The sequence below is a fragment of the Cupriavidus sp. 2SB genome, from assembly GCF_005503625.1.
Classification (GTDB): domain Bacteria; phylum Pseudomonadota; class Gammaproteobacteria; order Burkholderiales; family Burkholderiaceae; genus Cupriavidus.
In genome coordinates, this window is sequence record NZ_SCMX01000002.1 from 1 (window position 1) to 55,998 (window position 55,998).

The 55,998-nt window shown below is 62.1% G+C and carries 57 protein-coding genes, 5 tRNA genes and 2 pseudogenes (1 of these 64 only partly in view); 22 read left to right on the forward strand and 42 right to left on the reverse strand.

Annotation, left to right across the window (positions count from 1 at the left end; translation table 11 throughout):
• From FFS21_RS00975 to FFS21_RS00995, 5 genes and pseudogenes are all read left to right on the forward strand, one after another.
• A pseudogene (locus FFS21_RS00975) lies at positions 1-111 on the forward strand (D-2-hydroxyacid dehydrogenase family protein); the annotation flags it as partial.
• Positions 104-454 (forward strand): annotated as a pseudogene (locus FFS21_RS00980) (energy transducer TonB); the annotation flags it as partial. The pseudogenes FFS21_RS00975 and FFS21_RS00980, both read left to right, overlap by 8 nt.
• 52 nt (positions 455-506) lie before the next feature.
• Positions 507-1,244 (forward strand): MotA/TolQ/ExbB proton channel family protein, encoded by a 738-nt coding sequence (locus FFS21_RS00985; RefSeq protein ID WP_137923078.1) that lies wholly within the window; start codon positions 507-509, stop codon positions 1,242-1,244.
• Positions 1,245-1,270: 26 nt separating this feature from the next.
• Positions 1,271-1,684, forward strand: coding sequence for an ExbD/TolR family protein (locus tag FFS21_RS00990; protein ID WP_137923079.1), 414 nt, complete (start codon positions 1,271-1,273; stop codon positions 1,682-1,684).
• A gap of 255 nt (positions 1,685-1,939) precedes the next feature.
• Positions 1,940-2,263: a hemin uptake protein HemP gene (locus FFS21_RS00995; RefSeq protein WP_137923080.1), complete on the forward strand. Its 324-nt coding sequence runs from the start codon at positions 1,940-1,942 to the stop codon at positions 2,261-2,263.
• A 235-nt stretch (positions 2,264-2,498) separates the two neighbouring features.
• Here FFS21_RS00995 and FFS21_RS01000 read toward each other — a convergent pair whose 3' ends face one another.
• The 4 genes from FFS21_RS01000 to FFS21_RS01015 all read right to left on the reverse strand — a co-directional run bounded on the left by FFS21_RS01000 (position 2,499) and on the right by FFS21_RS01015 (position 4,003).
• Positions 2,499-2,906 (reverse strand): heme-binding protein, encoded by a 408-nt coding sequence (locus FFS21_RS01000; RefSeq protein WP_137923081.1) that lies wholly within the window; start codon positions 2,904-2,906, stop codon positions 2,499-2,501.
• 180 nt (positions 2,907-3,086) lie between these two features.
• Entirely contained in the window at positions 3,087-3,317 is a 231-nt protein-coding gene (locus FFS21_RS01005; RefSeq protein ID WP_137923082.1) for a hypothetical protein, read from the reverse strand.
• Between the two features lie 142 nt (positions 3,318-3,459).
• Entirely contained in the window at positions 3,460-3,657 is a 198-nt protein-coding gene (locus FFS21_RS01010; protein ID WP_137923083.1) for a hypothetical protein, read from the reverse strand.
• Entirely contained in the window at positions 3,638-4,003 is a 366-nt protein-coding gene (locus FFS21_RS01015; protein ID WP_137923084.1) for a hypothetical protein, read from the reverse strand. The genes FFS21_RS01010 and FFS21_RS01015 overlap by 20 nt, the downstream gene beginning before the upstream one ends.
• Before the next feature lie 195 nt (positions 4,004-4,198).
• Between FFS21_RS01015 and FFS21_RS01020 the strand changes: the two genes are divergently transcribed.
• Positions 4,199-4,285 (forward strand) — tRNA-Leu (locus FFS21_RS01020).
• 29 nt (positions 4,286-4,314) lie between these two features.
• On the opposite strand, the gene FFS21_RS01025 is transcribed toward FFS21_RS01020, so the two are convergent.
• The gene (locus FFS21_RS01025; RefSeq protein ID WP_137923085.1) at positions 4,315-5,406 is read right to left on the reverse strand and encodes a YeiH family protein; all 1,092 of its coding nucleotides are present in this window, start codon (positions 5,404-5,406) and stop codon (positions 4,315-4,317) included.
• A 102-nt stretch (positions 5,407-5,508) separates the two neighbouring features.
• Here FFS21_RS01025 and FFS21_RS01030 point away from each other — a divergent pair, with 102 nt between their 5' ends.
• Entirely contained in the window at positions 5,509-6,426 is a 918-nt protein-coding gene (locus tag FFS21_RS01030) for a LysR family transcriptional regulator (protein WP_137923086.1), read from the forward strand.
• A gap of 71 nt (positions 6,427-6,497) precedes the next feature.
• On the opposite strand, the gene FFS21_RS01035 is transcribed toward FFS21_RS01030, so the two are convergent.
• The 5 genes from FFS21_RS01035 to uvrC all read right to left on the reverse strand — a co-directional run bounded on the left by FFS21_RS01035 (position 6,498) and on the right by uvrC (position 9,872).
• Positions 6,498-6,571, reverse strand: a tRNA-Cys gene (locus FFS21_RS01035).
• 103 nt (positions 6,572-6,674) lie between these two features.
• Positions 6,675-6,750, reverse strand: a tRNA-Gly gene (locus FFS21_RS01040).
• Positions 6,751-6,827: 77 nt separating this feature from the next.
• Positions 6,828-6,903, reverse strand: a tRNA-Gly gene (locus FFS21_RS01045).
• 179 nt (positions 6,904-7,082) lie between these two features.
• Entirely contained in the window at positions 7,083-7,682 is a 600-nt protein-coding gene (gene pgsA / locus FFS21_RS01050) for a CDP-diacylglycerol--glycerol-3-phosphate 3-phosphatidyltransferase (RefSeq protein ID WP_137923087.1), read from the reverse strand.
• 138 nt (positions 7,683-7,820) lie between these two features.
• The gene (uvrC, locus tag FFS21_RS01055; protein WP_171020302.1) at positions 7,821-9,872 is read right to left on the reverse strand and encodes an excinuclease ABC subunit UvrC; all 2,052 of its coding nucleotides are present in this window, start codon (positions 9,870-9,872) and stop codon (positions 7,821-7,823) included.
• A 144-nt stretch (positions 9,873-10,016) separates the two neighbouring features.
• Here uvrC and earP point away from each other — a divergent pair, with 144 nt between their 5' ends.
• Positions 10,017-11,171 (forward strand): elongation factor P maturation arginine rhamnosyltransferase EarP, encoded by a 1,155-nt coding sequence (gene earP, locus FFS21_RS01060; protein WP_137923230.1) that lies wholly within the window; start codon positions 10,017-10,019, stop codon positions 11,169-11,171.
• Positions 11,172-11,300: 129 nt separating this feature from the next.
• Positions 11,301-11,861, forward strand: coding sequence for an elongation factor P (efp, locus tag FFS21_RS01065; protein ID WP_137923088.1), 561 nt, complete (start codon positions 11,301-11,303; stop codon positions 11,859-11,861).
• Positions 11,862-11,939: 78 nt separating this feature from the next.
• Here the strand turns inward: efp and nagZ are convergent, their stop codons facing one another.
• The 21 genes from nagZ to FFS21_RS01170 form a co-directional block, all read right to left on the reverse strand.
• Positions 11,940-12,989, reverse strand: a complete 1,050-nt coding sequence (nagZ, locus tag FFS21_RS01070; RefSeq protein ID WP_137923089.1) for a beta-N-acetylhexosaminidase — start codon at positions 12,987-12,989, stop codon at positions 11,940-11,942.
• Between the two features lie 6 nt (positions 12,990-12,995).
• A complete protein-coding gene (gene acpS / locus FFS21_RS01075) occupies positions 12,996-13,424 on the reverse strand; it encodes a holo-ACP synthase (RefSeq protein ID WP_137923090.1) in 429 nt (142 codons plus the stop codon).
• A complete protein-coding gene (pdxJ, locus tag FFS21_RS01080) occupies positions 13,421-14,203 on the reverse strand; it encodes a pyridoxine 5'-phosphate synthase (protein ID WP_137923091.1) in 783 nt (260 codons plus the stop codon). The genes acpS and pdxJ overlap by 4 nt, the downstream gene beginning before the upstream one ends.
• A gap of 25 nt (positions 14,204-14,228) precedes the next feature.
• Entirely contained in the window at positions 14,229-15,113 is an 885-nt protein-coding gene (gene recO, locus FFS21_RS01085) for a DNA repair protein RecO (protein WP_137923092.1), read from the reverse strand.
• A 5-nt stretch (positions 15,114-15,118) separates the two neighbouring features.
• On the reverse strand, positions 15,119-16,057 hold the full coding sequence (era, locus tag FFS21_RS01090) for a GTPase Era (RefSeq protein ID WP_137923093.1): 939 nt from the start codon (positions 16,055-16,057) through the stop codon (positions 15,119-15,121).
• On the reverse strand, positions 16,054-16,824 hold the full coding sequence (rnc, locus tag FFS21_RS01095) for a ribonuclease III (protein ID WP_137923094.1): 771 nt from the start codon (positions 16,822-16,824) through the stop codon (positions 16,054-16,056). The genes era and rnc overlap by 4 nt, the downstream gene beginning before the upstream one ends.
• A gap of 4 nt (positions 16,825-16,828) precedes the next feature.
• Positions 16,829-17,227: a DUF4845 domain-containing protein gene (locus FFS21_RS01100; RefSeq protein ID WP_249359040.1), complete on the reverse strand. Its 399-nt coding sequence runs from the start codon at positions 17,225-17,227 to the stop codon at positions 16,829-16,831.
• 51 nt (positions 17,228-17,278) lie between these two features.
• Entirely contained in the window at positions 17,279-18,175 is an 897-nt protein-coding gene (gene lepB, locus FFS21_RS01105; RefSeq protein WP_137923095.1) for a signal peptidase I, read from the reverse strand.
• Between the two features lie 48 nt (positions 18,176-18,223).
• Positions 18,224-20,017, reverse strand: coding sequence for a translation elongation factor 4 (lepA, locus tag FFS21_RS01110; protein ID WP_137923096.1), 1,794 nt, complete (start codon positions 20,015-20,017; stop codon positions 18,224-18,226).
• A 249-nt stretch (positions 20,018-20,266) separates the two neighbouring features.
• On the reverse strand, positions 20,267-21,754 hold the full coding sequence (locus FFS21_RS01115) for a DegQ family serine endoprotease (protein ID WP_137923097.1): 1,488 nt from the start codon (positions 21,752-21,754) through the stop codon (positions 20,267-20,269).
• Between the two features lie 134 nt (positions 21,755-21,888).
• The gene (locus FFS21_RS01120; protein ID WP_137923098.1) at positions 21,889-22,965 is read right to left on the reverse strand and encodes a MucB/RseB C-terminal domain-containing protein; all 1,077 of its coding nucleotides are present in this window, start codon (positions 22,963-22,965) and stop codon (positions 21,889-21,891) included.
• A gap of 8 nt (positions 22,966-22,973) precedes the next feature.
• The gene (locus tag FFS21_RS01125; protein ID WP_137923099.1) at positions 22,974-23,627 is read right to left on the reverse strand and encodes a sigma-E factor negative regulatory protein; all 654 of its coding nucleotides are present in this window, start codon (positions 23,625-23,627) and stop codon (positions 22,974-22,976) included.
• 104 nt (positions 23,628-23,731) lie between these two features.
• Positions 23,732-24,331 carry an RNA polymerase sigma factor RpoE gene (rpoE, locus tag FFS21_RS01130; protein ID WP_137923100.1) on the reverse strand — a complete coding sequence of 200 codons (600 nt, stop codon included), beginning with the start codon at positions 24,329-24,331 and terminating at the stop codon, positions 23,732-23,734.
• Positions 24,332-24,586: 255 nt separating this feature from the next.
• The gene (fabF, locus tag FFS21_RS01135) at positions 24,587-25,819 is read right to left on the reverse strand and encodes a beta-ketoacyl-ACP synthase II (RefSeq protein WP_137923101.1); all 1,233 of its coding nucleotides are present in this window, start codon (positions 25,817-25,819) and stop codon (positions 24,587-24,589) included.
• Positions 25,820-26,036: 217 nt separating this feature from the next.
• Entirely contained in the window at positions 26,037-26,276 is a 240-nt protein-coding gene (gene acpP, locus FFS21_RS01140; RefSeq protein ID WP_008644813.1) for an acyl carrier protein, read from the reverse strand.
• Positions 26,277-26,444: 168 nt separating this feature from the next.
• Complete coding sequence (fabG, locus tag FFS21_RS01145) at positions 26,445-27,194, reverse strand: 3-oxoacyl-ACP reductase FabG (protein WP_137923102.1); 750 nt, start codon at positions 27,192-27,194, stop codon at positions 26,445-26,447.
• A 20-nt stretch (positions 27,195-27,214) separates the two neighbouring features.
• A complete protein-coding gene (gene fabD, locus FFS21_RS01150; protein WP_137923103.1) occupies positions 27,215-28,150 on the reverse strand; it encodes an ACP S-malonyltransferase in 936 nt (311 codons plus the stop codon).
• 73 nt (positions 28,151-28,223) lie between these two features.
• Entirely contained in the window at positions 28,224-29,204 is a 981-nt protein-coding gene (locus FFS21_RS01155; RefSeq protein ID WP_137923104.1) for a beta-ketoacyl-ACP synthase III, read from the reverse strand.
• A gap of 52 nt (positions 29,205-29,256) precedes the next feature.
• The gene (plsX, locus tag FFS21_RS01160) at positions 29,257-30,336 is read right to left on the reverse strand and encodes a phosphate acyltransferase PlsX (protein ID WP_137923105.1); all 1,080 of its coding nucleotides are present in this window, start codon (positions 30,334-30,336) and stop codon (positions 29,257-29,259) included.
• Positions 30,337-30,525: 189 nt separating this feature from the next.
• The gene (gene rpmF / locus FFS21_RS01165; protein WP_008644820.1) at positions 30,526-30,705 is read right to left on the reverse strand and encodes a 50S ribosomal protein L32; all 180 of its coding nucleotides are present in this window, start codon (positions 30,703-30,705) and stop codon (positions 30,526-30,528) included.
• 121 nt (positions 30,706-30,826) lie between these two features.
• Positions 30,827-31,441 carry a YceD family protein gene (locus FFS21_RS01170; RefSeq protein ID WP_137923106.1) on the reverse strand — a complete coding sequence of 205 codons (615 nt, stop codon included), beginning with the start codon at positions 31,439-31,441 and terminating at the stop codon, positions 30,827-30,829.
• A gap of 165 nt (positions 31,442-31,606) precedes the next feature.
• On the opposite strand from FFS21_RS01170, the gene FFS21_RS01175 reads away from it, so the two are divergent.
• Positions 31,607-32,206: a Maf-like protein gene (locus FFS21_RS01175; protein WP_137923107.1), complete on the forward strand. Its 600-nt coding sequence runs from the start codon at positions 31,607-31,609 to the stop codon at positions 32,204-32,206.
• Positions 32,207-32,209: 3 nt separating this feature from the next.
• The gene (locus tag FFS21_RS01180; RefSeq protein ID WP_137923108.1) at positions 32,210-32,941 is read left to right on the forward strand and encodes an SAM-dependent methyltransferase; all 732 of its coding nucleotides are present in this window, start codon (positions 32,210-32,212) and stop codon (positions 32,939-32,941) included.
• Between the two features lie 48 nt (positions 32,942-32,989).
• On the opposite strand, the gene FFS21_RS01185 is transcribed toward FFS21_RS01180, so the two are convergent.
• From FFS21_RS01185 to FFS21_RS01200, 4 genes are read right to left on the reverse strand one after another with little or no spacing between them, the layout of a single operon-like run.
• Entirely contained in the window at positions 32,990-34,171 is a 1,182-nt protein-coding gene (locus FFS21_RS01185) for a S49 family peptidase (protein ID WP_137923109.1), read from the reverse strand.
• A 39-nt stretch (positions 34,172-34,210) separates the two neighbouring features.
• Positions 34,211-34,594 carry a Rieske (2Fe-2S) protein gene (locus FFS21_RS01190; protein WP_137923110.1) on the reverse strand — a complete coding sequence of 128 codons (384 nt, stop codon included), beginning with the start codon at positions 34,592-34,594 and terminating at the stop codon, positions 34,211-34,213.
• Positions 34,587-35,246 carry an HAD-IA family hydrolase gene (locus tag FFS21_RS01195; RefSeq protein ID WP_137923111.1) on the reverse strand — a complete coding sequence of 220 codons (660 nt, stop codon included), beginning with the start codon at positions 35,244-35,246 and terminating at the stop codon, positions 34,587-34,589. The genes FFS21_RS01190 and FFS21_RS01195 overlap by 8 nt, the downstream gene beginning before the upstream one ends.
• A 60-nt stretch (positions 35,247-35,306) precedes the next feature.
• Positions 35,307-36,308 carry an RluA family pseudouridine synthase gene (locus FFS21_RS01200; protein WP_137923232.1) on the reverse strand — a complete coding sequence of 334 codons (1,002 nt, stop codon included), beginning with the start codon at positions 36,306-36,308 and terminating at the stop codon, positions 35,307-35,309.
• Positions 36,309-37,287: 979 nt separating this feature from the next.
• Between FFS21_RS01200 and FFS21_RS01205 the strand changes: the two genes are divergently transcribed.
• The 5 genes from FFS21_RS01205 to FFS21_RS01225 all read left to right on the forward strand — a co-directional run bounded on the left by FFS21_RS01205 (position 37,288) and on the right by FFS21_RS01225 (position 44,216).
• Positions 37,288-40,401: an Rne/Rng family ribonuclease gene (locus tag FFS21_RS01205; RefSeq protein ID WP_137923233.1), complete on the forward strand. Its 3,114-nt coding sequence runs from the start codon at positions 37,288-37,290 to the stop codon at positions 40,399-40,401.
• A gap of 229 nt (positions 40,402-40,630) precedes the next feature.
• On the forward strand, positions 40,631-41,755 hold the full coding sequence (moaA, locus tag FFS21_RS01210; protein ID WP_137923112.1) for a GTP 3',8-cyclase MoaA: 1,125 nt from the start codon (positions 40,631-40,633) through the stop codon (positions 41,753-41,755).
• 8 nt (positions 41,756-41,763) lie between these two features.
• A complete protein-coding gene (gene mobA / locus FFS21_RS01215; RefSeq protein ID WP_137923113.1) occupies positions 41,764-42,393 on the forward strand; it encodes a molybdenum cofactor guanylyltransferase MobA in 630 nt (209 codons plus the stop codon).
• A 28-nt stretch (positions 42,394-42,421) separates the two neighbouring features.
• Positions 42,422-43,708 (forward strand): molybdopterin molybdotransferase MoeA, encoded by a 1,287-nt coding sequence (moeA, locus tag FFS21_RS01220; protein ID WP_137923114.1) that lies wholly within the window; start codon positions 42,422-42,424, stop codon positions 43,706-43,708.
• Between the two features lie 226 nt (positions 43,709-43,934).
• Positions 43,935-44,216, forward strand: a complete 282-nt coding sequence (locus tag FFS21_RS01225; protein ID WP_137923115.1) for a hypothetical protein — start codon at positions 43,935-43,937, stop codon at positions 44,214-44,216.
• 57 nt (positions 44,217-44,273) lie between these two features.
• Here the strand turns inward: FFS21_RS01225 and FFS21_RS01230 are convergent, their stop codons facing one another.
• The 6 genes from FFS21_RS01230 to FFS21_RS01255 all read right to left on the reverse strand — a co-directional run bounded on the left by FFS21_RS01230 (position 44,274) and on the right by FFS21_RS01255 (position 50,890).
• Entirely contained in the window at positions 44,274-45,662 is a 1,389-nt protein-coding gene (locus tag FFS21_RS01230) for a DNA recombination protein RmuC (RefSeq protein ID WP_137923116.1), read from the reverse strand.
• Positions 45,663-45,711: 49 nt separating this feature from the next.
• Positions 45,712-46,707 (reverse strand): 2-hydroxyacid dehydrogenase, encoded by a 996-nt coding sequence (locus FFS21_RS01235; RefSeq protein WP_137923117.1) that lies wholly within the window; start codon positions 46,705-46,707, stop codon positions 45,712-45,714.
• 5 nt (positions 46,708-46,712) lie between these two features.
• Complete coding sequence (locus FFS21_RS01240; protein ID WP_137923118.1) at positions 46,713-48,143, reverse strand: sodium:proton antiporter; 1,431 nt, start codon at positions 48,141-48,143, stop codon at positions 46,713-46,715.
• 233 nt (positions 48,144-48,376) lie between these two features.
• The gene (locus tag FFS21_RS01245; RefSeq protein WP_137923119.1) at positions 48,377-49,069 is read right to left on the reverse strand and encodes a LutC/YkgG family protein; all 693 of its coding nucleotides are present in this window, start codon (positions 49,067-49,069) and stop codon (positions 48,377-48,379) included.
• A gap of 38 nt (positions 49,070-49,107) precedes the next feature.
• Positions 49,108-50,286 (reverse strand): nicotinate phosphoribosyltransferase, encoded by a 1,179-nt coding sequence (gene pncB, locus FFS21_RS01250; RefSeq protein ID WP_137923120.1) that lies wholly within the window; start codon positions 50,284-50,286, stop codon positions 49,108-49,110.
• Positions 50,287-50,341: 55 nt separating this feature from the next.
• The gene (locus FFS21_RS01255; protein ID WP_249359044.1) at positions 50,342-50,890 is read right to left on the reverse strand and encodes a hypothetical protein; all 549 of its coding nucleotides are present in this window, start codon (positions 50,888-50,890) and stop codon (positions 50,342-50,344) included.
• A gap of 358 nt (positions 50,891-51,248) precedes the next feature.
• On the opposite strand from FFS21_RS01255, the gene fdxA reads away from it, so the two are divergent.
• From fdxA to FFS21_RS01285, 6 genes are all read left to right on the forward strand, one after another.
• On the forward strand, positions 51,249-51,572 hold the full coding sequence (fdxA, locus tag FFS21_RS01260) for a ferredoxin FdxA (protein WP_137923121.1): 324 nt from the start codon (positions 51,249-51,251) through the stop codon (positions 51,570-51,572).
• A gap of 134 nt (positions 51,573-51,706) precedes the next feature.
• Positions 51,707-52,810 (forward strand): NAD(P)/FAD-dependent oxidoreductase, encoded by a 1,104-nt coding sequence (locus tag FFS21_RS01265; protein WP_137923122.1) that lies wholly within the window; start codon positions 51,707-51,709, stop codon positions 52,808-52,810.
• A 243-nt stretch (positions 52,811-53,053) separates the two neighbouring features.
• A tRNA-Asn gene (locus FFS21_RS01270) sits at positions 53,054-53,129 on the forward strand.
• A gap of 437 nt (positions 53,130-53,566) precedes the next feature.
• Positions 53,567-53,779, forward strand: coding sequence for a 30S ribosomal protein S21 (gene rpsU / locus FFS21_RS01275; RefSeq protein ID WP_008648415.1), 213 nt, complete (start codon positions 53,567-53,569; stop codon positions 53,777-53,779).
• A 129-nt stretch (positions 53,780-53,908) separates the two neighbouring features.
• A complete protein-coding gene (gene nodI, locus FFS21_RS01280) occupies positions 53,909-54,853 on the forward strand; it encodes a nodulation factor ABC transporter ATP-binding protein NodI (RefSeq protein ID WP_137923123.1) in 945 nt (314 codons plus the stop codon).
• A 33-nt stretch (positions 54,854-54,886) separates the two neighbouring features.
• The gene (locus FFS21_RS01285) at positions 54,887-55,738 is read left to right on the forward strand and encodes an ABC transporter permease (RefSeq protein WP_283205131.1); all 852 of its coding nucleotides are present in this window, start codon (positions 54,887-54,889) and stop codon (positions 55,736-55,738) included.
• A 173-nt stretch (positions 55,739-55,911) separates the two neighbouring features.
• Here FFS21_RS01285 and FFS21_RS01290 read toward each other — a convergent pair whose 3' ends face one another.
• Positions 55,912-55,998: the final stretch of an O-succinylhomoserine sulfhydrylase gene (locus FFS21_RS01290; protein WP_137923124.1), read on the reverse strand. Its footprint extends 1,122 nt past the window's final position; only the last 87 of its 1,209 coding nucleotides appear in the window; the start codon falls outside the window, past its right edge — the gene reads right to left on this strand; it ends in the stop codon at positions 55,912-55,914.

Sequence of the window (55,998 nt, forward strand, 5' to 3'; positions counted from 1 at the left end):
GTGCTGGAAGGCGTGGGATCGCCCGTGGCACCCGCCGAACTCACGTGGGCGTTGATCATGGCGGCCCAGCGCCGCATTCCGCAGTACGTGGCCAGCCTCAAGCATGGCGCCTGCGCCACCCGCACCGCCCGCACCCGAGCCACCCGCACCGGCCGCCCCATCGAATGCTGCCCCGCGTGCCGTAGGCATCGGCGAAATGGCCTGTTCGCAGCCCAGCCCCGTGTATCCGCGCCAGTCGCAGCGCATGGGTGAAACCGGCACGGCGGTGGTACGCCTGAACTTTGACGAAGCGGGCAAGGTCATCAAGGCCGTGGTGTCGAAGTCCAGCGGCTCCGAACGGCTTGACGAGGCAGCGGTGACTGCGGCGAAGAACATCCGCTGCAAGCCCTACACAGAAAACGGCCGTGCGCTGGCTGTGACGGCGCAGCAGCCGATCAAGTTCGAGCTGAACTAATTCCCCCGGAAATTTCCGACATACCTAAACACTGACTTTTTCAGGAACCACCATGCAGGACCTCGGACTCTCACACGTATGGGCGCAAGGCGATTTCGTCATGCGCGCGACCGCCATCATTCTGCTGGTGATGTCGCTGTTGTCGTGGATCGTGATTCTCACCAAGGCGTGGGATCTGGTCCGCCTCAAGAAGATGGCGCACGGCGCCGAGAAGCGCTTCTGGCACTCGGACGATTTCGATCACGCCCTGGACACGCTCGGCGCGAGCGACGCCAACCCCTTCCGCACCCTGGCCCTGACCGGCAAGGAAGCCGCGCAACACCATCGCGCCAGTGCACCGCAACTGCACGACGCGCTCGATATGTCTGACTGGCTGACCCGTTCGCTGAAGAGCGCGATCGACGAAGCCGTGTCGCGGATGCAATCCGGCCTGGCTATCCTGGCGTCGGTCGGTTCTACCGCACCGTTCGTCGGCCTGTTCGGTACGGTCTGGGGCATCTACCACGCCCTGATCGGTATCGGCGCCTCGGGCGTTCCGACCATCGACAAGGTGGCTGGCCCGGTGGGCGAAGCGCTGATCATGACCGCCTTCGGCCTGGCAGTGGCAATTCCCGCAGTGCTGGGCTACAACGCCCTGAGCCGTGGCAACAAGGGCGTGATCAGCAAGCTGAACCGCTTTGCGCACGACCTGCACGCCTACTTCGTGACCGGCGCGCGTCTGCGTCCGGCTACCTCCGCTGCCCGCGCTGCCGCCGACGACGCTTCGGTGCGGCTGGCGGTCAAGAACTAAGCGCAGCGCGCTGAAGGAAACGCATCATGGCATTCGGCACACTCGACGGTGACGATGATGAAGTGATGAGCGAGATCAACATGACGCCGCTGGTCGACGTCATGCTGGTGCTGCTGATCATCTTTATCATCACGATTCCCGTCATCAACCACGCGGTCAAGATCGACCTGCCGCGGGCGACTAACCAGCCCAACGACACCAAGCCCGTGAACATCAACGTCTCCGTCGATGCGCAGGGCAAGGTGTTCTGGAATCAGGAAGAAGTGGATCCGGCCCAACTGGAGCAGCGCATTGCAGAAGCCGCGCTGCTCCAGCCGCAACCCGAGCTGCATCTTCGCGCCGACCGCGACGTCAAGTACGAGAAGGTGGCCGAGGTGATGGCCGCCGCCCAGCATGGCGGACTCGGCAAGATCGGCTTCATCACCGAACCGAAGCGCTGATTCTTTCGGCAACACTTGGCTCGGTTGTAAGAGGGCACCCCTGGCGGGTGCCCTTTTTCATGGGCGCGAAGTACCGATGCCCTCACAGATGTAACGACATGCAAACTTCACGCATCGCCCCCTTGTAATGATAACAATTCTCATTTATGATCATTTCCATCGTGATTTGCCCGGCCGCTGTGGCGAATCGCAACCCTGACACCCAGTGATCCGGTGAATCCACCAACCCACTGAAAGCTTCGAACGGAGAAGACCATGAGCACTCTGAGCCTGCCGCTGTCGCAACCGCGTGAAGTCACGCGCCGCCGCCTTTCCCTGCGCCGCGTGGAAGTTGCACCGCAGGCGCGTCGCGAGGTATCTGCTGCTCCCTCCGCACTGGAATCGGTCAAGTCAGTGGTCGCTGCGCTGCCCGCACGCCTTGAGGCCCTGATGCGCCAAGCGCCTGCCAGCAATACCGACACACCAGCAATGCCGCTGGAAGCCATCATGCAAGGCGCCACGACGCTGCCGATCCTGCATAACGGCGATGTCTACACACTGCGCGTGACGCGCTATGGCAAGCTGATTCTGACCAAGTAATCTGCGCCGACCCGATTGCAACGAGCAGGGCCGGACGGGCTCTAACGACTTTTGTGGGGACCACCCTTCGATGGGTGTTAGGCAGTAGCCAGACGATCGGATTCAAGCGGTACGGCAGGATTCCAAACCCCTTGCCGCACCGCCCGATGCCAGCCATGCCACCTTTTTATACCGCCCCGCAGGCATTGCGCCTGCGGGGGCTTTTTACTTCTGATGACCGCTGACGGCCGGAAGATCAGAGACCCAGGGCAGCGATGCCCGCGCGTGCGATCTGCGCGTCTTCAGTGGACTTCACGCCGGAGACACCCACTGCGCCCACCACCTGATTGTTCGCAACGATAGGCACGCCGCCTTCCAGCATGCCGTGCAACACCGGCGCGGTCATGAACGAGTAGCGGCCGTTATTGATCATGTCTTCGTAGATCTTCGACTCGCGGCGACCCAGCGACGCCGTACGCGCCTTTTCCGTGGCGATGTAGGCGGAGATCGGTGCCACGCCGTCCAGACGCTGCATGCCGAGCGGATGACCACCGTCGTCGACGACAACAATCGTGACGGCCCAGTTATTGGCCTTGGCTTCTGCCTCCGCAGCAACCAGTACTTTCTTCACGTCATCTGCCGTCATTACGGTTTTTTGCTGCATACCTCTCTCCATCGGTTCAGGGTTGAGGTCGCAGTATATCGCGCGAGCTTCTCGCGAAAATGCGAAAGCACTTCGCACGGCAGTTGAAAGTCCTTCACCTGCATACCGCTTGACTGCTTCCGTCCAAATGAAAAGACCCGCGTTTGCGGGTCTTTTCGAATACTGTCCGGCGCCGGCAATTCACGCACCGTCCGAGAACGCGTCGCGCCTGTCATTCACCCGGGCGCCATCCAGGAATACGTCGCGCTTATCGACGGCACGCGCACCGTCGGTGTAGGTGTCACGCGAATCCGCAACGCGCTGGCCACCGCTGTAAACATCGTATTTGACCGGTGCGGCAAACGCCGAAGCCGACAACCCAGAAAGTGCGCCGATAACGGCGAGCGTAGCAATGCGAGATTTGACGGTCATATGATTCCCCTTCTTGCGAGTTTCGGACAATCGCCGCGCCATCAGCCAGTTGTATCTTGTATCGCTGCTGTGGGGGCGGCGGCATCTCTTCCATATTAGGGAGAAACCCTCGGAGAACGTTGAGTCCCCTTGACGCGTAGCGTCAAAAACTTTGAGCGACGAATTGAGTGGGGAACTGACAACTCAGACGTCCAAACACGGCATGTAGGAATCCACGAAGCGGCGCTTTTTCAGAGAAAAGAAATAGAAAAAGCCCCGACAGGGGCTCTTTCATCAAATCTAAGCGAGGTGTGAAAGGTTCGAAACCGGTCAGACCTGTATTAGCGATGACCGTGGCCATGACCATGTCCATGTCCATGGCCGTGACCATGACCCCGACCATGCCAGCCAGGACCGTAGTAGGGCCGAGGACCGTAGTAGCGCGGACCACCGCCGTAATAACGCGGACCGTAATAGACCGGCGCAGGGCGAACCACCACTGGGGGCGGGCCATAGTAGACCGGTGCCGGTGCAACAACCACCGGGGGCGGAGGCGCATAGTACGCGGGTGCTGGCGGGTAGTAGGCAGGCCCGCCTACCACGACGCCCGGGACGCCGATCGCGACGTCAACGTTCACACGCGCCATTGCAGCGCCCGACGCCAGCGCGGCGGCTACACCGAATGCTGCGAACAACCAACGTTTCATGATCGTGCCTCTACTGTCAGGGATTCTGATATCGCTATTGTACGAGGCCCCCGTCTTTGAGGTGAAACGGAGGTATCGACATTGTTACCGCCAGTAACAGCGAGATCACATCGAACAGTGAGCTTGTCGCGACGCCTGGGCGAGGTTTCGGCTTGCTTCCCAAAGGCGAAGCCACCACAATACCGGGCTTGCCGTGCGGCCGTGGAGAAATTGGTAGACTCAGCAGACTTAAAATCTGCCGCTCTTACGGGCTTACGGGTTCGACCCCCGTCGGCCGCACCACTTCCCTCCCCTTCCCTCTCCTCGGCCAGTCACACCAGCCATGCGCAGAGCACTGCGCCCGCACCCATCAGGAAGACGAACAACAGGCCGGCAAGCGCCAGCGGCTTGCGTCCAGCGCGTAGCAGATCGCTAATGCGAGTATGCAGGCCGATCGCGAGCATCGCGCAGGCCAGCAGCCAGTTGTCGAAGGCCACCAGCGCAGGCTTCCACTCTGACGGCACCAGGGCAGCCGAGTTCAGCGCCATCACGGCAACGAAGCCCACGGCAAACCACGGTACCGAGCGCAGCAGCCCGCGCAGATTGCGATGGCCACCTGCTTCCTGCGACCAGCTTGTACGCGGCCACAGGGCCATGATCAGCAACAAGGGGCCAAGCGCCAGCACGCGCACCATCTTGGCGACCACCGCCGCATCAGCCGTGGCGTCATTGATCATCTTCCCCGATGCGATGACCTGGGCCACTTCATGTAGCGTGGCGCCTGTGAAGATCCCGAAGGCGCGATCGCTGACAGCCACGTGCCAGTGTTGCGTCAACAGTTCATGGATCCACGGGTACAGCAGCATGCCGGCAGTGCCAAACAGAACGACTGTCGCCACGGCCACGGCAGTCTGCCGATCGTCGGTGCGGACCACCGAAGCCACGGCAATCGCAGCCGCCGCACCACACACGGCACTTCCCGCACTGACCAGAATAGCCTCGCGACGACTCAAGCCGAAGAAACTCGACCCCACCCAAGTACCAAAGAGCAGCGTCGCGACCAACATCATCAGCGGCACCGCTACCCCGCCGACACCAAGCGCCGCAATCGCGCCAAACGTCAGACGCAGGCCGTAGAGCGCCACGCCGAGCCGCAACAAATGATGTCGGGCGACCTGCATGCCGGGCGCCAACGGCGTCAGCCAGTGCTTCGGCATGGTGTTTGCCGCCACCATGCCCGCACACATGGCCAGCGTCAGCGCCGACAGCCCGTATTGCGAAATCGCCGGATGATCCGCGAGCACCTGTGCCAACCACGCGATTGCCCCGAGGGGAATGAGCGTCAGCAGTCTCTTGCGCCACAACGTGATCGCGGACGGGGCAAGAGAGGTGGCTACTGTGTGCGGGGCAGGAGTCGTGGACATGGCAGCGACGGCGTTCTTGTTGAATGACCGAAGCGTACGCATCCGTGATCAACCCGTAAAACGGGTAATATCGTTATGCGTAAACAGTTTTATCGATAGATCATGGATCAGCGTCCACTTCGTCTCACACTCCGCCAGCTTCAGGTCTTCGTCGCCGTCGCACAGCATGGAAGCACCATGGCCGCAGCCAACGCGCTAGCGATGTCGCAGTCCGCCGTCAGTGCATCGCTCGCCGAACTAGAGCGCGCACTAAACGGCGCATTGTTCGACCGCGTGGCGCGTCGCCTGTCCATTAACGAGGCGGGGCGGCAATTTTTCCCACGCGCGCTGTCCCTTCTGGATCAGGCGCATGAACTGGAACGCTTTGCCTCGGCAAGCGGCGTGCAGCTCCGTATCGCCGCCAGCAATACGATCGGCAGCTATATCCTGCCCGCGCTGCTGGCGGGCTTTCGCAATGCGCAGGCTGGTCCGTGCACGCTGGACTTACGGATTGGAAATACCCAGGACGTTCTGAATGCGCTGATGCAATTCGACGCCGATATCGGACTGATCGAGGGAACCAGCCACGAACGCGACCTGCGCAGCGTGCATTGGTGCGACGACGAGATGGTGGTGATCGTCGGTCCTGGCCATCCGCTGGCAACGGTAGCCCATCAGACCGAGGCGCTGCACGAGATGCTGCGAGAGGCTGACTGGATCGTGCGGGAACCTGGATCGGGGACCAGGGAGATCATCGAGGCCCGCCTCGTGCCAGCGCTAGGCACCCTTCGATTTGCCCTTGAGCTGGGGAATGCGGAGGCGATCAAGCGTGCGGTGATGAGCGGCTTTGGCGTCAGTTGCCTCTCCTTGCACGTTGTGCGCGACGAGATCGAGCGCGGCCTGTTAGTCGCCCTGCGCCAGGGCCTGCCTCGCGTGATTCGACCGCTGCAATTGGTAGTCCATCAGGACAAGTTCCCAACGCAGGGTCTGCTCGCTTTCACCGAATACTTGCGAGGTGCCGCGCCAACGTTGGCACCGTGAACTGTTGAAAAGGTATGCGGGAAGCGAGGAAAACAAAAACGGCGCCACATCGGGCGCCGTCTTGCTGATACTGGAGGCGGAGGTCGGAATCGAACCGGCGTACACGGCTTTGCAGGCCGCTGCATAACCACTCTGCCACCCCGCCAGGTGACGATCCTGAATTGTATCCGTATTCGCTGCGCACATCCTGTGCAACGCGGAGACAATCCCTGGAAAGAAAAAGGGAAGCACTGCTTCCCTTTGGGATGTGGAGCGGGAGACGAGTCTCGAACTCGCGACCTCAACCTTGGCAAGGTTGCGCTCTACCAACTGAGCTACTCCCGCATACAACTTTTACTGCGTGGCAGCGATGCTGCCAATCTGCCGATCCGACGAATCCGAATCACCAGATGCCATTAACCTGGAGCGGGAGACGAGTCTCGAACTCGCGACCTCAACCTTGGCAAGGTTGCGCTCTACCAACTGAGCTACTCCCGCAGGGTCCTGCATACTACCGAAAAGCAGACTATCGCGCAACTTCTTTTAACTACGCAGCTTTATGCTGGCAATTCGCACTAAGTCCTGCTTATCTTGCTGCCTTCGTTTCCGTCGTCAGCAGCGAGAACGAGATTATTGCAAAAGACGAACCGGCTCGTCAACAACTTTTTGCAGGGATTTCATTTTTGCGTGCGAGCGCTGGTCAGTGCATCGCTGCGCTCGCGGATCTGCGGCCACGCCAGCTTCATGTAGTAAATCATCGACCATAGCGTGAGCACCGCAGCCAGGTAAATCATCCAGCCGCCGAGCACTGACGCGTCGATGCCCATCAACGAATCGTTAAACAGTAGCAGGGGAATGGCAACCATCTGCACCGTGGTCTTGAGTTTGCCCAAAAAGTTGACGGCGACGCTCTTGGACGCGCCAATCTGCGCCATCCATTCACGCAGCGCCGAAATCGTAATCTCACGGCCGATGATCACCAGCGCGATCAGATCGGCCACTCGACCCAGTGCCAGCAGCGAGAGCAGCGCGGCGGTGACCATAAGCTTGTCCGCCACCGGATCCAGGAAGGCGCCGAAGGATGAAGTCTGGTTCCAGCGCCTGGCCAGGAAGCCGTCGAGCCAGTCCGTCGCCGCCGCGATGATGAAGAAGGACGCCGCCGTCACGTTCTTGGTATGCATCGGCAACCAGGCTTCCGGCAGGTAGTAGACCCCGACGACAAGCGGAATCATGGCCACGCGGAGCCAGGTCAGCAGGATGGGAATATTCAATGGCATGTGCGAGGGGGTCTGGGAGGCGCGAATCAGCCGAGCCTCCGATATCGGATGGGCGATTGTCGCCTATTTCGGATCAAACCCGATAATTTTGGGCGGAAGCCGCACAATTGCCAAGGCGCAACCCCTACCCGGCGTCGATCAATGAAGCTGCCGATAGATTTCCTCGGCCAGCGTGCGCGAGATGCCATCCACGCTCGCCAGCTCGTCGATACTCGCTGCCATCACGCCACGCAAGCCGCCGAAACGCGTCAACAGTTTCTGGCGGCGGCGCGCCCCGATGCCCTCGATTTCCTCGAGTCGCGATGTCGTACGCGCCTTGGCCCGCTTCGCCCGCATGCCGGTGATCGCAAAGCGGTGCGCCTCGTCGCGGATCTGCGCCACAAGCATCAGCGCAGCACTCCCTTGCCCAAGTTCCAGCGATGGTCGCCCATCGGCAAAGATTAGCGTCTCCAGCCCGACCTTGCGACCCTCCCCCTTCGCCACACCGACCAGCAGGCCGATGTCGAGGCCAAGTTCCTCGAACACCTGCCGCGCCACCTCCACCTGCCCCTTGCCGCCGTCGATCAGCACCACACGCGGCATCCTCGGTACCCCTTCGGCCCCTACGTCGCCGGGGTCGCCACCCTCTTCCTGAATCTGTTCGACAAGCTTCTGGTAACGACGGGTCAGCACCTGCCGCATCGCTGCGTAGTCATCGCCCGGGGTGATATCGACAATATTGAAGCGACGGTACTCGCCATTCTGCATCTCATGGTGGTGGAACACCACGCACGATGCCTGAGTTGCTTCGCCTGCCGTGTGACTGATGTCGAAGCACTCGATGCGCAGCATCGAAAGGTCCTCCATGTCGAGACTGATGGTCTCGGCCAGCGCCCGTGTGCGCGCCTCCTGACTGCCTTGTTCAGCCAAACGGCGTGCCAGCGCGAGGTCGGCACCCTGTATCGCCATTTCGAGCCAGATCCTGCGCTGACCTTGCGGCTGCCGTACCAGCGCCACCTTGCGGCCTGCCTGCATCGAAAGGGCCTCCACGACGGCACTATCCGCAGGCAGGTGACTGACTACGACAATGGGCGGCGCGGTCTGATCCAGGTAATGCTGAATCATGAAGGCCGACAGCACACGCGCGGCAATCCGATCGACGGTGAGCACACCATCTCCCGGCATGGCTCCGGCCTCCCCCTCGCCACCGGCATCGTCGCTTTCCTCGACGATCATCGCCGCTTCGTCGGCGTGAGCGGGGAAATAGGCCTTGTCGCCCAGATGCCGACCGCCGCGCACCATCGCCAGGTTTACGCAAGCGCGGCCGCCCTGGACCGCCACGGCCAGGATGTCAATGTCACGGGCCTGGCCAACCTCTTCCACCGCTTGGCGCTTGAGCACGGTGGAGAGCGCACCGATCTGGTCGCGCACGGCGGCCGCCTGCTCGAATTCCAGTTGCACCGCGTGCGATTCCATCTTGGACTGCAGCGCTTCAAGCACCTCGGTTTCGTTGCCCTGCAGGAACCGCGCGGCATTGCCAACATCGCGTGCGTAGTCCTCCGCGCTGATTGCGTCCACACATGGCGCCGTGCAGCGATGGATCTGGTGCAGGAGGCACGGGCGCGTGCGGTTGTTGAACACCGAATCCTCACAGGTACGCAACTGGAATACCTTCTGCAGGATCTGCATGCTCTCCCGAACCGCGTGGGCGCTCGGGAACGGGCCGAAGTACTGGTGCTTGCGATCGGTGGCACCACGGTAGTAGGCCATGCGCGGGAACTTGTGCCCGGTCAGCTTCAGGAATGGATAAGACTTGTCGTCCCGAAACAGGATGTTGTAACGAGGCGCCAGCGCCTTGATGAGATTGTTCTCAAGCAAGAGCGCTTCAGCCTCGGTACGCACCACAGTCGTCTCGATACGGGCGATCTTGCCCACCATCATCGCGATGCGCGGCGATAACTGTGTCTTGTTGAAGTAGCTGGATACGCGCTTCTTCAGGTCCCGCGCCTTGCCCACGTAGAGCACGTTACCGTCGGCATCGATATAGCGGTAGACGCCAGGCAATCCGGGCATGCGCGCCAGGATCGGGCGTGGATCGAACTCGGGTACATCCGGTGGCTCGGATGCCTGCCGTGGCTGCAGCGGCTCCGAAACAGAGTCTGTCGGCGAAGGCGCCGGGTCAATCGGGGAAGCGGATTCCTGCTCGGGCATCGGGATTGTGGGACGAATATAAGTGCCTTGCTGCGCCGGACCACGCCGCCAAAATGCGACGCCAAACCACGGTGCTGGCCTAGAATCGCAAGTTTAGAGCAATTCTTCCCCGAGACTTTTCCCAAGGGGATCGCCCTCACCGCCATGCCAATCCGTTCCTGGGATATCTTCTGCACCATCGTCGACAACTACGGCGATATTGGTGTCTGCTGGCGACTTGCCCGCCAGCTTGCGCAGGAGCACGGCCATACCGTCAGGCTCTGGGTAGATGACCTCCACAGCTTCGCGAGACTGGCTCCTGAACTCGACCCGACGGCCGAACGGCAACGGCTGGCGGGCGTTGACATCCGCACCTGGCAGCCCGCCAGCGCCGACGCGCCGTTTGACGCCCCCATGCCGCACGATGTCGTGATCGAAGCCTTTGCCTGCCACTTGCCGGCCCCGTTCCTGCAAGCCATGGCCGCAGCGCCGCGCAAACCCGTATGGCTGAACCTTGAATACATGAGCGCGGAAGACTGGGTGGCGGAGCATCATGCGATGGCGTCACCGCACCCGCGCCTGCCGCTGACGAAGTATTTCTTCTTTCCAGGCTTTGCCCGCGGCACCGGTGGCTTGCTGCGAGAATCGATGATTGGCGCTTCGCGCGATGCGTTTCGTACCAGCCCCGCCGCCCACGCCGCACTATGGCACCGGTTGGGCGTAAAGCCCACGCCGGATGCGTTGAAAATCAGCCTGTTCGCCTACGCCAATCCTGCCACCCCTGCGCTGCTCGACCAATGGCAGCACGGCGATTTATCCATCGACTGCTTCGTGCCACAAGGCCTCGCCGCGACGCAGATCGAAGCGTGGCTTGGTGCATCGATGCAGCCCGGCACCTCGCATCGTCGCGGCAACCTTGTACTGCACGGCATCCCTTTTGTGCGCCAGGAACACTACGACGAATTGCTGTGGGCCTGCGACATCAACTTCGTGCGTGGCGAGGATTCCTTCGTGCGCGCCCACTGGGCTGCCCGGCCGTTGGTCTGGCACATCTACCCGCAAGACGACGATGCGCACCACATCAAGCTCGATGCCTGGCTGACGCGTTTCGCTCGCGCCGGTGTTGCGCCGGACGCCTCCGCCGCATTGCGCGAGTTCTGGCACACATGGAACGGCTACGGTGGAACCCCGGACTGGGCGGCGCTTTATGCACAACTGCCGGCGCTGACCGCCGGGATGGACCGCTGGCAGCGGCAGTTGCAGCACCTGGGCGATCTGGCTGCGAATCTGGTGGACTTCAGCGAAAATCGGGTAAAATAGCCGGTTGATTTTGATGGCGGGCCCCAAGTTTCAAGGCCAAGAACAAACTGCCGGCTGCGCGCCTTCGCCACACCGCTTTTCCGGGCTTATATCGAACCCGGACCAAATTTTTTCAGGAAGACAGTTCAGATGAAAATCGCACAGGAACTCCGCGTCGGCAACGTGTTCATGATCGGTTCCGACCCGATGGTGGTTCAGAAGGCCGAATACAACAAGTCGGGCCGTAACGCCGCCGTCGTCAAGATGAAGTACAAGAACCTGCTGACGGAAGCCCCGGGCGAGTCCGTTTTCAAGGCCGACGACAAGTTTGAAGTGGTCATGCTCGACCGCCGCGAATGCACGTACTCGTACTTCGCGGATCCGATGTACGTCTTCATGGACGCCGACTACAACCAGTTCGAAGTCGAGAAGGACAGCATGGGTGACGCGCTGAACTACCTCGAAGACGGCATGGCTGTTGAAGTCGTCTTCTACAACGAGAAGGCCATCTCGGTGGAAATGCCGACCACGCTGGTCCGCGAGATCATCTATACCGAGCCGGCCGTCAAGGGCGATACGTCGTCGGGCAAGGTGCTCAAGGGCGCCAAGATCAATACCGGTTTCGAACTGCAAGTGCCGCTGTTCTGCAACATCGGTGACAAGATCGAAATCGATACGCGCACCGGCGAATACCGCAGCCGCGCCAACTAAGCTTCACGGCGCCACGCGATAAAAAAGGGCAGCTTCGGCTGCCCTTTTTGTTCTTCTGCGCAACTTCGCCTGAGTGCCTCAGGCGATCAGCGCCAACTCCTTCAACAACCGCAAGGACGCCCGGTACTCGCCCTCTTGCTCGAGCTTGTTCCAGTCCAGCGGCTTGCGTCGACCGAACAGCTTCCGAATGCGGCGCTGCGATGCCTTGCTGGCCGGCGTATCCAACTCCGTCAGCAGTTGGTCGGCCTTATCGGGGTTGTTGCAGATCAACACCATATCGCAGCCGGCATCTAGCGCGGCGCGCGCGCCCTGCGTAACGCTGCCGGCCACACTGGCACCTTCCATGCTGAGGTCGTCGCTGAAAATCACACCTTCGAAACCAAGCTGCGCACGCAGGATGTCCTGCAGCCAGAAACGCGAGAAGCCGGCGGGGTTGGGATCGACCTTCGGATAAATGACATGCGCCGGCATGACCGAAGCCAGCGCCGGACCCATCCAGTCATAGGGACGGGCGTCGTGTGCCAGGATCTCCTCAAGCGGACGCTCGTCGACCGGCACAGCCACATGCGAATCCGCCTCCACGTAACCGTGTCCAGGGAAGTGCTTGCCGCAGTTGGCCATGCCAGCAAGCAGCAGGCCATGCGTCAGGTGGTTGGCCAGCATGGTGACCACGCGCGGATCCGCATGGAACGCGCGATCTCCGATCACGCCACTACGGCCAAAATCGAGATCGAGCACGGGCGTGAAGCTCAGGTCAATGTCGCAGGCGCGCAGTTCGGCTGCAAGTACATACCCGCAGGCGATAGCGGCCTTAGTGGCCAGAAGCACATCGCGGTCCCATAGCTGGCCGAGCTTCGCCATGGCCGGGAGGTGCGTGAATCCATCGGTCTTCGCACGTTGCACGCGACCACCTTCATGGTCGATACAGATCAGCACATCGTCCCGGACGTTACGAATCGCGCGCGTCAGCGCAGTCAACTGTGCGCGCGATTCGAAATTGCGCGCAAACAGGATGACGCCGCCGGTCAGCGGGTGTGCGATGCGCCGTGCGTCCTCGGCATTGAGCTTCTTTCCCACCACGTCGAGCACTACCGGGCCCGGATGCTTGCCAGTCACTTTCTTGTTCATATCGATTCAGTTCGAGGCGGTTTCAGGCAACAGACCGGACACGCTGGTCTGCTCCGCGATCGCAAACGCGACCGCATAGTCTTTTTCGTCACTGACACTGACACGGATGGTCAAGCCGCGTTCCCGCACCCAGTCGGCCAATTCGCCCGTGCATTGCGGCGTGGGCTCGCCCGAGGGCAGGTTCAGCAGCTCCATCGCGCGCCACGTCATCGGCCAGCGCATACCGAGGCCGATGGCCTTGGAAAACGCCTCCTTGGCAGCGAAGCGCGTGGCCAAAAAGGCCAGGCCGCGCTTCTCCGAGCGCGCCTTGCGTGCGTGATAGACCTTCAGTTCGCGTGGGCCGAGCACCTTCTCGGCAAATCGACCGCGCGTGCGCTCCATTACGCCCTGCACGCGATCAATCTGAATGATGTCGGTGCCGACACCGTAGATCACGCGGCTTGCCCCGGCACCGGATAGCGCGTACCCAGGCGAGCAGCCACCATGATCGCCTTCATCTCGCGCACGGCATTCTGCCAGCCGACAAATACGGCATGGGCAACCACTGCATGACCAATGTTCAGCTCCTTGATGCCAGGCAGCGCCGCGATCGGCTGAACGTTGGTGTAGTGCAGACCATGCCCCGCGTTAACGATCAGGCCATGCTTCTGCCCCGCATTCACGGCTTCGGCGACGCGACGGAACTCCACATCCTGCACTTCGGGCGTGTGAGCCTCCGCGTATCGGCCCGTGTGAATCTCGATCACCGGCGCCTTGCACGCAGCGGCAGCGGCAATCTGCTCCGGGTCCGCATCGATGAACAGCGAAACGCGGATTCCCGCGTCGGCCAGTTGGCGACATGCCGCGCTGACCTGTTCGAAGTGGCCCTTCACATCGAGTCCGCCTTCCGTGGTCACTTCCTCGCGCTTCTCGGGCACGAGGCAGACGTCCTGCGGCTTGACCTGACAGGCAATGTCGAGCATCTCCGAGGTGACGGCGCACTCCAGGTTCATGCGCGTGGCCAGCTTCGGGCGCAGCGCGAACACATCGGCGTCGCGGATATGCCGGCGATCCTCGCGCAGATGCAGCGTGATCAGGTCCGCGCCAGCTTCTTCGGCTTGCAGCGCAGCCTGGATCGGATCGGGATAGACCGTGCCGCGCGCATTGCGCAGCGTGGCAACGTGATCGATATTGATGCCCAGGTCGATGACCCCGGGATTCGCGTGGAAGATCATGCCGGCTTGCTCGAAAAAATGAATATCAAAGGTATTGCAGATCAATCAGGATCTGGCGCGTCTTGAGCGGCTCGCCCTGCAGATAATAATGCAGAAGAAACCGCATCAGCGCGCGGCTTTGCGCTGCGGTCTGCGCGCGCGAGTAATCGTCCTGCGCCATGTCGAGCAATGTCTGCCCCGCCACCACCGGCCAGCTCGACGGATCGCTTGCATGCGCACGCCGCACGCCCCGTTCAGGCTGGTAGACGTAGTCGAACCCTGCCTGCACACGCTCGCCACTCTTCACGCACTGGTCAAACGCCACGGCGAAACCGGTTTCCTGCAGCAACACACGCTCGAAGCTGCGCAGCACGAGGCTGGCCGATTCGCCATGCGCCAGCCGCGTCAGCGTGATCATGTAGTGCTTGAACAGTGCGGGATGCGAATCCTCGCGAGGGCAGAATCGCAATAGCAATTCGTTGAGATAGAAACCTGACAGCAGGGCATCGCCCGCCAGCGGCAACATGCCGCCCACGTACTCGGCCTTCGTGAGGGTCTTGACCTCGCCGCGCCCGGTCCACGACATCGAGATTGGATGAAAATGCTGGAGCACCGGGCGCAACACCGAATGCGGACGCTTGGCGCCCTTGGCCACCATCGCCATGCGTCCATGGTCACGCGTGAACACATCAAGGATCAGGCTCGTCTCGCGATACGGATACGCGTGCAGCACAAATCCGGCTTCGTTGCTGACCCGCAATTCCGAGCGGGCCGGCACGATGCGCATGGCGCGATCCATCATTTCCCGGCCAGCCACGACCGCCGGACTCAAGGCTCCGCCTACGCCGGACTCCAGCACCTCGGCAGCCTCCTCGGCAATGGGATCGGCACTGCGCGCCCGCGGCACGGCGGCGCGGCGCACGTCAGGCATCTTGCTCACTCGTAGCCGTAGGCCCGCAACCCGGCTTCGTTATCGGCCCAGCCGCTCTTTACCTTGATCCACATTTCCAGGTAGACCTTGCCGTCGAACAACTTTTCCATGTCAAGGCGTGCCTCGGTGGAGATCTGCTTGAGCTTGGCACCCTTGTTACCGATGATCATGGCCTTGTGCGCGTCGCGCTCGACAAGGATCGTCGCGAAAATCCGGCGCAGGCGCCCTTCGGTCTCGAACTTGTCGATGATCACCGTGCTTGTGTAAGGGAGTTCGTCGCCCGTCCAGCGGAACACCTTCTCGCGGATGATTTCCGATGCCAGGAAGCGCTCGCTCCGGTCGGTCATGGCATCCACGTCGTACATCGGCTCGCCTTCGAGCAAATAAGGACGGATGATGGCCAGCAAGCGCTCGATGTGATCGTGTGTCTTGGCCGACATCGGCACCACTTCCGTGAACGGGAAGCGCTGCCCCATCTGCTCCAGGAACGGCATCATCACTTCGGTGCGGCCTTCGCCGATCCGATCGAGCTTGTTGCACACCAGCAGCACCGGCGTGTTCTTCGGCAGCAGCGACAGCACCTTTTCATCATCGGCGCCGAAATACCCGGCTTCCACAACGAACAGCACCAGATCCACCGACGAGAGCGTCGACGTAACAGCACGATTGAGCGTGCGGTTCAGCGCGCTGGCATGGCGAGTCTGAAAACCTGGCGTATCAACAAACACGAACTGTGCGTCGTCCGTGGTCTGGATACCCACTATCCGATGGCGCGTTGTCTGCGCCTTGCGCGACGTGATACTGACTTTCTGGCCGACCAGCGCATTCATCAGCGTGGACTTGCCGACATTGGGACGGCCAACGATGGCCACGGTGCCGCAACGAAATGCCGGGGCACCGGAAGTGTCCGCCGCTTGCTGCGACGGAGGGAGAGAATCGGTCATTCCTTCAACCTGAGAGACAACTGGGGATCCGGGGGCACCGGCTGCTTGCGTGTCTTGCCCGTACGCTCGGCGCGGCTGCGCTTGAGCAACTGGGGCACGAGCTTCTGGACTTCGTCCAGCGCCAGCTTGGCCGCCGCCTGTTCGGCCGCACGCCGCGAGGCGCCGGTGCCAAACACGCGCACCTCCAGTTTAGGCACGATGCACTCGACTTCAAATTGCTGGCTGTGAGCCGCACCGTGCGTGGCGATGACGTTGTACTGCGGCAGGGCGATCTTGTGGCCCTGCAGGTACTCCTGGAGCAGCGTCTTGGCGTCCTTGCCCAGTGTGCGCGGATCCACCTGCTCCAGAATCGGGATATACAACTTGCGGATCAATGCGCGGGCGGCATCGAATCCCGCGTCCAGGAACACCGCACCGACAATCGCCTCAAGCGCATCGGCGAGAATCGACGGGCGGCGGAAACCGCCGCTCTTCAACTCACCCTCGCCCAGACGCAGCACCTCTGAGAGCTGGAGCATCTGCGCAATCTCGTAGAGCGCCTGTTGCTTGACCAAGTTGGCCCGCACGCGCGACAGATCGCCTTCGTCCAACTTGCCGAACATGCCGTACAGCATGTCGGCCACGGCGCAATTCAGCACCGAATCGCCCAGGAACTCCAGGCGCTCGTTGTGATTGGCGCTATGGCTGCGATGCGTGAGCGCCTGCTGCAGCAATTCGGGCTTGCTGAATCGGTAGCCGAGACGTTGCTGCAAGGCGTCGAAGGTCATGTCGTTACTGCGTTCCCGAATAGGTAATCAAAAAGCTTAATGGACCGTAGATTTTCACCTCGGTCCGGTACTCGAATCCAATCGAGCGAATCCGCCCGGTATCGTCTTCCGTAATATCCAGATCTTCACCATGGATCGACCGGATATCGTCGATCGAGGCTTGCTTGTCGAAGCTCGCGGCCAGTTCCTTGCGGTTGCTGGAATTGTCCCGTGCGTAATTCACCGCACGCTTGACCGAAAAATATTCCATCACGCTGGGTATCGACTTCAGCGCGGGGATTGCCACCGCGATGAGGAGGAGGAGAATCACCAGCAGCGATCCCATCGAAAAGCCACGTGATTTTTTCGTCACGCCAGCACGGGCACAACCCCGGCTTCCCCGAAACCAAATTTCTTGACCCATCTGCGCTGCCCTCGTTTTTGAGTGTTTTGCGCTGCGTGAGACTGCCAGGACTTACTTGAACGACCCCACGCGCCCGAAATTGCCCAGATTCATCCAGATCATGAATGCGCGGCCGACGATGTTCTTGTCAGGCACGAATCCCCAATACCGGGAATCCAGGCTGTTGTCACGGTTGTCCCCCATGACGAAATAGTGGCCTTCCGGCACCTTGCAGGTCAGCCCCAGCTGATTGTAAGTGCAGTTATCGCGGAACGGAAAATCCGGATCGGCACCAGCGATAAACGCGGGCCGGTCAGCATCGTTAAGAATCCCGTGCTGGACACCGCCTGGCAGCGTCTCGAGGAAGTGCCTGGAATATGACAACCGCTCCTCGTCGAGATAATCGGGCAACTGCGTGTACTCCGCTGGCTTGCCGTTGATCGTGAGCTTCTTGTTCTCGTAACGCACCACGTCGCCCGGCACGCCGATCACACGCTTGATGTAGTCGAGCGACTCATCTTTCGGATAACGGAACACCATCACGTCGCCGCGCTGCGGTTCGCCAATGTCAATGACCTTCTTGTTCACCACGGGCAGACGAATGCCGTAGTTGTACTTGTTGACCAGGATGAAGTCACCGATCAACAGCGTGGGAATCATCGAGCCGGACGGAATCTTGAACGGCTCCACCACGAACGAGCGCAGCACGAACACTGCCAGGATGACCGGAAAGAAACTGGCCGAATATTCGAGCCACCACGGCTGCCGCAGCTTCTCTTCGGCAAGCTTGGCGCGCGACCGATCAATCTCCGGGCTGCCCGTTGCCGCCTGCAACTGCCGCTGCGCATCGAACTCCGCGAGCGCCAGTTGGGCCGTGCTGCGGCGTTGACGTTCGAATACCAGCTTGTCGGCAACCCAGGCAATGCCCGTAATGACCACCAGCACAAAAAGGATCAGTGCAAAATTCATGACGGCTCGGAGTGATGTCGTGTTGTTGTATTCGCCGGAAACGCGCGCTTATTTATCGTCCACCTGCAGAATGGCCAGGAAAGCCTCCTGCGGGATTTCCACAGTCCCCACCTGCTTCATGCGCTTCTTGCCGGCCTTCTGCTTTTCCAGCAGCTTCTTCTTACGCGAAATATCGCCGCCGTAGCACTTGGCCAGCACGTTCTTGCGCAGTGCCTTGACGTTTTCACGGGCGATGATATTCACGCCGATGGCCGCCTGAATGGCCACGTCGTACATTTGCCGCGGAATGATCTCTCGCATCTTGGCCGCGACCTCGCGACCGCGATATTGCGAATTCGAACGGTGGACGATCACGGACAGCGCATCGACCTTGTCGCCGTTGATCAGGATATCCACCTTGACCACGTCGGACGGGCGGTATTCCTTGAACTCGTAGTCCATCGACGCATACCCGCGCGACACCGACTTCAAGCGATCGAAGAAATCGAGCACGATTTCCGCCATCGGAATTTCGTACGTCAGTTGCACCTGTTTGCCGTGGTAGCTCATGTTGATCTGCGAGCCACGCTTCTGCGTACACAGCGTGATCACAGAGCCCACATATTCCTGTGGCATGTACAGATTCACCGTCACGATCGGCTCGAGGATGGCGTCGATCCGGGTCGTATCCGGCATCTTGGCCGGATTCTCGACGGTCACCACCGAACCATCGCGCATCTGCACCTGATAAACCACGGTTGGCGCGGTTGTAATCAGGTCCATGTCGAATTCGCGCTCCAGGCGCTCCTGCACGATTTCCATGTGCAGCAGGCCAAGGAAGCCGCAGCGGAACCCGAAACCGAGTGCCTGCGAAACTTCCGGCTCGAACATCAACGAGGCATCGTTCAATCGCAGCTTTTCCAGCGATTCGCGCAGCGCCTCGTACTGGTTCGCTTCCACCGGATAAAGACCGGCGAACACCTGCGGTTTCACTTCCTTGAAACCGGGCAGCGGCGCCTCCGCGCGGCGTGCCAGCGTGGTGATCGTGTCACCGACCTTGGCGGCCTTCAGTTCCTTGATGCCGGCAATGACAAAGCCCACCTGGCCGGCGGTCAGTTCGTCACGCTGGACAGACTTCGGCGAGAACACGCCCACCTGTTCGGTCAGGTGTTGTGCGCCGGTTGCCATCAGCAGGATCTTGTCCTTGGGACGCAGCGTGCCGTTGACCACGCGCACAAGCATCACGACACCCACGTAGTTGTCGAACCACGAGTCGATAATCAACGCCTGGAGCGGTGCAGCCGGATCGCCCTTGGGCGGCGGCACCTGCGCAATCATCGCCTCGATCACGTCTTCCACGCCGAGCCCAGTCTTGGCCGAGCACAGCGTAGCCTCGCTGGCATCGATGCCGATGACATCCTCGATTTCCTGCTTCGCGTTATCGGGGTCCGCCGACGGCAGGTCGATCTTGTTGAGCACGGGCACCACTTCCACGCCCAGTTCGATGGCCGTGTAGCAATTGGCGACGGTCTGGGCTTCCACGCCCTGCGACGCGTCCACCACCAGCAGCGCGCCTTCGCACGCCGACAGAGAACGGCTGACTTCGTAGCTGAAGTCCACGTGTCCCGGGGTGTCGATCAGGTTCAGGTTGTAGACCTTGCCATCGCGCGCCTTGTAGCTCAACGCCGCGGTCTGTGCCTTGATCGTGATGCCGCGCTCCTTCTCGATATCCATCGAGTCGAGCACCTGTGCTTCCATCTCCCGATCCGACAGCCCCCCACAGCGCTGAATGATCCGATCGGCCAGCGTGGATTTGCCGTGGTCGATGTGGGCGATGATCGAGAAATTACGAATATGGTCCATCTAGTCTTCTGGGAAACGCAGGCGGTGCCCGGCGGTGTCACGGAGGACGGCGGGCGCGGCAGGAAGGTGGAGCGCAGGAATTGCGCCAATCCGCGATTTTACCGTATTTTCAAGGACTTCCGGCGCACGAAATGATCACCCCACGCGCGTCCACCGTAACGTGGACGTGCCGGGTGAAGCACCTATCGGAACGAGATGCGCCGGACGGAGGTCCGGCGCATCCTGGCACTGAGGGAAACGTCCAGGCGATCAGCGAGTCTGGCTCGGACGCAACGTCAGCACCTGGGTGGCATCTCCCCGACGTACGAACACCGCCGCCATCTTGTTCTTGTCCAGGTTCTTGACCATGTCGTTGAACTGGCGGGTATTCGCTACATCGGCATCGCCGAGCCGCAAGATGATGTCGCCCGGACGAATTCCGGCACGGGCAGCAGGACCGTCCGCGGATTCCACTTCGACACCGCCCTTGATCTTCAACTCGCGCAGACGGGTTTCGGCAATGTCATTGACGATCAAGCCGAGAGCATTCGGCCTTGCCGACTGCTGCTCCTCGGCGCTATTGCCACGCTTGTCCCCTTTGCGCGCCGCAGTTCGCGCGGCATCGGGCTCGAGTTCGGTCACCGTGATCTGCACGTCGCGCGTCTGGCCCTTGCGCCATACCTGCAGCGGCACCCGCGTCCCGGGCTTGGTATCGCCGACCATGCGCGGGAGATCCGAAGCCTTTTCGATATCGCGGCCGTTGAACTTCAGGATGATGTCACCGGCCTCGATGCCAGCCTTCTCGGCAGGCCCACCCGGCTCGACACTGCCGACCAGCGCGCCACGCGCCCTTCCCAGACCCAGCGAATCTGCCACTTCCTTGGTCACGTCGCCAATCGCCACGGCGATCCGGCCACGTGTCACCTTGCCACTGACCTTGAGTTGCTCGGTCACGCGCAGGGCCTCGTCGATCGGAATCGCGAAGGAAATGCCCATGTAGCCACCGCTGCGGCTGTAGATCTGCGAATTGATGCCGATGACTTCGCCGCGCAGGTTGATCAGCGGACCGCCCGAGTTGCCGGGGTTCACTGCGACATCGGTCTGGATGAACGGCAGATAGTCGCCCGTATCGCGGCCCTTGGCCGACACGATGCCGGCAGTCACGCTGTTATCCAGTCCGAACGGCGAACCAATGGCGAGTACCCACTCACCCGGCCGAATCTTGTCGGAGTCGCCGAGGGTCAGTCGCGGCAATCCCGTTGCTTCGATCTTCAGCAGGGCAACGTCAGTACGCTTGTCGGAACCGATCAGCTTGGCCTTGAACTCGCGCTTGTCCGGCAGCGTGACGTAGATGGTCTCGGCGTCTGCCACCACGTGGGCGTTGGTCATCACGTAGCCATCCTGGCTCGTGATAAACCCGGACCCCACGCCACGGCTTTGCTCTTCGCCCTGCCCCTGGGGCGGCTGACCACGACGCGGCGGCGTCGGCGCGCCTGGCATCGGTACGCCAAAGAAGCGGCGGAAGAACTCCGCCATCTCATCATCTTCCGGGGTATTGCCGCCGCGCGAGCGCACGCGCTCGGTCGTGCGGATATTGACCACGGCGGGACTCGCCTTTTCCACCAGGTCCGTGAAATCAGGCAGGTTGTAGTTCGAGGCTGCCGCCTGCGCGTGCCCGACCTCGGAAATGGCTGGTCCGAGCGCAAGCATGGCGCACATGACCATGGCCCGCGCCACAACTGGGGATCTGGAAATCATGAAACGAACTCCCGGGAAAATCAGCGAGAAACGGTTGCGTCGCGAGGAGACTTCACGCGGAAGTGCCTGCGAGCCCTGCTGCCTGGCAGGCCGGCGAAGAGTGCGTTGCCCTTCGCAGCCAAGCCAGATTCTGGTCAGTGTACCTTGGGCGGGCGATACTCCACGCCGGCCGCGAATTGCTTCACCGTCGCGGCGGGAACCTCTCCCACCACGGTTACCCAGAAATCATTCACCCGCCGCACCACGACTTGCGTGGCACCCAGCGACGCCACGCCTTCACGACGCGCACGCTGCTCCGAAACGGGTTCGATGAAAACGGACAGGCCGGTGAGGCCGTCGCTATAGACCACCTGCAACACCTCGAACATCGCACCGGACTTGCTGCCCGGCGTCGGCGCGCGCAACTCTCCCAGCGGACGACGAACTTCGCGAATCTTCTGGAAGCCCTTGAGTGGGGTGTTGATCGACCACCCCTCGTCGGCGATATTGGCCGGCTGGTAGGTGACCTCGTAGCGATTCCAGGAGCTGGCGCCCTTGATGGCACCAAGAATCCGCTGCTTGTCGGACGGCACACCAATGTCCACCTGCGAGAAGGCAACCTGCTCGAGCACCTTGCCACCCTCGCCCAGCGTCTGGGCACGCATCAGAAGACCCGAGTTCTTGTCGGCCCACAGCCGTACGGCGTAACGCGCCGTGTCATGCGGCTCCAGCGCGAACACTTCGCACTCAACGCCAGCCACACGCTCGGCCGCGAGCTTGCGCATGTCGTAGAGATCGAGCACATCGCTCTTGGTCGTGGCCAGCAACGCAGGGAAACGATCCTTGGCTTCCTGCTTCTCGATGACTACCAGCTTGGCCTCGGGAATCAGGCTGTGTACGACATCGTTCTGTCGCAGCACCTCGCGCGGCTTGCCATCCAGCGTTTCCAGCCGCTCGTATTCGTTATTCGTGAGATCGCTGTAATGCTGGATGCGCGAAGCATGCATGACGCTACCGCGTTGGTAGATCAGCGTGCCGACATAATTCTCACGCTGCGCCGCGCGGTGAATCTTGTTCAGCCACGCGGTGGCATCGCGCCGGTTCAACGTATTTTCAGACGGCTGCGCCGTTGCGGCGGCAGCGGTCAGGCACAGGGCCAGAAAAAAGGACCTGCTCAGGCCCCTCTTTCCGCGCACGCCCGCTGCGTTGGCGGACGACCGTCCTTTCTGCATGTCCGGCATTATTCCTGCGAATTATCCTGGGAGAAATTGGCACCGTTGGCCACTGTGCGCATGGTCGGCACAAAGGCATCGGTTGCCACGGACGTGCGGTGCGCGCGCAGATACTCATCAAGGCGCGGATCGCGAATCATCTGGGCGCTGTCTGCAGACACGGTGACGATCCCGCCTGCATTGACGGCAGGTGCGCCCGCCTTCACGGTTGCACCAGGCTGCTGGTCGACGCGGGCCACGATGGCATCCGGCGCACCGCCGTCGGTCGTGCCACGCATTTGCGGTACGACAACCCAGCTGACGGCCGCCACAGCCGCGGCGATTGCCGTGCCCGGCACGACACGGCGCACCCACGACGGACGCACCAGCATGCGGTGTCGCCCTGCAGCGGCAACCGCCGGCACCAACACGTGCGGCTCGGCTTCGAGCTGGGCGGAGAAACGCGAGAGAAAGTCACCAGTGGACCCGGCGTGCGCCAGATCCTCGGAACGCAGCGTATCACCGATCAACTGGTACATTGACCAGTCGGCCATGCCGGCTTCGCCCTTAGCAATGCCCAGCGCCGCATCGACTTCATGCGCACCGAGTTCGCCATCCATCAGGACGGAGACCTGCTCCGCTGCTTCCACTACATGAACCGACTGCTTATGAGCCTGACCCATTTCCAACCCCAAGAAATTCCATTGAACACCGATAAATCCCGTCACTACTGCTGTCGTTTATCGATGCAGGAATAGGCTGCAACGCTGGCTGCACGACATTCTCACTACCACCGCTTGCCCTCCGCCGTTCCCAGCAGGGGCCGCAATTTATCTGCGATCGCTTCGCGCGCCCGGAAAATCCGCGAGCGCACCGTCCCGATCGGGCACCCCATCGCCTCCGCGATCTCCTCATAGCTGAGACCTTCGATTTCGCGCAGCGTGATGGCAGTGCGTAATTCTTCCGGCAGCGCTTCCATTGCGCGGTTCACCGTATCGGCAACCTGGCGCGTATGGAGCATGGACTCCGGCGTATTGATATCCCTTAGTTGCTCACCGTCCGCAAAAGTTTCAGCCTCTTCGGCATCGATGTCGCTGGACGCTTCGGGGCGTCGTCCCTGGGTGGCCAGGTAGTTCTTTGCAGTGTTGACCGCGATACGGTACAGCCATGTGTAGAAGGCGGATTCCCCCCGGAACTGGGGCAAGGCGCGGTACGCCTTGATAAAGGCATCCTGCGCCACATCCTCCACCTCGGCGGGGTCACGGACAAGGCGCGAAATCAGGCGAATGATCTTGCGGTGGTACTTCACCACCAGCAATTCAAAGGCCCGTTTGTCGCCCTGCTGGACGCGTTCAACAAGAAGCTGATCGGCTTCGCGTTCGCTCACGAATGGTTCACCTGCTGCAGTGTATCTCTTGGTTTCGTCGTAACGACAAGCGTTGTATTTTACCTACGATCGGTCCATGCGCGGGTATCGCAGAGCGCATTCTGTGACCGCAACTACGCAAATTGGTTCCCGCGCATTCCAACCCGGTTGCACCGCGTGCAACCCGATCAACGCTGCCATCGCACCGCCGCAAAGAGAAACCGGGGCGAATCCCTGCGGAAAGCCCCGGTGCTCTGGCAATGTCGTCGCGACGGATCAGATGCGGCGGAACACGAGCGTGCCGTTGGTGCCGCCGAAGCCGAAGTTGTTCTTCACTGCGACGTCGATCTTCATATCACGCGCCGTGTTGGCCACGTAGTCCAGGTCGCACTCGGGATCCTGATTGAAGATGTTGATCGTCGGCGGCGAAACCTGATTGTGGATCGCCAGCACCGTGAAGACCGACTCCAGCCCACCAGCGCCACCCAGCAAGTGGCCCGTCATCGACTTGGTCGAATTGACAACCATCTTGTAGGCATGATCGCCAAAGGCGAGCTTGATGGCTTCGCTTTCGTTCTTGTCGCCCAGCGGCGTCGACGTACCGTGTGCATTGAGGTAGTTCACCTCGTCGACGTTGATAGCGGCATTCTTGATGGCAGCTGCCATGCAACGGCGCGGGCCGTCGGTGCTCGGCGCCGTCATGTGGAACGCATCGCCACTCATGCCGAAGCCAACGAGTTCAGCGTAGATGCGGGCGCCACGTGCCTTGGCCGATTCGTACTCCTCGAGCATCATCACGCCGGCGCCTTCGCCCAGCACAAAGCCGTCGCGATCCTTGTCCCACGGACGCGAAGCCGTGGCCGGATCGTCGTTACGCGTCGATAGTGCACGCGCAGCGGCGAAACCGCCGATACCGAGCGGCGACACGGTCGACTCCGCACCACCAGCAAGCATGGCATCGGCGTCGCCAGCCTGGATCAGGCGCGCAGCCAGTCCGATGCTGTGCAGGCCAGTCGTGCAGGCCGTCACGGCGGCAAGGTTCGGTCCCTTCATGCCGTGGATGATCGACAGATGGCCCGAAATCATGTTGATGATCGAGCCCGGCACGAAGAACGGCGAAATACGGCGCGGACCACGGTTCGACAGCTCGATCTGTGTTTCCTCGATCATCGGCAGGCCGCCGATACCCGAACCGACGAGCACGCCGATACGGTCCGCATTCTCTTCAGTAATCTCCAGGCCGCTATCCTTCAGCGCCTGAGACCCGGCTGCAATGCCGAAATGGATAAACGTATCCATGTGGCGGGCTTCCTTCGCCGGGATATAGTCCTCGGCGTTAAAGCCCTTCACTTCGCCGGCAAAATGAACTGCCAGAGCGGAGTGATCGAATTTGGTAATGGTGGCAATGCCGGACTTGCCGGCAACCAGGTTAGCCCAGCCTTCGGCAACCGTGTTTCCGACCGGAGACACAAGGCCAAGCCCAGTGACGACGACGCGACGACGGCTCACTATGTTTTCCCACGAGTGTGTGAAGCGGAACTGCAATGACTCAGGATCTGGCCAAACCTGCCGTTAGGATGACTGGCATCTCGCGCGGCTCCAACTGGCTCGGGATCTTTTACAGCTCAACTTCTTCAAACAGACGAAAGCCACAGAAAACATCACGACAGGACCGTAACGGCCCCGCCCGTGCGCCTTCTGTGGCTCGGAATTCGATGACGACGGCTTAAGCCTTGACGTGCGCGGTAGCGTAGTCGATAGCTTGTTGCACGGTCGTGATCTTTTCGGCTTCCTCATCAGGAATTTCCATGCCGAATTCATCTTCCAACGCCATCACGAGTTCAACCGTGTCCAGCGAGTCTGCACCGAGGTCATTCACGAACGACGATTCGTTCTTGATATCTGCCTCGGCCACGCCAAGCTGTTCAGCCACGATTTTCTTGACGCGTTGTTCGATATTGTCCATGTAACCCTCCAGGGAAGTTCGACAAAAAGTGGGCGCATTTTAGCAGGTTTGTACCGCAAAAAATCTGCCTGACTAGCTTTGCAAGATTCGCGCCCGATTGGTTTGAAAAACGACAGCTTTGGCCGGCTTCTTTCGGCTTCTCCCTCGAAACCGGACCGGATTCCGCAATCAATTCATATACATGCCGCCATTCACGTGCAGCGTAGTGCCCGTGACATAGGCGGCCTGCGGACCTGCCAGGAAGGCCACCGCATTCGCGATGTCTTCCGGCTGTCCAAGTCGGCCCAGCGGAATGCGGGTTTTCAGTGCCGCATGCTGCTCTTCCGACAATACCTTGGTCATGTCGGTATCGATGAAACCAGGCGCCACGCAATTGACGGTGATATTCCGGCTGCCAATCTCGGCGGCCAGCGCACGCGTCATGCCTTCGACGCCAGCCTTTGCGGCCGCGTAGTTCATCTGGCCCGGGTTGCCCGTCGAGCCCACCACCGACGTGATGTTGATGATGCGGCCACCGCGGGCCTTCATCATCGGACGCAGCACGGCACGGGCCAGACGGAACACCGCCGTCAGGTTCGTATCGATGACCGCCGTCCAGTCGTCGTCCTTCATGCGCATGGCCAGTTGGTCCTGCGTAATACCGGCGTTGTTCACCAGTACCGCCAGGCCGCCATGCGTCTTCACGATCTCTTCGATCACCGCGTCACAACGCGCGGCGTCGTTGACGTTCAGCACCACGCCACGGCCTTTCAGGCCATCGGCCGCCAGGTATTCGCCAATGGCAGTAGCACCCGATTCACTCGTGGCCGTACCGATCACCGTTGCACCCTGACGTGCGAGTTCGAGCGCGATCGCCCGGCCAATGCCGCGCGATGCACCGGTCACCAGCGCGACCTGATTTTCCAGAGTCTTGCTCATGTTGCGTCCGTTCCTTGTTCTTACTTCAACAGCGACAGCGTTTCCTGCAGCGACGCCGGATCGAAGATTGCACCACCAACCAGGGTGCTGTCGATGCGCTTGGTCATACCTGCCAGCACTTTACCCGGGCCACATTCGATGACGTGCGTCACACCTTCGGCAGCGAACTTCTGCACGCACTCGACCCAGCGCACCGGCGCGGCCGCCTGGCGGACCAGCGCATCCTTGATCTGTGCCGGATCGTTGACGATGGCAACATCGACGTTGTTCACGAGCGGGATCGACGGGGTGGCGAATGTCAGGCCAGCCATGCGTTCGCGAAGGCGATCGGAAGCCGGCTTGAGCAGCGACGAGTGGAACGGCGCAGAGACCGGCAGTGGCAGTGCGCGCTTGGCGCCCTTGCTCTTGGCAATCTCGCAAGCCTTTTCGACGGCTCCCTTGTGCCCGGCGATCACCACCTGGGACGGCGCGTTGAAGTTCACGGCTTCCACTACGCCGGCACCTGCGGCTGCAGCTTCTGCGCATGCAGCACGGACATCATCGTCGGAGAGACCGAGAATCGCGGCCATGCCGCCCTCGCCCACCGGCACGGCTTCTTGCATGGCCTGTGCGCGGAAACGGACCAGCGGCACGGCGTCTGCAAACGGAATGACACCTGCAGCAACCAGGGCCGAATATTCACCCAGGCTGTGGCCTGCAACCAGCGCCGGCACGGCACCGCCCGCATCCAGCCAGGCCCGGTACACGGCCACGGCGGCGGTCAGCATCACCGGCTGTGTGTTCGTCGTCAGGTTCAGTTCTTCGGCCGGACCTTCGGCGATCAGCTTGCCGATATCCTGGCCCAGCGCGGTGGAAGCTTCCTCGAGCGTGGCGCGCACGACGGCGTTGTCTGCGAACGCGTTCAGCATGCCAACTGCCTGCGAACCCTGGCCGGGGAATACGAATGCGAATTTCATCGGGATCCAGTCCTAGCTATTCATCTTGTCGGGGCGGCACGTCGTTCACCTGGAACATCATGCCGGCCGCATATTACATGCGCAGCAGTACCGCGCCCCAGGTGAAACCGCCACCGACGCCTTCCAGCAGCACGGTCTGTCCCGGCTTGATACGGCCATCGCGGACAGCCACATCGAGCGCCAGCGGAATCGAAGCCGCCGACGTGTTGCCGTGCTCCTGCACCGTGGACACCATGCGTTCGGCCGGCAGCCCGAGCTTCCTGGCCGTGCCCTGCATGATGCGGATATTGGCCTGGTGCGGCACCAGCCAGTCGATATCGTCGGCTTGCAGCTCGGCGGCCGCGATGGCTTCGCGTGCCACCTTGTCCAGCACCGTCACGGCCAGCTTGAACACAGCCTGACCATCCATGTGCAGGAAGGCATTGCCTGCAATCGCGCCACCCGACACATTGCCCGGCACGCAGAGAATATCCACATGACTGCCGTCAGAATGCATGGCCGAAGACAGGATCCCCGGTTCGTCGGACGCCGAGAGTACCACTGCGCCTGCACCGTCACCGAACAACACGCAGGTGGTGCGATCGTTGAAATCGAGGATGCGCGAGAATACTTCCGAACCGATCACCAGCACGTTCTTGTGCGAGCCGCTGCGGATGAACTTGTCCGCCGTCGACATGGCATAGACAAAGCCCGAGCAAACAGCCTGCAGGTCGAACGCCGCGCAATGATTCGTGATGCCGAGTTTCTGCTGCACGAGACAGGCGGTGCTGGGGAACACGAAATCAGGTGTGGACGTGGCGACGATGATCAGGTCGATGTCCTGGCGATCGATACCGGCCGCGGCAATCGCCTGCTCGGCCGCTTTGACAGCCAGGTCACTCGACGTAACGTCGGTCTCGGCCCAATGGCGTGCCGAGATGCCACTGCGCGAGACGATCCACTCGTCGCTCGTTTCAATACCCTTTTCAGCCAGCTGCACAGCCAGCTCGTGATTCGTCACACGCCGCGGGGGCAGATAGCTCCCCGTACCGATGATTTTTGCGTACTTGGTCATGAGAGTGTCGGATCGTGGTGCCCGGCCGCCTGCCCGCAGCGGCCAATCGGCTTCAAGCGGCGCGTGTATCGGAATGTGGGTCCGGTGCGTCGTTCTCTGGCCCGCCCGCCACGGCGCCTGAGGCACCGGACTTGTTGGCGAAAGCCTTCGCTATGCGTTCGATGACGCCATTTCTGGCGGCATCATACCCGCGTTTGATAGCCCACTCAAAAGAATGGGCATCGGCGGAACCGTGGCTCTTGATCACCAGCCCGCGCAGGCCCAGCAGCGACGCGCCGTTGTAGCGGGCGGGATCCAGGCGACGCGCCAGCCGCGACAACACGGGCATGGCCACACCTGCCAGCAACTTGGTGAACCACGACCGCGTGAATTCTTCCTTGATCATGCTGCCGATCATCTTGGCCAGGCCCTCGGTACTCTTGAGCGCCACGTTGCCGACAAACCCGTCGCAGACCACGATATCGGTCGTGCCCTTGAAGATGTCGTTGCCTTCCACGTTGCCATAGAAATTCAGTTCGGAAGCGCGCAGCAGTTCGCCGGCAGCCTTGACCACCTCGTTGCCCTTGATCACTTCCTCGCCGATATTGAGCAGCCCCACGGTCGGATGGTCCTTGTGGTCCACCACGGACACCATGGCCTCGGCCATCCGGGCGAACTGCAGCAAATGCTCCGGCTCGCAATCGGCATTAGCGCCAAGGTCCAGCACCGTGGTACCCCAGCCTTGTTCGTTCGGAATCGTGGTGGCGATGGCCGGCCGCTCGATGCCTTCGAGCGTTTTCAGCACATAGCGCGAGACCGCCATCAGCGCGCCGGTATTGCCGGCCGAGATGCAGGCGCCTGCGGTGCCTTCCTTGACTTGCGTCACGGCCACGCGCATCGAAGAGTCTCTCTTCTTGCGCAGCGCCACCTCCACCGGATCATCCATGGTGATGATCTCGGTAGCCGGGACGATGGTGACTCGCGGATGATCCACAGCGTTCAGCTTCTTGAGCTGCGCACTGATAGCGTCGGGCAGGCCGACCAGGATCATTTCGGCATCGTCGTGACTGGATAGAAAACTGATCGCCGCTGGCACCGTCACGGACACTCCGTGATCGCCGCCCATGCAGTCGATAGCGAGCTTGATCGTCATTGTTTCCTGATACGGAAAGCGCGTCGGCACCCGCCGCATCGGTCGGGAACACAAGCAGCCGGACGCGCGGATACGCCGTCGTGCGAGCGCCGAGCGCCCAACAAAAAAGCGGCAACGAGCTTGCCGCTTTCCTGTCTTACACCTGACAACGTGCGCGAGCGAGACACAGGGTCACGCCTGACGACCTGGTCAGTCGTTCTTGGTCTTGATGACCTTGCGACCACGATAGTAGCCGTTCGGGCTCACGTGGTGACGCAGGTGCGTTTCGCCGGTGGTCGGCTCGACGGCCAGCGGTGCGACCGACAGGTGGTCGTGCGAACGATGCATGCCGCGCTTGGACGGCGACTTCTTGTTCTGTTGAACAGCCATGATGACTCCTTCGAGAATTTTGCGATATTAACACACGCACCCTGCGCAAGGCGTAGCCGGGGCCCGGCTGGGTGCTTGACCTGCTACCGTGAAAACGAACTTCCGGCCGCACCATGCGGCATCAGTGCTTCGTCTTCAGGCCAGCCAGCGCCGCAAAGGGCGATGGCCGCTTTTCTTCTGGTGGCGCCTCAGGCTCCACCTCACCGTCCGCGCCGGTCACGAGCGAGTCGTGAACGGTCGGACAGGTCACATGCTTGGGGGCTGTCGGCAATGCCAGCAGCACCTCGTCTTCCAATAGTTCAAGCACCGAGAATTTCTTCGAGCCGACAATGACATCGACCTCATCATCATCCATCGATGCCTCTTCCGCCGCTTCCTCGGTGGACACGACCTCGAACCGCATGTCCGTGGCCACCGGTTCGGCGTACACCTGCAGGCATCGCTGGCAATCCAGCCACACACGTCCGCTTACCGTCACGTCGACGTACAGCCGCTGCGTAGCCGCCATGCCCGGCTCTGCCGCCTCATCCTTCGCAAACCCAGTCAGCGTGTACCGGAACGTTTCGTCCCGGGCCGACGCTGGCGCATCGGCAGCCGTCTCGGCTAAGATGCGCGGCAAATCGCGCACAGCCAAGTCTCCCACCACGTTGCCACCCTTGCGGCAAAAGGCGAAGAGATCGGTTTCATGCAAATCGAAGGCCGCGGCGGACGCCGCAGGCTGGGTCGGCTGACTCATACAGACGGAATTGGGAAAATGCCTTGTTTGCCACAACTCGCCGGCAGCGGTTATCGAGAATGCTCGATAACGAATGCGCCTGTGCAGCCAAACGCGCGATTATACGGCGTAAACAGCCAACCCGTCAAAGTATACAAAACGAAACCGACCTGAGCCTGGCCTGACATGTCCTCCGACAATTTACCTACGCTGATCCTTGGCTCCAGTTCCCCATACCGCCGGGAGTTGCTGGCGCGCCTGCGCATACCTTTTCAGACCGCCACGCCCGATATTGACGAAGCACCACTGGCCGGCGAGCGACCGGAAGCCACGGCGCTCCGGCTGTCACGACTGAAAGCCGAGGCCATTGCCGCGCGCCATCCCGGCGCCTTGGTCATTGGCTCGGATCAGGTCTGCACGCTCGACGACATGCAGATCGGCAAGCCCGGCAACCATGAGAATGCGCTGGCGCAACTCCAACTGATGCGCGGCCGCACCGTGACGTTCCATTCGGCGCTGTGCCTGCTGGATAGCCGCAGCGGCGTGGCACAACTGGCCGATGTACAAACCCGCGCCACGTTCCGCGATCTCTCCGACGCCGAACTCGATGCCTACCTGCGCATCGAGACGCCCTACGATTGCGCCGGTAGCGCCAAGGCCGAAGGGCTAGGCATCGCGTTGCTGTCCCGCGTGGAATCCGATGACCCCACGGCGTTGATTGGCCTGCCGCTGATCGCGCTGACCGGCATGCTGCGCCAGACCCGATACCCCTTCTTTGGAGCCTGAGCAATGGCCGGCACGCTATATCTGATTCCCAATACGCTGGGCAAGCGCGACGAAGCCGACCCCCTGGCCGATGTCATTCCGGTGGGCGTCCAGCAAGTCGCCACACGGCTGGACTACCTTGTCGCAGAAAATGCCAAAACCGCGCGCGCGTTCCTGAAGAAACTGGGCGAGACCAGCCCGCTGACGCATCCAATCCAGCAGATCGAGATTCGCGAACTCAACGTCAATACGAAGGCAAAGGAACTGGCCGCGTTGCTCGATCCGATTGCAGACGGCCGCGATGGCGGCCTGCTGTCCGAAGCGGGCGTGCCGGCCGTGGCCGATCCCGGTGCGGACCTCGTCCGGCTGGCCCACACGGTTGGCGTCACGGTGCGGCCCCTGGTTGGGCCAAGCTCGATATTGCTCGCAGTCATGGCCTCCGGACTCAATGGCCAGAGCTTCGCATTCAACGGCTATCTGCCGGTGGACGCTGGCGAGCGCATCAAGAAGCTGCGCGAACTCGAACATCACTCGCGCAAGGCACGTCAGACACAGGTGTGGATCGAAACGCCCTACCGGAACGGCGCGCTACTCGATGCGCTGCGCCAGCATTGCGCGGGCACGACATTGCTGTCGATCGCCGTGGACCTGACCTTGCCAACGGAAGCCATCGTCACGCTGCCGATCTCGGCCTGGCGACCCGAGCGCCTGTCGCTGCACAAACGGCCCGCGATCTTCTCGCTGCTGGCGCAGTAAGTCCGCACTCTCACCGCCCTCCCCAATTGCCGGGGAGGGCTTGCCCACTTACCGTACCGACGGCGCGGACGAATTCAGGAGCATCACCTTCATCGCTGCCGAACCCATTGCCGCACCAAACCGCTTGGCCACACGTTCTGCAACGTTTTCCTTGACCGTGTAGTCAACGATGTCCTCGGCTTTGAGCACATCGCGCGCTACGTAGTCCGCGCTACCCAGACCATCGGCCAAGCCCAGTTCGACGGCCCGTTCGCCGGACCAGAACAATCCCGAAAACAGTTCCGGATCGTCCTTGAGCCGATCGCCGCGCCCTTCCTTCACCACGTTGATGAACTGTTGGTGAATTTCCTTGAGCATCGACTCCGCATAGGCTTTCTGACGCGGCACCTGCGGCGAGAACGGATCGAGCATGCCCTTGTTTGAACCTGCCGTGTACAGCCGGCGCTCCACGCCGAGCTTGTCCATGAGACCGGTGAAACCGAACCCATCCATCAGCACGCCGATGGAGCCAACGATGCTGGCCTTGTCGACATAGATCTTGTCAGCCGCCGCTGCCACGTAATAGCCACCCGACGCGCAGATCTCCTCGACAACCACGTAGAACGGCTTGTCCGGATAGGTCTTGCGCAGGCGAGCAATCTCGTCGTTGATGATGCCGGCCTGCACCGGCGAACCGCCCGGCGAATTGATCTTGAGGATGACGCCTGCCGCGTTGGTATCGGCGAACGCCGCCTGCAGCGATGCATTGATGGACTCCGCGCTGGCAGGGGTGCCGGCCGCGATTTCACCCTCCAGCGTGACCATCGCCGTGTGCCGGCCCGAGGTGCTGGCCAGCCCATCGCCCTTGAAATCGAAGACGGCGAAGACGATCACCGCGAGGATGGCCAGAGTCACCAGCCGGAAGAAAATCTTCCAGCGACGGGCCGCGCGCTGCTCGCGCAGCGTGGCCATCAACACTTTTTCGAGCACATCGCGCTCCCAACCCCCGCCACTGCCGGAACCCACCGGAACACCGCCCTTGCCTGCCATGCGCGCGCGCCGATCGTCGGCCTCGCGCCGGGCCGCTGCCTCGCTGTCCTGCAGTTCCTGCTCCAGCGGATAGTCGGCGCGGCGTACGGTCTCCAGTCTTTCGCTGGCGGGAGATCCCTCGGGATGTTGCCCGGCTTGACCCGATGGTTGACCCGAAAGATCGGAGGAATCGGATGATGGCGGTTTTTGCTGTTCTGTCATGCAAATAGACTCAGGCGTCTGACGGAAAACCGCCCGGCTTCAACTGGCGTCGGGCGGCAGAAAGGGAGCCTCGGGGTGCCAGTAGACTGCACCCTCGCGTTCCTCGATATGAAGCTTGGCCAGCGCGGCGCCCCGGCAAGGGCCGCCTACGCAAAGGCCGGTGTCTGGCGCGTAGGTCGCGCCATGTGTCGCGCACATCAAGTATATGCCCGCACTGTCGAAAAACTGTCCCTCCTGCCAGTCCAGCTCCATGGGAACATGGGCACACTGGTTCAGGTAGCCATGGGCAACGCCGTCGTAGCGCACCACAAACGCACCGACCTCACGCGCGTTGAGCCGCACCGTGAAGCGCACGCCCACACCGCCTTCGGCCAGGGCTTTCGCCGCGCACAGCCGGCGAGGCGCAAACAGTCCTTCAGGCATTCGCGAGCAACCAATCGTGCAAATCGGCAATTGACGTAGCGCAATGCACCGGCGACATCGCACGCAGCGAATCGGCGGGATGCGCACCATAGCAGACGCCAAGCCCTTGCGCGCCAGCATTGGCGGCCATCTGCAGATCGTGTGTCGTATCGCCGATCATGACCGTGCGCTCGATGTCCTGGCCCAGTTCTCGGGTCAGCTCGTGCAACATCGCCGGGTGCGGCTTCGAGAATGTTTCATCGGCACAGCGCGTGGCATCGAACAGCTTGCCCAGGCCGGTGCTGGCCAGCGCGCGCTCCAGGCCCACGCGCGTCTTGCCGGTGGCCACACCGAGGAAATAGTGCTCCGCGTGCAACGCTTCGAGCATTTCCCGTACGCCTGGAAACAGCACGAGTTCGGCGTCGCGGGTCAGGAAGTGAAAGCGATAGCGTTCGGCCAGACGCGGATAGTCGGTGGGATCGAGCGATGGCACTGCGTACGACAGCGCGTCCTTGAGACCGAGTCCGATCACATGGCTGGCCGCGCTGTCGTCGGGCACTGGCAGCCCCAGGTCACGGCTGGCCAACTGAATGCACTTGGTGATGGTGGGCGTGGAATCCATCAGGGTTCCATCCCAGTCGAAAACGATCAGGTCGTAGCGCTGCCTGGCCATTGCGGTCCTTGGTCGATGCGGAAAGTGTGCAGAAGGATGTTGGACGGTGCGCCCCAGCCGTCAGGCCGCGCCGTCGATCTGCTTCAATTGTTGCAGAAAATCAACACATTCGGCGGGCAACGGCGCCGAGACGGTCATTGGCTCGCCCGTACTCGGATGCGTAAGCGTCAGGCGGTGGGCGTGCAGGAACATTCGCTTGATGCCGGGACGAACACCGCTGCGTGAAAGTGCCTTGTTCAGCGCAAAGTCACCGTACTTGTCGTCGCCAACGATCGGAAAGCCGATGGACTGCAGATGGACACGAATCTGGTGCGTTCGGCCGGTCTTCAGCTCTGCTTCCAACAGCGTGTAACCCTCGAACGACTTCACCCGGTTGAACACCGTGTGTGACACCAAGCCATCGGCCTGCACCCTGACCCGACGCTCTCCGTCCGCAGTGCTGTATTTATATAGAGGGAGTTTTACATGTTGCCGTGCGTTCTGGAATTCGCCGGCAACGCAGGCGAAGTACCTTTTGTCCATGCCGTTGCCACGGATCTGCTCGTGCAGGTTCACCAGCGCTGACCGCTTCTTGGCGAGCACCAGCACGCCAGATGTCTCGCGATCCAGCCGATGAACCAGTTCGAGGAACTTCGCTTCGGGTCGCGCCCGGCGCAACTGCTCGATAACACCGAACGCCACGCCCGATCCGCCATGCACCGCCACGCCAGCCGGCTTGTCAATGACCAAAAGGTGGGTATCTTCGAACAACACCGGAAACTCGCCAGCCGGCACGTGCTGGCCCGTGTCTGCGGCCTTCTCCGCCACGCGCATCGGTGGAATCCGCACCACATCGCCAATCTGCAACCGATAGGTTGCATCTATGCGCCCCTTGTTGACCCGTACCTCGCCGGAGCGCAGCACCCGATAGATGTGGCTCTTCGGTACCCCCTTGGCGATCTTCAGCAGGAAGTTGTCGATGCGCTGCCCATCGGCGCTTTCATCGATCGTGACATACGCCACCTGGAGCGCGGCGGGACGCGATTGCGGCTCCGTTTCAATTTGATGGCGTAACTCATTCATTTTCAATATAATTTCCCGGCTGTTGCTGGCCAAGGACCGGCAACGCGCGACTTTGTGTAAGCGATGTTTGGCGCGAATCCGGATCGTATGTACCTGCCAGGTTTGCGGCAGGCCGGTACGGAATGTGCGAGAAACACCAAGCCTTGTCTTGGGTAGTCTCACCAGTATCCGCGCAAGATTCCGCATTTTACACTTCGGGTTGCCATCGACCCGGCCCGTCTCCCGCATGTTGCGTACCCCGCAAGGCGCCAGACGGGCAAATGGTGGCAAACAGCAGCACGCACGCGTTGCGCTGGCGCGCAGGAAGTCGCCCAGAGGCGCCTTCGGCAAAAGCCGGCCGACACGTGGAAACAGAGTGTTCAGGCAGAAAAGAATTCAATGCGGATGCCGCAGCATGGCATCCGCAACGGTGAGAGAAGACCGCCCGCACCGGGAATCGGTGCCGGCCCCGGCAGGTAACCCTGTCACCCGACCTGAAGTATCGGCCGCGACTTGCCTCCCTTTGCCGTCATCCGGCAAGGCGGCACTGGCGCCCGGACGCAGAACGCCAAGAAGCAGCGGCGCGCCCGAACGCGGTACAGGTCGGATTGACTCGGCAAGCCTTGCCGCGTCCGGATAAGTTGCTCTTTGACGCGTCCTGGCCATCCCGGCCCGGCAGCGATTGGTAGCGTAGACCTGTGCCACTGGCACGGACACCTTCCCGTCGCCCGCCCCGCCGGCATCCGCCAGAAGCCGTTGCATCAGGAGCAGGCCCATTTGCCCTCTCCCGACCCGGCGGACCGCCCGCATCGTTTGCGGGAGCCAGAACGCCCACAGCCTCTCCTTTCACCCGCGCCCAGCCGGCCGCGTGCATTGCGCGCCGGCAATTCCGGCAATTCTCCCGACCTCGCTCTCTTTCCTCGCGTGCTCCCTGGACCGTCGCGGGCATGATCCCCTCATGACCCATCGATCTCCCGCGACACTGGAGCGAGGTATTGCGATGAAACGCATGCTGTTCAACGCGACGCAACAGGAAGAACTGCGCGTCGCCATCGTCGATGGTCAGAAACTGATCGACATCGACATCGAGACTGCCGGGCGCGAACAGCGCAAGGGCAACATCTACAAGGGTGTCATCACCCGCATCGAGCCGTCGCTCGAGGCGTGCTTCGTCAACTACGGCGAAGAGCGCCACGGCTTCCTGCCGTTCAAGGAAGTGGCTCGTGCCTTCTTCAAGGACGGCGTGGACGTGCGCAATGCGCGCATCCAGGATGCGCTGCACGAAGGCCAGGAACTGATCGTCCAGGTGGAGAAGGAAGAACGCGGCAACAAGGGCGCTGCCCTGACGACGTTCATCTCGCTCGCCGGCCGCTACCTGGTGCTGATGCCGAACAACCCGCGTGGCGGCGGCGTATCGCGCCGCATCGAGGGCGAGGATCGCCAGGAACTGCGCGAGACCATGGCGCAACTCCAGGTGCCGGAAGGCATGAGCATCATCGCGCGCACCGCCGGTATCGGCCGTGCCGCCGAAGAGCTGCAATGGGATCTGAACTACCTGCTGCAACTGTGGAAGGCCATCGACGGCGCCGCCGGTGACAACAAGGCGCCGCTGCTGATCTATCTGGAGTCCAGCCTTGTCATCCGCGCCATCCGGGATTACTTCCAGCCCGACATTGGCGAAATCCTGATCGACACCGACGAAATCCACGAGCAGGCCCGCGCGTTCATGAGCGTGGTGATGCCCGACAACATGAACCGCGTGAAGAAGTACCGGGACGACGTGCCCCTCTTCTCGCGTTTCCAGATCGAGCACCAGATCGAATCGGCGTACTCGCGCATGGTGATGCTGCCCTCTGGCGGTGCCATCGTGATCGACCATACCGAAGCCCTCGTGTCGGTTGACGTGAACTCGGCCCGCGCCACCAAGGGTGCGGACATCGAGGAAACCGCGCTGCGCACGAACCTGGAAGCCGCCGACGAGATTGCCCGCCAGCTGCGCCTGCGCGACCTGGGCGGCCTGATCGTGATCGACTTCATCGACATGGAGTCCGGCAAGGCCCAGAAGGACGTGGAAACGCGTCTGAAGGACGCCCTGCGCCACGACCGCGCCCGCGTGCAGATGGGCAAGATCAGCCGCTTCGGTCTGATGGAACTGTCGCGCCAGCGCCTGCGTCCTTCGCTGTCGGAAGGCTCGCACATCACCTGCCCGCGCTGCAATGGAACAGGTCACATCCGCGATACCGAATCGTCCGCCCTGCAGGTGCTGCGCATCATCCAGGAAGAGGCGATGAAGGAAAACACGGCCGCCATTCACTGCCAGGTGCCGGTGGAAGTGGCCGCTTTCCTGTTGAACGAGAAGCGTCAGGACATCAACCTGATCGAACTGCGCTTCAAGGTCAATGTGCTGCTGATCCCGAACAAGCATCTGGAAACGCCGCACTACAAGCTCGAACGCCTGCGCCACGACGATCCGCGCCTGGAAGACTCCACCGCCAGCTATCGCATGGCGGAAGCGGCTGCGAAGGAACTCGAAGCCGACACGAGCTACAGCAGCCGCAAGAAGGAAGATGCACGTCCACGCCAGGAAGCGGCCGTCAAGGGCATCACGCCTGACGCTCCGGCCCCGGTCTCGGTACCGCGCGCGGAACGTGCGCCGAAGCCCGATGCAGCAGCACGCCCGACGCCGGCTACGCAGCCCGTCACGGGCGGGGGCATCATCGGCTGGCTCAAGAGTCTGTTCGGCGCAACGCCGGCACCTGCTCCCGTGGCAGAGCCGGTCAAACCGGCAGTTGAATCGCCGGCACGCGGCGAAGGCCGTCAAGGCCGTGGCCAGCGTGGTGAGCGCGGCGAAGGCCGCCAGGCCCGTGGTGAGCGCGGTGGTGAACAGCGCGGCGAGCGCGGTGACCGAGGCGAACGTGGCGAACGCCAGGGTCGCGGCCAGCGTGGCGAGCGCTCCGATCAGCAGCGCGGTGAACAGCGCGAGCAACGCGAGTCACGTGAACAACGCGAACCGCGTGAAGCACGTGAGCCGCGCGAGGCCCGTGAACCGCGCGAACCGCGTGGCGAACGCCAGCCGCGCGCACCGCGTGAAGGCCAGGCCACTCCGGCCGTGGTTCAGGGCGAGCGCACCGAAGGCCGTCAGGAAGGTCGTCGCGAACGCAACCAGGAACGCCGCGAGCGCCAGCGCGAACGCCAGCGTGAACGGGCCGAAGGTCGCGAGACCGACGAAACGCTGACCGAAGGCCAGGCTGCACAGCAGACCGCGTTCGAAGCCGCCCAGGCTGCGCCGGCCTACGCCGTCAATACCGACAGCGCTGCAACCGACATCCCGGCAGGTGCCGAGGGCACCGAGGCAGCATTCGAAGGTGCGGAAGGTACAGAAGGCGAAGAACGTCGTCGCCGTAACCGTCGTGGTCGCAATCGTTATCGTCGCGAACGCGAAGATGGCGCGCAGAACCTTGAAGTCAATGAGGCCAATCTGGCGGAAGTCAGCAGCGGCGTGACGGAATCGGAGTCCGATTCGGAGCCGGTGACAACGCCGGCATCGGCGGCAGCCCCGGCACCTCAGGTTGCCTCGCCGACCCAGCACGTAGAGTCCGCTCCCGTGGCTCGCGCCGAGCCAGTTGTCCAGGCGCCGGTTGCCGAGCCCGTGTTCGCAGCCGTTGCAACGCCCCAGGCGGAAGCCGTGGTGCCGCCTGCGCCGGCGTATGTTGCACCCGCACCGGTAGCGGCTCCGGCAGTCGAGGCTCCGGCGGTTGCTACGGCACCGGTCGTCCCTGAGCAAGTCATCGTGACGGCTGATGTGGCGCCTGCCCCGGTTCCGGCTGTGGAAGCCGCCGTGGTGGCCGCTGCAGCACCTGCAGCAGTTCAGGCAACGCCGAAGACGGATGTCGCACTGGAGCCGATGCTTGAGGCTGCAGGCCTGCAGTGGGTCGAAACGGACTCCAGCAAACATGCTGCAGCGCAGGAAGCCGCCGCACGCGTCGCCCCGGCTGCACGGGTGGTGCGCGAGCGCAAGCCGCTGCCGCCGCTGCCGGAAGGTCCGATGGTCCTGGTGGAAACCGGCGGCCAGCAACGCGATACGGCGCAGCAACAACAGCAGCAACAGCAATAAGCTGCGGCGCACGTTGTGACGAGGGGACGGCAATGCCGTCCCCTTTTTCGTTGGTGACCCAGGTGATGGGCGGCATCCCGGCGCTGTATCCCCATGCCCACCTGCAAACTGTATTGCAGATGAGACAAGCGCGCGCGCGTCGTCCTTCGGCTTGCGGCTAGAATGGCGGCAGACGCCGCACCGCAACCAGCCGGGTCCCCACTCCCTGACGGCAGCGGCCAGACCAGCCATGACCGACACTGTCATTCCGATTTTCGACATGCGCGACCACCGATACAAGTCGATGGTGCCGAGCATCCCTTCGCGCCTGTCTGCACCGACCGGGCTCGTCGCGGATACGCGTGGCCGGCCACTGCATGACCTGCGTATCTCGGTGACAGATCGCTGCAATTTTCGTTGCGTCTACTGTATGCCGAAGGAAGTGTTCGACAAGGACTACACCTTCCTGCCGCATTCCGAACTACTGAGCTTCGAGGAAATCGAGCGCGCCGCACGGCTGTTTGTCGCCCAGGGTGTCGAGAAGATCCGGCTGACTGGCGGCGAGCCGCTGCTGCGCAAGAACATCGAGCGTCTTGTGGAGATGCTCGCGCGCATCGAGACGCCCTCCGGCAAGCCGCTGGACCTGACGCTGACCACCAATGCCTCGCTGCTCGCGCGCAAGGCGCAGTCGTTGCGAGACGCGGGCCTGAGCCGTGTCACGGTCAGCCTTGACGCCATCGACGACACCACGTTCCGCAAGATGAACGATGTGGACTTCGCCGTGCGCGATGTGTTGCACGGCATCGAGGTGGCGCAGTCCGTTGGACTCGCGCCGATCAAGGTCAACATGGTGGTCAAGCGCGGCACCAACGATCAGGAGATCGTGCCAATTGCGCGCCATTTCCGAAACAGCGGCATCATCGTCCGATTCATCGAATTCATGGATGTAGGCGCCAGCAATCACTGGCAGATGGACGAGGTCCTGCCCTCCGCCGAGATCGTGCGCCGGATCGACGAGGTCTTTCCGCTTGAAGCCCTGACGGCCAACTACTCGGGCGAGACGGCCGAGCGCTGGCGCTATCGCGATGGCGGCGGCGAGATCGGCGTGATTTCGAGCGTTACACATGCGTTTTGCGGCGATTGCAGCCGCATTCGCTTGTCCACCGAAGGCCGGCTGTATCTCTGCCTGTTTGCGACCGAGGGCTATGACCTGCGCGCGTTGCTGCGCGGCGGACACAGCGACCTCGAAATCGGCAACGCCATCGCCCAGGTCTGGCAGGGGCGCACCGACAACTATTCAGAACAACGCAGCAACCCCGCAGTACGTGCTGCGCGGGCCGAGCGGAAGATTGAAATGTCGTACATCGGTGGATGAGTCGGCGGATGATCGAGCGGGATGACATCACGGGCCTGATCCTCGCCGGTGGGCGCGGCAGCCGCATGGGCGGCACGGACAAGGGACTGCAGCCATTCCTCGGCCGACCGATGGTCCGGCACACGATCGCACGGCTGGCGCCGCAAACAGGTGCGCAATTGATCAGCGCGAACCGCAATGCCGAGATCTATGCGACGTTCGGCATTCCGGTGATCCAAGACGACATCCCGGATTTTCCCGGGCCGCTGGCCGGCATGCTCGCCGCCCTGGCCCAATGCAAGACGGGCTGGATGGTCACCGCACCGTGCGATACCCCGTTCCTGCCGCTTGATCTGGTCGAGCGCCTGGCCCGTGCCATTGACATGGAAGGCGCCGACATGGCGATCCCCTTGGTCAAGGAAGCCGATGGCCGCCACCGTCTGCAGCCTGTGTTCTGCCTGATGCCAGTGAGCGCCGCCGCCAGTCTGCGCACCTATGTCGATGCGGGACATCGCAAGATAGAAACGTGGTTGACCGCGCAGCATCTGGCGCAGGTGCCGTTCGAGGACGCATCTGCGTTCGCGAACATCAACACACTCGACGAACTGCGCGCGCACGAAACCTCAAGCCGCCCTCGCGAGCCGGCGCCCCGGCCCTGAGCCGCGGCGCAAATCTACGCCATCCACCATGCCTTCCCTGCAATCCGTCATCTCTTGCCAGTCTGACTACGACCCCACGGCGCTACCCGTCACCCAGGCCAACGCCATCATTGCGGATGTGATCGAGCCCGTGCGCGGCATCGAGCAATTGCCGATCCGCTCGGCGTTGTCGCGTGTGCTGGCCAACGACGTGATCTCGTCGATCGACGTGCCCGCACACGACAACTCGGCCATGGACGGCTACGCGTTTGCCGGCGCGATGCTGAATCAAGGCGATGGCGATGTCGTCCTGGAAGTCAGCGGCACCGCGTATGCGGGCAATGCATTCGATGGCGAAGCAAAAGCGGGACAGGCCGTGCGCATCATGACTGGCGCGGTCATGCCGGCGGGCTGCGACACCGTCATTCCACAGGAATTCGTCGAGATCCAGGCCGGTGGCAATCAAGTTCGATTTCGCCCGGACGCGGTTCGTGCTGGCGACAACCGCCGTCGTCAAGGCGAGGATCTGGCGCGTGGACAAGCCGCCTTGCGGGCCGGCCGCATCCTGACCCCGGCAGACCTGGGCCTGATGGCTTCTCTCGGCGTGGTCGAGGTCAAGGTACGCCGGCGCCTGCGCGTCGCGTTTTTCTCCACGGGTGACGAGCTGCGCTCGATTGGCGAAACGCTGGACCCTGGCTGCGTTTACGATTCGAACCGCTACACCCTGCATGGCATGCTGCAACGACTCAATGTCGAACTGATCGATATGGGCGTGGTGCGCGACGATCCGGAAATCATGGAAGCTGCATTCCGCACCGCCTGCGAAGTTGCCGATGCCGTCATCACTTCCGGGGGTGTATCGGTAGGCGATGCAGACTATACGAAGCAGATCATGGCCCGTCTCGGAGACGTCAGTTTCTGGAAGATTGCCATGCGGCCCGGCCGGCCCATGGCCTTTGGCCGGATTGCCTCGGGCGGCCATGAAGCCGTGCTGTTCGGATTGCCAGGCAACCCGGTAGCCGTGATGGTCACCTTCTACAATTTCGTGCGCGGCGCGCTGCACCGACTGATGGGGGCCGATGTGGCGCCGTTGCCGCGCATCCGCGTACGCAGCGCTACGCCGATTCGGAAACGCCCGGGCCGTACCGAATACCAACGCGGCATTGTGGCACCCGGTCCGGACGGCGAACTGGAAGTCCGCGTCACAGGCGAACAGGGTTCGGGGGTGCTGCGCTCGATGAGCGAGGCCAACGGCTTTATCGTGCTTGATCACGATCAAACATCGGTGGCGGCTGGCGACCTGGTCAGCGTAATGCTGTTCGACGGGCTGGTCTGACCGGCAGTGTCTGGCCGCTTGGCGGAACGACCAACGCGCGGCCTAAGCAATACCGCGCTTTCGGTTCCCGTGTGCGGTGTCGTATTTGTGCCGCACTCTGCGCGGAAAGCACACACCGATTCCTAAAATGCCTGCTCTGCCAGTCAGGCAGACTATGCGACGTACTTTGCAGTCGCTACACTTGCACCACGAAAAACCGATTTCCCCCAACATTGTGTCTGTCGTCATGAACCAGGAGATCGCCTATCTCCACCCCGTCAAGACAGCTCGTGCGCTGGTGCTTGTGTATCTGTGCTTCTCGGTACCAATCGTCGCCATGGGCCTGTTTGTGGCGTTTGTACGCTACGGTGATCTGCCCGGCATCGCGGTCTTCACGGCCCTGATCCTGAACGCGTTGATCGGCTTTGGCCTGCTGTGGCTCGGCTGTCGCGCCTATAACTGGGTGGCTGCCCGATTCGGCGGCATCGAAGTTCACATCCGCGAACTCACCCCCGAAGATCGGCAGTAGTCGCGCGCAAGTCATCCCGCGCCGTCGCCTCCGCAGCACAGACGGACCGCCATCGGATCAGACCAGGCGGTCTTCCTGCCCTTCCCCGCTCTCCTGCACGGCTTCCTGCGAACTAGCTGCTCCTACCATCTGACCGGGTTCGTCCGGCGCCACCGGTCCGGACGTGCCCAGCAACTGCTCCGCCAACTCTCCCGGCAATGCCTCCACGGTGCGCAGCTTGCGCTCCATTTGCCGCGTACGGACTTCCGCCTGCTCGATATTGCGCGCGGCGCGCACCAGCGTATCGCGCGTTTTGGCGAGTACTTCACCGAATTTGCCGAACTCCGTCTTTACGGCGCCCAGCACCTCCCAGACCTCGCTTGACCGCTTTTCCAGCGCCAGCGTGCGGAATCCCATCTGCAGGCTGTTGAGCAGGGCCGTCAGTGTTGTCGGACCCGCCACGGTCACACGGAAATCGCGCTGCAACTGATCGGTCAATCCGGGGCGGCGCAGTACTTCGGCATACAGTCCCTCGGTCGGCAGAAACAGGATTGCAAAATCAGTGGTAGCCGGTGGCGACAGATACTTCTCGGCGATGCGCTGAGCCTCGCGCCGCACGGCCACTTCCAGCTCACGGCTGGCTGCCTGGGCGGTCTCGGCATCCCCGCGTTCCTGCGCGTCAATCAATCGCTCGTACTGCTCCTTCGGGAACTTGGCGTCGATCGGCAGCCAGACCGGCGCCGCACCGGCATCGCGGCCCGGCAGCCGGATCGCGAACTCCACGCGTGCGCCCGAGTTGCGCACGGTTTCCACATTCTTGCCGTACTGCTCCGGTGTCAGCACCTGCTCAAGCAGCATGTCGAGCTGCACTTCGCCCCAGGTTCCGCGCGACTTCACATTGGTCAGCACCCGCTTGAGATCGCCCACGCCCTGCGCCAGCACCTGCATCTCGCCCAACCCGCGGTGCACCTGTTCCAGCCGATCCGAGACAAGCTTGAACGATTCGCCCAGCCGCTGTTCCAGCGTGGCATGCAGCTTCTCGTCCACCGTGCGTCGCATCTCTTCGAGCTTGGCCGCATTGTTGGCCTCGATATCGCGCAGCTTCTGCTCGAGCGTGGCGCGCACATCGGCCAGCCGTCGCTCGTTGGACTCGGACATCTGCGCCAGTTGCTGCTGTTGCACCGTGGCGATGCTTGTCAACTGCGCCGACAGTTGCTGCTGGAAACGCAGCATCTGCTGGCCCGCCTCACCGCGATTGCCCCGTGCCATCTCTGCCAACTCCAGACGCAACTCGCGCTCCAGCCGCTCAAGACCGCGCGACGTGTCTTCGCGCACGTCGTCTCGCAGTTCGCCAAGCTGCGGTGACAGGTCGGCAGACCCCTTGCGGGGCATGCGCACAAGGAGGATCGCCAGCAGTACCACCGAGACGATGGCGGCTGCGAGCGTGAGCCACGAAATCAAGGACATGGAGAGGAAGAGCGGGTGATGTCAGCGACGAGGTATCAACGACAAGCTTTCAGCGGCGACGAACCATGACGTCGGGATTGATGACGGTCGGCGGCTTGCCCGCCTGCGGGCCCAGATCGAGCGCTGCAATCAGGTTATCCGCCGCCAGATTGGCCATTGCGCGTCGCGTCTTCTCCGAGGCGCTTGCGATATGCGGCGTCAGCACGACGTTCGGCACCGTCAGCAGGTCGGGATGCACGCTCGGCTCGCCTTCGAACACATCCAGCCCTGCCGCGAAAATCGTGCGCGCGCGCAACGCTGCTGCCAGTGCCGCATCATCGACGATACCGCCGCGCGCCAGATTCACCAGCGTGGCCGTTGGTTTCATTTGCGAGAGTTCCGTCGCGCCGATGGTGTGGTGACTCTCCGCACTGTACGGCAACACCAGGATGAGGTGATCCGACTGCTGCAGTAGCTCGGCCTTGCTGACATAGCGTGCGTTGAGCGACTGCTCGATCTCGGCGGGCAACTGACTGCGGTTGTGATACAGCACCTGCATGTCGAAGCCTGACGCACGGCGCGCCAGGCCCTGCCCGATGCGTCCCATGCCGAGAATGCCGAGCGTGCTGCCATGAAGATCCATGCCGACCAGCATGTCGTAGCTCCACCGCTCCCACTTGCCGGCCCGTAGATAATGCTCGCCCTCGGTCACCCGCCGCGCCGTGGCCATCAGCAGCGCCCATCCGAAATCGGCCGTGGTTTCCGTCAGCACATCGGGCGTATTGGTCGCGACAATGCCCGCCGCCGTCAACGCCGGCAGGTCGAGATTGTTGTAGCCCACCGCCATGTTGCAGACCGCACGCAACTGCGGCAGCGCGCCAACCACATTTCCATCGATCCGATCGGCGGCATTGGCCAGCACGCCAGCCTTGCCGGCCAGCCGCGTGCGTAGCGCCGCGGCATCCAGCACCAGATCCTGCTGGTTGTCATCGACATCGAAATACTGCGAAAGACGTTCGATGACATCGGGGAAGATGGCACGGGTCACCAGGACGGAGGGCTTCATGGTAGTCAGACTCGGAAGAATAGGAACGTCATCAGCAGGAACAGCGGCACCAGCACGGCGCACGAGTACGCCATGTAGCCGAAGAAACTCGGCATGCGCACGCCGCGGCTCTCCGCAATCGCTTTCACCATCAGGTTGGGCGCGTTGCCGATATAGGTATTCGCGCCCATGAACACGGCGCCGGCCGAAATCGCCGCCAGGGTAGAGGCATCGCGCGTCATCAGCGTAGCGGCGTCGCCGCCGGCCGTGTTGAAGAATACAAGATAGGTCGGCGCATTATCGAGGAACGACGACAGGATGCCGGTGGCCCAGAAATACATGCTGTCGATGGGCTGCCCATTGCTGTCGCTGACCGTACGGATCACACCGGAGAATGCGCCGTCCGTACCGGCCTTGAGCATCGCGATCACAGGGATGATGGTCAGGAAAATGCCGGCAAAGAGCTTGCCCACTTCGAGCATCGGCTCCCAGTTGAACTCATTGCCACTGCGCGCCGACGCCGGCGTCAAGATCAACGACAGGATCGTCACGATCACCAGCAACACATCGCGCACCAGCGCCGGCAGCGGCACCTCCGTGCCCATCACGTCGACGGCGACACCGGGCTTCCAGAGTCCGCTCATCAGCACGAGACCAACCACCGCCACGAGCAGCAGGAAATTGATCTTGCCATCGATGCGGATGCCCGCCGAGTCCGGCGTGGGGTCCTGCCCACGCGGCAACTCCTCCTCGCGATTCAGAAAGTAATGCCGGTCAACGAAGTAAAACAGACTCAGCAGCACAACCCAGATGAACAACGTCTCCGGCAGAAGGTTGCGCAGCGTCCAGGTGAATTCCACACCCTTGAGGAAGCCCAGGAACAGCGGCGGATCGCCCAGCGGCGTCAGCGCACCGCCGGCGTTGGCTACGAGGAAGATGAAGAACACCACTACATGTGCCACATGCTTGCGGTTATCGTTCGCGCGAAGCAGCGGGCGGATCAGCAACATGGCCGCGCCCGTGGTGCCCATGAGGCTGGCCAGTACCGTGCCCAACGCCAGGATGGTCGTATTCAGTTTCGGCGTGCCATGCAGGTTGCCGCGCACGCAGATGCCGCCCGCCACCACATAGAGCGCGGTCAGCAGCACGATGAACGGGATGTATTCGCCCAGCAGCGCGTGGACGGTGTTGGCCACAGCCGTGTGCAGGCCGAACTGCATGGCGAACGGGACCAGGAACAGTGCGCCCCAGGCCATCGCGACCTTGCCGTAATGGTGATGCCAGAACTTCGGCGCGATCAGCGGGAACAGGGCAATCGAAAGGAGAGTGCCGGCGAAGGGCACGCCCCAGACTGCGGAAAGCGTGGCGCCGTCGAGATCCGCCGCCTGCGCCCACGCAGGAAACAGCAATGTCGAGGCAAACAGAATCTGAGGAAGCAGCGTGACAACACGACGCATCGGATGAGGACTCCCTTTTTTTGAACCACTCGCGCGGCCCGTCGTGCGTGAAACGCAGCGGACCTGGGACTTCCCAGGCGTTGCCGGCGATGAACTGGATGACGAAACGCGCGCGCGTCCGGATTTTCACCAGGGCGTGGAACGTCAGCGCGCAACGAAGCGGTCAGTGTAAAGCAAAGCCCTTTGAGAAAGGTCTCAATGTGTCCGGCTGCGGTATTGGGTCATGTCGCCCTTCACACGGCATCCTGCTCCACCAGCACCACGTGGACCCGATACGGGCCATGCGCACCCAGTACGATCGTCTGTTCGATATCCCCGGTGCGGGAGGGACCGCTGATGATGTTGGTGGCGCGCGGCAACTGGCCGTGCTCGGCGCGCATGCGTGCAAAGGCCGCTTCCAGATTCGGGACGATGCGGGAGGCCGGCACCACCGCGATGTGCGTCTCGGGCAGCAGCGCTGCCGAAGCAAAGGTGTCGGGCCCCGACAGCAGCATCAGCGAGCCGGTCTCGGCAATCGCCACGAAGCACCCTGTGATGCCAACGAGATCGCCATGATCCCGATCTCCCTGCGGATCGCGCAGCGGCGGACGGCATTCCACCGTCAGTCCCGACTCGGCCCATGGCAGGTTTTCCAGAGCGGCCCACACCACCGCGCGGCGCACGAGTTTCAGGCCATCGAGATAGCGCGACACGGCACCCGGCACATCGGCCAGCGTGGCAACGCGGTCCACGGTCGACGCCATCTTCTGCGCCTGCAGGCTGAATGCTTCAGCCAGATCGCCATCGATGGCGGGTTGCGGTCCTTGCGGATGACGCTCGAGATAGTCGGCCACCGCCTGGCGCTCGCCATCGGTCACCTTCGCGCCCCTGCCCTGGGCGGCACGGATGCGGGCAAAGATGCGGTCACGGGCGTCGTTGGTTTCCATGTCGATGTGTAGAGATAACGGCTTGTACGATGAATCGATCAGCGACCCGCGCTGACCTCGAATACCTGCCGCAGATAAGACAGGTAGCCGGGGTCGTCGCACATGGTCTTCTCCGGGGTATCCGAAAGCTTGGCAACGGGCTGGCCGTTACAGCGGACCATCTTGATGACGATCTGCAACGGCGTGTAGCCCAGGTCGTTGGTCAGGTTGGTTCCTACGCCGAATGCGAGCTTGCAGCGGTGCCGGAACCGCTCGTAGAGCTCGATCACCTTCGGGATATGCAATGCGTCGCTGAAGATGAGCGTCTTGCTGCGGGGATCCACGCGGTTGGCCGCGTAGTGAGCCAGCATGCGCTCGCCCCATTCGAACGGATCGCCGGAATCGTGGCGTACGCCATCGAACAGCTTGCAAAAGAACAAATCGAAATCACGCAGGAAGGCATCGAACCCATAGGTGTCTGAAAGCGCGATGCCCAAATCGCCACGGTACTCGCGCGCCCAGTTCTCCAGCGCGTAGACCTGCGAATCGCGCAGTCGCGGCCCCAGCGCCTGGCACGCCTGCAGGTACTCGTGCGCCATCGTGCCGAGCGGCGTCATGTTGTGCAGCCGCGCGAAATGGACGTTGCTGGTGCCCGCCAGTTGCGGGCCAAGGATCGATCGCATCGACAGGAGAACCTCCTCCTGCCAGTCTCGTGAGAAGCGGCGGCGCGTGCCGTAGTCGGCAATCACGCAGTCTGTGTATTGCGGCACCTTGAGCAGGTCCAGCTTCTCTTCTAGCCGGCGGCGCCCTTCCTGCAGATCGGGCTGCGGCTGCGTCCGACGGAAATACACCTCGTTGACGATGGCCAGGAGCGGGATCTCGAACAGGATGGTATGCAGCCACGGACCACGGATCTCGATGTCGATCTCGCCGTTGCCCGACGGCGATGGCTGCACCATCACGTACTTCTCGTTCAGGTGAAACAGCGCCAGGAAATCGACGAAATCGCTCTTGATGAAGCGCATGCCGCGCAGGTACTCCAGCTCGTCGTCGCTGAAACGCAACTCGCAAAGGCTGGCAAGCTCGGCCCTGATCTCATCGACATAGGGCGTAAGGTCCACGCCCACGTTGCGGCACTTGAAACGGTACTCGACCTGGGCCTGCGGGAAATGGTGCAGCACCACCTGCATCATCGTGAATTTGTACAGGTCGGTGTCGAGCAGGGAGCGAATGATCATAGCGGGGGGCGGGGCGCACGGCGTGCCGATGACAGGCCCTCATGCTAACCGAAAGTCACGCGCCATCGAGTCCCATGAGTCGCAATGGCGCACGCGGCGCGGATTGCAGGCACCAGAGCTGCCCGCCCCGCCCGTCCGCGCACGTGACAAGCATGGCCTGGCCGCGCGGCACTGCGGCGGGCAGCGGTTCGGCAAAGTTGCCCGATGCCACGATGATCCGCTCCTGATAAACCGCCTTGCCCGCCTGATCGAAGCGAAGGACCTGGATCAAGGTATCGGGCGACGGCTGGAGATCTTTTTCGCAAGGCACCAGCCCGTCGCGGTTGCAGTTGGCCATCGCGACACCGGCCGGTGTACGTTCCACGCTGAAGCTGTCCCATTCGAACGTTGTCAGGGACGCCAGCGCCACGGGCTGGTCCGACTGTGCACGCGAGGCCACCAGTCGCGAGACGACGCTGCCTGCCATGTCGCCCCGAGGCACCGCTGCCTGCGGCGACTGCGCCATCGCCGGCACAGTGACCAAACTGGCCGACATGATGCCTACGCCACAAAGCACGCCCAGCACGGTATGCGCCGCCATGGCCAACTTCGCTCGTCCGGTCACGTTTCACTCTCCAGATAGCCACGCATGAGACGTGGGAATAGTAGTCTTTCCGTCCGGGCTCCGCGACCAGTCAACCGCCCGAAAACCGCATGGCGGGCCGATTTCGGCACCGAAGGGGATGGAAAGTACATAAAGAAATAAGAAAACTATCTTACCCGGCTATATAGACTCGCTATCCTTGCGGAGTGGCTCAGCTACAATATCGGTCTTTGAAAGGCCACGGCCCCCGTTCGCCCCAAGTTACCCCGATTGACATACACGTCGTTCGACGCGTAGCGGGCAACTTCGCAAGAGCGGCGGCAAGAAGCGGCCCTGGACAAATCCCCATCGAAGACCGATCCGTTTTTCTGGAACCGAAATGACTCACGTTGTCACCGAAGCCTGCATCCGTTGCCGTTACACCGACTGCGTTGATGTGTGTCCGGTCGATTGTTTCCGCGAAGGCCCGAACTTCCTGGCCATCGATCCCGACGAGTGCATCGATTGCGCCGTATGTGTGGCCGAATGCCCGGTGAACGCGATCTACGCCGAGGAAGACGTCCCCGGCGATCAGCAGGCATACATCGAGCTGAACGCCGAACTGTCGCGCAGCTGGCCGTCCATCACCAAGACCAAGGCCCCGCTGGCCGAGGCCGAGGAATGGAAGGACGCGACCGACAAGCTGCAGTACCTGCAGCGATAAGAGAAGACCGACGCGCCAGCATAGACTCCGGCGGATTCAGCCTGAGCGGCTGGCCAGCGTCAAAGAAAGCCCGTCCCCACGCGCTTTCCCGTAATACCGGGCACGCCATTGCCCCCAAACGTATCAGGACGAATATGGACTTGAGCATTCCTAATCCCGTGGCCGACGCAACGCAGCAGGCTGGCGGCAACACCGGTGGCCAGCCGCTGGAAATCGATGCGCTGATCGTTGGCGCAGGCCCGGTCGGGCTGTTCCAGGTGTTTGAACTGGGCCTGCTCGAAATCAAGGCCCACGTGATCGACTCGCTCAAGGTAGTGGGCGGCCAGTGCGTGGAGCTGTATCCGGACAAGCCCATCTACGACATCCCGGCCGTGCCCATCTGCACCGGCCAGGAACTGACCGACAACCTGCTCAAGCAGATCGAACCGTTCTCGCCGACATTCCACCTGGGCCAGGAAGTGGCCGTGGTGGAGCGCCGTGAAGACGGCCGCTTCTTCGTGGAAACGTCGACCGGCACGCGCTTCATCACCAAAACCATCTTCATCGCTGCCGGCGTGGGGTCGTTCCAGCCGCGTACGCTCAAGGTGGAAGGCATCGACAAGTTCGATGGCAAGCAACTGTTCTACCGCGTGAAGGATCCGAGCCGCTTCCACGGCCGCAACCTCGTTGTCGTGGGCGGTGGCGATTCGGCGCTGGACTGGACGCTGGACCTCGTTGGCAAGGCCGAGTCGGTGGTGATGATCCACCGCCGCGATGGTTTCCGTGCCGCGCCGGCATCGGTGGCCAAGATGCGCGAGCTGTGCGAACAGATGGAAATGCAGTTCCTGGTCGGCCAGATTGGCGGCTATGAAGAGAAGGACGGCGTTCTCACCGAAGTGAAGGTGACCGGCGGTGACGGCGTGACGCGCCGCCTGCCCGTGGACGACGTGCTGGTCTTCTTTGGCTTGTCGCCGAAGCTGGGTCCGATCGCCGAATGGGGCCTGGAACTCGAACGCAAGCAGATCAAGGTGGATACCGAGAAGTTCGAAACGAACATCCCGGGCATCTTTGCCGTGGGCGACATCAACACGTACCCGGGCAAGAAGAAGCTGATCCTGTCGGGCTTCCACGAAGCCGCCCTGGCAGCGTTCGGCGCCGCGCCGTACATCTTCCCGGACAAGAAGATCCACATGCAATACACCACCACCTCGCCGAAGCTGCACAAGGTGCTGGGCGTGGAATCGCCGGTCTTCGACTGATCGTTTTTGGTCGATCGCAAAAAAGTCGCCTCCGGGCGATTTTTTTGTTTGCACAAATCAAAAAGCTGGCTATAATGCGGCCTCGCTGTTGAACACGGCAACGCAGCAAAGGGCGGAAACGCTTGCTGCAGGCCAGTTCCAGAGCAAACCAGAGTTTTAGCGACAACCTTCTGACGAAAACAAAACGTTAAAAAGTTGTTGACGAAACGAAGAGAAGCTGGTTATAATTTCTTTCTCATCTGTTCCCCGATAGCTCAGTTGGTAGAGCGCCGGACTGTTAATCCGTAGGTCCCTGGTTCGAGCCCAGGTCGGGGAGCCAAAAAATTCAAGGTGAAGGCCGATACGAAAGTATCGGCCTTTTTCCTTTGTGGTTCGCCGTCGAACCACACCAGGCTCCGCACACCCCCCCCCACGCCGCCCCCTTGCCGCGCATTCTGCGGTAAAATGCTCGATTGCCCTGATGTACTTGACTGACCTCCGGTATACCTGTAAAAGGTTACCGGCGTATTTCTTGCGCAATATTCACGGAAACAGGTAGTCCACCAAGTTTTTACCTAGCTAGGAAAATTTGGCCCGTCACCCCTGACACTGGCAGTACGGATCTCGGTCCACAGGCAGGTTGTTCTAGGGGGCGCACCCCGGCATCAGCCGGCGCGTGCGATTACCACCGTCGCAGAAGGCTCCGGAGCCCGATGTGGCACCGTTTCCCCTCTATGAACCTACCCGCCCCTGTGGCGGTCATCCTGAAGGACTGAATTGACTAAGATCGTTCTGAAACCGGGCGAGCCCGTTGAAGTTGCAATGCGTCGTTTCCGTCGCGCCATTCTGCAGACTGGCCTGATCGTGGAACTGAAGAGCCGCACCGCCTACGAAAAGCCGACGACCGAGCGCAAGCGCAAGAAGAAGGCTGCCGAGGCTCGCCTGCGCAAGCGTCTGCGCATGCAAATGCTGCCGAAGAAGCTCTACTGATTCGCGCACTGCCCTAAAAAACCGCCAGTTCACCTGGCGGTTTTTTTTCGCCCAGACTCCACGCCCCGCCACCGGATGGAATGGAGTGAATGCGAAGCGCCAACAATCGGGCACACGTTGGCCGGCATAATGGCGGAACACCGCTTTCGGGGAACCCTAGCCTTGACTGCCATTCTGCAGATGCGCAATGTGCGCAAACTCTACGGCGACACCGTTGTCGTCAACGACCTCGACCTCGAGGTCCATCCCGGGCAGTGCTTCGGACTGCTTGGCCCCAACGGCGCCGGCAAGACCACCACGCTGCGCATGCTGCTGGGGCTCACCACACCCGCCTCGGGCACCCTGACACTCTGCGGCGAGCCGATTCCTCAGCGCGCACCACAAGCGCGCATGCGCGTGGGCGTGGTGCCGCAGTTCGACAACCTCGACCCGGACTTCTCCGTGATCGAGAACCTGCGGATCTTTGGCCGCTACTTCGGCCTCTCGTCTGCCGAGATTGCTGCGCGCGTGCCGAAGCTGCTGGAGTTCGCGCGACTCGAAAGCAAAGCCAATGCCCAGGTCCGCGAGTTGTCCGGCGGCATGCGAAGGCGCCTGACGGTGGCGCGTGCGCTGATCAACGACCCTGACCTGCTCGTCATGGACGAACCCACCACCGGCCTGGACCCGCAGGCCCGGCACCTGATCTGGGAGCGGCTTCGTTCCCTGCTGGCAGCGGGAAAGACGATCCTTCTGACCACGCACTTCATGGAAGAGGCGGAGAGGCTCTGCGACCACCTTTGCGTGATCGACGCCGGGCGCAAGATTGCCGAAGGCAAGCCGCACGAGCTGATCGACCGAGAAATCGGGTGCGATGTCGTGGAAATCTACGGCGACGAGTTGGAGCCGCTACGCCACACGCTGACGCCACTATCCGAACGCACCGAGATGCGCGGCGAGACACTCTTCTGCTATGTGCGGGAACCCGATCCGCTTCTGGCCGCGCTCCATGGCAAGGGCGGCGTGCGCTACCTGCATCGGCCAGCCAACCTCGAGGATGTGTTCCTTAAGCTGACCGGCCGGGAAATGCGCGACTAATGCGAACGTTGATGCGACCGACGAGAGATTGAGATGAGCGAACACGATCCACATAGTCCCGGCGTCGCCCTGGGTGGCACCCCTTCTGTACCTGCTCGCCAACACTATCCCCAGCCCCTGCTGCCGCGCAATATGCGCAACTGGATGATGGTCTGGTATCGCAACTACATGGTCTGGAAAAAGCTGGCCATCCCGTCGATGATCGGCAACCTGGCCGACCCAATGATCTACCTGTTCGGACTGGGGCTGGGCCTTGGGCTGCTGGTCGGGCAGGTCAACGGGGTCTCGTATATTGCCTTCCTGGCGGCCGGCACCACGGCATCGAGCGTGATGATGTCCGCGAGCTTCGAGTCGATGTATTCGGCATTTTCGCGCATGCATGTCCAGCGCACCTGGGAAGCCATCATGCATGCGCCCCTGACGCTCGGTGACGTGGTCCTGGGCGAAATACTCTGGGCGGCGAGCAAGGCGGTGTTATCAGGATCGGCCATCATGCTGGTGGCAGGCGTGCTGGGCTACGCGCAGTTCCCGAGCGCACTGGCGGCCCTGCCGGTCATCGTCCTGGCCGGCATCACGTTCGCGAGCCTGGCGATGATTGTGACGGCCCTTGCCCCGAGCTACGACTTCTTCATGTTCTACCAGACGCTGGTCATGACGCCGATGCTGCTGCTCTCCGGCGTGTTCTTCCCACTGGAGCAACTGCCAGAAGGCGCGCAGAAGGCGACACAAGTCCTGCCGCTCGCACATGCCGTGGCACTGATTCGTCCGTTGATGCTGGGAAGGCCCGTGGAAAACGCCGCGCTGCACGTCGTGGTGCTGGCGATCTATGCGGTGGTGGCGCTGGTGGCGGCGCTGGTGCTGCTACGGAGGAGGATGTTGCGGTGAGTGTTTGATACTTGCCGGAAGCCGGCTCCCCTCTCCCGCGCAGCGGGAGAGGGGTTGGGGGTGAGGGTCAGCGGTTCAAGTTGCGACGATTTCGGCAAGCAGAACCTCCAGCCCTCTCCCCCGCCCCTCTCCCATAGGGAGAGGGGAGAAAACCCGTGGCAGGGGGAGCGCTGTTACTGCCCCAGCCCCCGCAGCAGATCCGCCTTCAGATCACCCACCGTCTCCAGCCCCACCGCCAGACGGATCAGCCCTTCGCTGAT

Coding starts and splice junctions, on each gene's coding strand:
- FFS21_RS01245 (WP_137923119.1), bottom strand. CDS start 49,069: ATGGAAACCAACGACGCCCGTGACCGCATCTTTGCCCGCATCCGTGCC.
- rnc (WP_137923094.1), bottom strand. CDS start 16,824: ATGACCTTCGACGCCTTGCAGCAACGTCTCGGCTACCGATTCAGCAAG.
- FFS21_RS01115 (WP_137923097.1), bottom strand. CDS start 21,754: ATGATTTCCAGATCCCCAGTTGTGGCGCGGGCCATGGTCATGTGCGCC.
- FFS21_RS01180 (WP_137923108.1), top strand. CDS start 32,210: ATGGCCGGCACGCTATATCTGATTCCCAATACGCTGGGCAAGCGCGAC.
- acpP (WP_008644813.1), bottom strand. CDS start 26,276: ATGGACAATATCGAACAACGCGTCAAGAAAATCGTGGCTGAACAGCTT.
- FFS21_RS00990 (WP_137923079.1), top strand. CDS start 1,271: ATGGCATTCGGCACACTCGACGGTGACGATGATGAAGTGATGAGCGAG.
- FFS21_RS01205 (WP_137923233.1), top strand. CDS start 37,288: ATGAAACGCATGCTGTTCAACGCGACGCAACAGGAAGAACTGCGCGTC.
- rpmF (WP_008644820.1), bottom strand. CDS start 30,705: ATGGCTGTTCAACAGAACAAGAAGTCGCCGTCCAAGCGCGGCATGCAT.
- FFS21_RS00985 (WP_137923078.1), top strand. CDS start 507: ATGCAGGACCTCGGACTCTCACACGTATGGGCGCAAGGCGATTTCGTC.
- FFS21_RS01175 (WP_137923107.1), top strand. CDS start 31,607: ATGTCCTCCGACAATTTACCTACGCTGATCCTTGGCTCCAGTTCCCCA.
- FFS21_RS01120 (WP_137923098.1), bottom strand. CDS start 22,965: ATGCAGAAAGGACGGTCGTCCGCCAACGCAGCGGGCGTGCGCGGAAAG.
- FFS21_RS01185 (WP_137923109.1), bottom strand. CDS start 34,171: ATGACAGAACAGCAAAAACCGCCATCATCCGATTCCTCCGATCTTTCG.
- efp (WP_137923088.1), top strand. CDS start 11,301: ATGAAAATCGCACAGGAACTCCGCGTCGGCAACGTGTTCATGATCGGT.
- FFS21_RS01195 (WP_137923111.1), bottom strand. CDS start 35,246: ATGGCCAGGCAGCGCTACGACCTGATCGTTTTCGACTGGGATGGAACC.
- pncB (WP_137923120.1), bottom strand. CDS start 50,286: ATGATCATTCGCTCCCTGCTCGACACCGACCTGTACAAATTCACGATG.
- uvrC (WP_171020302.1), bottom strand. CDS start 9,872: ATGCCCGAGCAGGAATCCGCTTCCCCGATTGACCCGGCGCCTTCGCCG.
- FFS21_RS01015 (WP_137923084.1), bottom strand. CDS start 4,003: ATGAAACGTTGGTTGTTCGCAGCATTCGGTGTAGCCGCCGCGCTGGCG.
- FFS21_RS01170 (WP_137923106.1), bottom strand. CDS start 31,441: ATGAGTCAGCCGACCCAGCCTGCGGCGTCCGCCGCGGCCTTCGATTTG.
- FFS21_RS01000 (WP_137923081.1), bottom strand. CDS start 2,906: ATGCAGCAAAAAACCGTAATGACGGCAGATGACGTGAAGAAAGTACTG.
- FFS21_RS01125 (WP_137923099.1), bottom strand. CDS start 23,627: ATGGGTCAGGCTCATAAGCAGTCGGTTCATGTAGTGGAAGCAGCGGAG.
- earP (WP_137923230.1), top strand. CDS start 10,017: ATGCCAATCCGTTCCTGGGATATCTTCTGCACCATCGTCGACAACTAC.
- FFS21_RS01225 (WP_137923115.1), top strand. CDS start 43,935: ATGAACCAGGAGATCGCCTATCTCCACCCCGTCAAGACAGCTCGTGCG.
- FFS21_RS00995 (WP_137923080.1), top strand. CDS start 1,940: ATGAGCACTCTGAGCCTGCCGCTGTCGCAACCGCGTGAAGTCACGCGC.
- pgsA (WP_137923087.1), bottom strand. CDS start 7,682: ATGCCATTGAATATTCCCATCCTGCTGACCTGGCTCCGCGTGGCCATG.
- FFS21_RS01240 (WP_137923118.1), bottom strand. CDS start 48,143: ATGCGTCGTGTTGTCACGCTGCTTCCTCAGATTCTGTTTGCCTCGACA.
- FFS21_RS01005 (WP_137923082.1), bottom strand. CDS start 3,317: ATGACCGTCAAATCTCGCATTGCTACGCTCGCCGTTATCGGCGCACTT.
- lepA (WP_137923096.1), bottom strand. CDS start 20,017: ATGGACCATATTCGTAATTTCTCGATCATCGCCCACATCGACCACGGC.
- fabD (WP_137923103.1), bottom strand. CDS start 28,150: ATGAAATTCGCATTCGTATTCCCCGGCCAGGGTTCGCAGGCAGTTGGC.
- FFS21_RS01265 (WP_137923122.1), top strand. CDS start 51,707: ATGGACTTGAGCATTCCTAATCCCGTGGCCGACGCAACGCAGCAGGCT.
- nagZ (WP_137923089.1), bottom strand. CDS start 12,989: ATGAACAAGAAAGTGACTGGCAAGCATCCGGGCCCGGTAGTGCTCGAC.
- pdxJ (WP_137923091.1), bottom strand. CDS start 14,203: ATGATCTTCCACGCGAATCCCGGGGTCATCGACCTGGGCATCAATATC.
- moaA (WP_137923112.1), top strand. CDS start 40,631: ATGACCGACACTGTCATTCCGATTTTCGACATGCGCGACCACCGATAC.
- recO (WP_137923092.1), bottom strand. CDS start 15,113: ATGCCTGACGTGCGCCGCGCCGCCGTGCCGCGGGCGCGCAGTGCCGAT.
- moeA (WP_137923114.1), top strand. CDS start 42,422: ATGCCTTCCCTGCAATCCGTCATCTCTTGCCAGTCTGACTACGACCCC.
- FFS21_RS01230 (WP_137923116.1), bottom strand. CDS start 45,662: ATGTCCTTGATTTCGTGGCTCACGCTCGCAGCCGCCATCGTCTCGGTG.
- FFS21_RS01190 (WP_137923110.1), bottom strand. CDS start 34,594: ATGCCTGAAGGACTGTTTGCGCCTCGCCGGCTGTGCGCGGCGAAAGCC.
- plsX (WP_137923105.1), bottom strand. CDS start 30,336: ATGACGATCAAGCTCGCTATCGACTGCATGGGCGGCGATCACGGAGTG.
- FFS21_RS01200 (WP_137923232.1), bottom strand. CDS start 36,308: ATGAATGAGTTACGCCATCAAATTGAAACGGAGCCGCAATCGCGTCCC.
- nodI (WP_137923123.1), top strand. CDS start 53,909: ATGGCGGAACACCGCTTTCGGGGAACCCTAGCCTTGACTGCCATTCTG.
- lepB (WP_137923095.1), bottom strand. CDS start 18,175: ATGAATTTTGCACTGATCCTTTTTGTGCTGGTGGTCATTACGGGCATT.
- FFS21_RS01100 (WP_249359040.1), bottom strand. CDS start 17,227: ATGGGTCAAGAAATTTGGTTTCGGGGAAGCCGGGGTTGTGCCCGTGCT.
- fabG (WP_137923102.1), bottom strand. CDS start 27,194: ATGAGCAAGACTCTGGAAAATCAGGTCGCGCTGGTGACCGGTGCATCG.
- fdxA (WP_137923121.1), top strand. CDS start 51,249: ATGACTCACGTTGTCACCGAAGCCTGCATCCGTTGCCGTTACACCGAC.
- mobA (WP_137923113.1), top strand. CDS start 41,764: ATGATCGAGCGGGATGACATCACGGGCCTGATCCTCGCCGGTGGGCGC.
- FFS21_RS01155 (WP_137923104.1), bottom strand. CDS start 29,204: ATGACCAAGTACGCAAAAATCATCGGTACGGGGAGCTATCTGCCCCCG.
- FFS21_RS01285 (WP_283205131.1), top strand. CDS start 54,887: ATGAGCGAACACGATCCACATAGTCCCGGCGTCGCCCTGGGTGGCACC.
- FFS21_RS01010 (WP_137923083.1), bottom strand. CDS start 3,657: ATGGCCACGGTCATCGCTAATACAGGTCTGACCGGTTTCGAACCTTTC.
- FFS21_RS01025 (WP_137923085.1), bottom strand. CDS start 5,406: ATGTCCACGACTCCTGCCCCGCACACAGTAGCCACCTCTCTTGCCCCG.
- era (WP_137923093.1), bottom strand. CDS start 16,057: ATGACCGATTCTCTCCCTCCGTCGCAGCAAGCGGCGGACACTTCCGGT.
- FFS21_RS01030 (WP_137923086.1), top strand. CDS start 5,509: ATGGATCAGCGTCCACTTCGTCTCACACTCCGCCAGCTTCAGGTCTTC.
- FFS21_RS01235 (WP_137923117.1), bottom strand. CDS start 46,707: ATGAAGCCCTCCGTCCTGGTGACCCGTGCCATCTTCCCCGATGTCATC.